Annotated in this window: 48 protein-coding genes and 1 pseudogene; 24 read left to right on the top strand and 25 right to left on the bottom strand. The window is 69.1% G+C overall.

Annotation, left to right across the window (positions count from 1 at the left end):
- Positions 1 to 172: 172 nt before the first annotated feature.
- Positions 173 to 655 carry an inorganic diphosphatase gene (locus tag ACWDEX_RS32470; RefSeq protein WP_450468053.1) on the top strand — a complete coding sequence of 161 codons (483 nt, stop codon included), beginning with the start codon at positions 173 to 175 and terminating at the stop codon, positions 653 to 655.
- Between the two features lie 47 nt (positions 656 to 702).
- Here ACWDEX_RS32470 and ACWDEX_RS32465 read toward each other — a convergent pair whose 3' ends face one another.
- From ACWDEX_RS32465 to kdpF, 5 genes are all read right to left on the bottom strand, one after another.
- Complete coding sequence (locus ACWDEX_RS32465; RefSeq protein WP_450468052.1) at positions 703 to 2,520, bottom strand: APC family permease; 1,818 nt, start codon at positions 2,518 to 2,520, stop codon at positions 703 to 705.
- Positions 2,521 to 2,615: 95 nt separating this feature from the next.
- Positions 2,616 to 3,284 carry a potassium-transporting ATPase subunit C gene (locus tag ACWDEX_RS32460; RefSeq protein WP_450468051.1) on the bottom strand — a complete coding sequence of 223 codons (669 nt, stop codon included), beginning with the start codon at positions 3,282 to 3,284 and terminating at the stop codon, positions 2,616 to 2,618.
- A gap of 23 nt (positions 3,285 to 3,307) precedes the next feature.
- Positions 3,308 to 5,407, bottom strand: coding sequence for a potassium-transporting ATPase subunit KdpB (gene kdpB, locus ACWDEX_RS32455; protein ID WP_450468050.1), 2,100 nt, complete (start codon positions 5,405 to 5,407; stop codon positions 3,308 to 3,310).
- Positions 5,408 to 5,439: 32 nt separating this feature from the next.
- Complete coding sequence (gene kdpA / locus ACWDEX_RS32450; RefSeq protein ID WP_450468049.1) at positions 5,440 to 7,116, bottom strand: potassium-transporting ATPase subunit KdpA; 1,677 nt, start codon at positions 7,114 to 7,116, stop codon at positions 5,440 to 5,442.
- A 7-nt stretch (positions 7,117 to 7,123) separates the two neighbouring features.
- On the bottom strand, positions 7,124 to 7,213 hold the full coding sequence (gene kdpF, locus ACWDEX_RS32445; RefSeq protein WP_450468048.1) for a K(+)-transporting ATPase subunit F: 90 nt from the start codon (positions 7,211 to 7,213) through the stop codon (positions 7,124 to 7,126).
- Between the two features lie 462 nt (positions 7,214 to 7,675).
- Between kdpF and ACWDEX_RS32440 the strand changes: the two genes are divergently transcribed.
- Positions 7,676 to 8,242, top strand: coding sequence for a hypothetical protein (locus ACWDEX_RS32440; RefSeq protein ID WP_450468047.1), 567 nt, complete (start codon positions 7,676 to 7,678; stop codon positions 8,240 to 8,242).
- 104 nt (positions 8,243 to 8,346) lie between these two features.
- Here ACWDEX_RS32440 and ACWDEX_RS32435 read toward each other — a convergent pair whose 3' ends face one another.
- From ACWDEX_RS32435 to ACWDEX_RS32420, 4 genes are all read right to left on the bottom strand, one after another.
- Positions 8,347 to 8,820 (bottom strand): nuclear transport factor 2 family protein, encoded by a 474-nt coding sequence (locus ACWDEX_RS32435; RefSeq protein ID WP_450468046.1) that lies wholly within the window; start codon positions 8,818 to 8,820, stop codon positions 8,347 to 8,349.
- 223 nt (positions 8,821 to 9,043) lie between these two features.
- On the bottom strand, positions 9,044 to 9,793 hold the full coding sequence (locus tag ACWDEX_RS32430; protein ID WP_450468045.1) for a succinate dehydrogenase/fumarate reductase iron-sulfur subunit: 750 nt from the start codon (positions 9,791 to 9,793) through the stop codon (positions 9,044 to 9,046).
- On the bottom strand, positions 9,790 to 11,748 hold the full coding sequence (locus ACWDEX_RS32425) for a fumarate reductase/succinate dehydrogenase flavoprotein subunit (protein WP_450468044.1): 1,959 nt from the start codon (positions 11,746 to 11,748) through the stop codon (positions 9,790 to 9,792). Before ACWDEX_RS32425 ends, ACWDEX_RS32430 begins: the two co-directional genes overlap by 4 nt.
- Positions 11,749 to 11,750: 2 nt before the next feature.
- A complete protein-coding gene (locus tag ACWDEX_RS32420; protein WP_450468055.1) occupies positions 11,751 to 12,422 on the bottom strand; it encodes a succinate dehydrogenase in 672 nt (223 codons plus the stop codon).
- A gap of 120 nt (positions 12,423 to 12,542) precedes the next feature.
- Here ACWDEX_RS32420 and ACWDEX_RS32415 point away from each other — a divergent pair, with 120 nt between their 5' ends.
- Complete coding sequence (locus ACWDEX_RS32415; RefSeq protein ID WP_450468043.1) at positions 12,543 to 13,427, top strand: LysR family transcriptional regulator; 885 nt, start codon at positions 12,543 to 12,545, stop codon at positions 13,425 to 13,427.
- A gap of 105 nt (positions 13,428 to 13,532) precedes the next feature.
- Here ACWDEX_RS32415 and ACWDEX_RS32410 read toward each other — a convergent pair whose 3' ends face one another.
- The 3 genes from ACWDEX_RS32410 to ACWDEX_RS32400 form a co-directional block, all read right to left on the bottom strand.
- Positions 13,533 to 15,680, bottom strand: a complete 2,148-nt coding sequence (locus tag ACWDEX_RS32410) for a putative bifunctional diguanylate cyclase/phosphodiesterase (RefSeq protein WP_450468042.1) — start codon at positions 15,678 to 15,680, stop codon at positions 13,533 to 13,535.
- Entirely contained in the window at positions 15,677 to 16,489 is an 813-nt protein-coding gene (locus tag ACWDEX_RS32405) for an SAM-dependent methyltransferase (protein WP_450468041.1), read from the bottom strand. Before ACWDEX_RS32405 ends, ACWDEX_RS32410 begins: the two co-directional genes overlap by 4 nt.
- Before the next feature lie 772 nt (positions 16,490 to 17,261).
- Positions 17,262 to 17,504, bottom strand: coding sequence for a hypothetical protein (locus ACWDEX_RS32400; protein WP_450468040.1), 243 nt, complete (start codon positions 17,502 to 17,504; stop codon positions 17,262 to 17,264).
- 212 nt (positions 17,505 to 17,716) lie between these two features.
- Here ACWDEX_RS32400 and ACWDEX_RS32395 point away from each other — a divergent pair, with 212 nt between their 5' ends.
- From ACWDEX_RS32395 to ACWDEX_RS32385, 3 genes are all read left to right on the top strand, one after another.
- Positions 17,717 to 18,481, top strand: coding sequence for a bestrophin-like domain (locus tag ACWDEX_RS32395; protein WP_450468039.1), 765 nt, complete (start codon positions 17,717 to 17,719; stop codon positions 18,479 to 18,481).
- Positions 18,482 to 18,742: 261 nt separating this feature from the next.
- Positions 18,743 to 19,453 (top strand): hypothetical protein, encoded by a 711-nt coding sequence (locus ACWDEX_RS32390; RefSeq protein WP_450468038.1) that lies wholly within the window; start codon positions 18,743 to 18,745, stop codon positions 19,451 to 19,453.
- Positions 19,454 to 19,681: 228 nt separating this feature from the next.
- Complete coding sequence (locus ACWDEX_RS32385) at positions 19,682 to 20,344, top strand: class F sortase (RefSeq protein ID WP_450468037.1); 663 nt, start codon at positions 19,682 to 19,684, stop codon at positions 20,342 to 20,344.
- Between the two features lie 75 nt (positions 20,345 to 20,419).
- Here ACWDEX_RS32385 and ACWDEX_RS32380 read toward each other — a convergent pair.
- Positions 20,420 to 20,554, bottom strand: a pseudogene (locus ACWDEX_RS32380) (polysaccharide deacetylase family protein); the annotation flags it as partial.
- A gap of 507 nt (positions 20,555 to 21,061) precedes the next feature.
- On the opposite strand from ACWDEX_RS32380, the gene ACWDEX_RS32375 reads away from it, so the two are divergent.
- Both ACWDEX_RS32375 and ACWDEX_RS32370 read left to right on the top strand, forming a co-directional pair.
- Entirely contained in the window at positions 21,062 to 21,520 is a 459-nt protein-coding gene (locus ACWDEX_RS32375; protein ID WP_450468036.1) for a universal stress protein, read from the top strand.
- A 173-nt stretch (positions 21,521 to 21,693) separates the two neighbouring features.
- Positions 21,694 to 23,121: an amino acid permease gene (locus ACWDEX_RS32370; protein WP_450468035.1), complete on the top strand. Its 1,428-nt coding sequence runs from the start codon at positions 21,694 to 21,696 to the stop codon at positions 23,119 to 23,121.
- A gap of 283 nt (positions 23,122 to 23,404) precedes the next feature.
- On the opposite strand, the gene ACWDEX_RS32365 is transcribed toward ACWDEX_RS32370, so the two are convergent.
- Positions 23,405 to 25,492, bottom strand: coding sequence for a HelD family protein (locus ACWDEX_RS32365; RefSeq protein ID WP_450468034.1), 2,088 nt, complete (start codon positions 25,490 to 25,492; stop codon positions 23,405 to 23,407).
- Between the two features lie 262 nt (positions 25,493 to 25,754).
- Here ACWDEX_RS32365 and ACWDEX_RS32360 point away from each other — a divergent pair, with 262 nt between their 5' ends.
- Positions 25,755 to 26,306, top strand: a complete 552-nt coding sequence (locus tag ACWDEX_RS32360; protein ID WP_450468033.1) for a hypothetical protein — start codon at positions 25,755 to 25,757, stop codon at positions 26,304 to 26,306.
- Positions 26,307 to 26,327: 21 nt separating this feature from the next.
- Here the strand turns inward: ACWDEX_RS32360 and ACWDEX_RS32355 are convergent, their stop codons facing one another.
- The 3 genes from ACWDEX_RS32355 to ACWDEX_RS32345 form a co-directional block, all read right to left on the bottom strand.
- The gene (locus ACWDEX_RS32355; RefSeq protein WP_450468032.1) at positions 26,328 to 27,017 is read right to left on the bottom strand and encodes an alpha/beta fold hydrolase; all 690 of its coding nucleotides are present in this window, start codon (positions 27,015 to 27,017) and stop codon (positions 26,328 to 26,330) included.
- Between the two features lie 175 nt (positions 27,018 to 27,192).
- Positions 27,193 to 27,666, bottom strand: a complete 474-nt coding sequence (locus ACWDEX_RS32350; RefSeq protein ID WP_450468031.1) for a nuclear transport factor 2 family protein — start codon at positions 27,664 to 27,666, stop codon at positions 27,193 to 27,195.
- A gap of 200 nt (positions 27,667 to 27,866) precedes the next feature.
- Positions 27,867 to 28,331 carry a hypothetical protein gene (locus ACWDEX_RS32345; RefSeq protein ID WP_450468030.1) on the bottom strand — a complete coding sequence of 155 codons (465 nt, stop codon included), beginning with the start codon at positions 28,329 to 28,331 and terminating at the stop codon, positions 27,867 to 27,869.
- 98 nt (positions 28,332 to 28,429) lie between these two features.
- Between ACWDEX_RS32345 and ACWDEX_RS32340 the strand changes: the two genes are divergently transcribed.
- Positions 28,430 to 29,071, top strand: a complete 642-nt coding sequence (locus tag ACWDEX_RS32340; RefSeq protein ID WP_450468029.1) for a response regulator — start codon at positions 28,430 to 28,432, stop codon at positions 29,069 to 29,071.
- Between the two features lie 231 nt (positions 29,072 to 29,302).
- On the opposite strand, the gene ACWDEX_RS32335 is transcribed toward ACWDEX_RS32340, so the two are convergent.
- Positions 29,303 to 29,713 carry a hypothetical protein gene (locus ACWDEX_RS32335; protein ID WP_450468028.1) on the bottom strand — a complete coding sequence of 137 codons (411 nt, stop codon included), beginning with the start codon at positions 29,711 to 29,713 and terminating at the stop codon, positions 29,303 to 29,305.
- Between the two features lie 361 nt (positions 29,714 to 30,074).
- Here ACWDEX_RS32335 and ACWDEX_RS32330 point away from each other — a divergent pair, with 361 nt between their 5' ends.
- From ACWDEX_RS32330 to ACWDEX_RS32320, 3 genes are all read left to right on the top strand, one after another.
- Entirely contained in the window at positions 30,075 to 30,623 is a 549-nt protein-coding gene (locus ACWDEX_RS32330) for a sigma-70 family RNA polymerase sigma factor (RefSeq protein ID WP_450468027.1), read from the top strand.
- Positions 30,624 to 30,752: 129 nt separating this feature from the next.
- The gene (locus ACWDEX_RS32325; RefSeq protein ID WP_450468026.1) at positions 30,753 to 31,262 is read left to right on the top strand and encodes a hypothetical protein; all 510 of its coding nucleotides are present in this window, start codon (positions 30,753 to 30,755) and stop codon (positions 31,260 to 31,262) included.
- Positions 31,263 to 31,411: 149 nt separating this feature from the next.
- On the top strand, positions 31,412 to 32,062 hold the full coding sequence (locus tag ACWDEX_RS32320) for a zf-HC2 domain-containing protein (RefSeq protein ID WP_450468025.1): 651 nt from the start codon (positions 31,412 to 31,414) through the stop codon (positions 32,060 to 32,062).
- A gap of 108 nt (positions 32,063 to 32,170) precedes the next feature.
- Here the strand turns inward: ACWDEX_RS32320 and ACWDEX_RS32315 are convergent, their stop codons facing one another.
- Positions 32,171 to 33,511, bottom strand: a complete 1,341-nt coding sequence (locus ACWDEX_RS32315) for a DUF6777 domain-containing protein (RefSeq protein ID WP_450468024.1) — start codon at positions 33,509 to 33,511, stop codon at positions 32,171 to 32,173.
- 152 nt (positions 33,512 to 33,663) lie between these two features.
- Between ACWDEX_RS32315 and ACWDEX_RS32310 the strand changes: the two genes are divergently transcribed.
- Positions 33,664 to 35,088 (top strand): lipase maturation factor family protein, encoded by a 1,425-nt coding sequence (locus tag ACWDEX_RS32310; protein WP_450468023.1) that lies wholly within the window; start codon positions 33,664 to 33,666, stop codon positions 35,086 to 35,088.
- Between the two features lie 71 nt (positions 35,089 to 35,159).
- Here the strand turns inward: ACWDEX_RS32310 and ACWDEX_RS32305 are convergent, their stop codons facing one another.
- The 4 genes from ACWDEX_RS32305 to ACWDEX_RS32290 form a co-directional block, all read right to left on the bottom strand.
- Positions 35,160 to 35,426 (bottom strand): metal-sensitive transcriptional regulator, encoded by a 267-nt coding sequence (locus tag ACWDEX_RS32305; protein ID WP_450468022.1) that lies wholly within the window; start codon positions 35,424 to 35,426, stop codon positions 35,160 to 35,162.
- A 66-nt stretch (positions 35,427 to 35,492) separates the two neighbouring features.
- The gene (locus tag ACWDEX_RS32300; protein ID WP_450468021.1) at positions 35,493 to 36,203 is read right to left on the bottom strand and encodes a class I SAM-dependent methyltransferase; all 711 of its coding nucleotides are present in this window, start codon (positions 36,201 to 36,203) and stop codon (positions 35,493 to 35,495) included.
- Positions 36,200 to 36,541 (bottom strand): thioredoxin family protein, encoded by a 342-nt coding sequence (locus ACWDEX_RS32295; RefSeq protein WP_450468020.1) that lies wholly within the window; start codon positions 36,539 to 36,541, stop codon positions 36,200 to 36,202. The genes ACWDEX_RS32300 and ACWDEX_RS32295 overlap by 4 nt, the downstream gene beginning before the upstream one ends.
- Positions 36,542 to 36,708: 167 nt before the next feature.
- Positions 36,709 to 38,094: a rhodanese-like domain-containing protein gene (locus ACWDEX_RS32290; protein ID WP_450468019.1), complete on the bottom strand. Its 1,386-nt coding sequence runs from the start codon at positions 38,092 to 38,094 to the stop codon at positions 36,709 to 36,711.
- A 215-nt stretch (positions 38,095 to 38,309) separates the two neighbouring features.
- On the opposite strand from ACWDEX_RS32290, the gene ACWDEX_RS32285 reads away from it, so the two are divergent.
- The 3 genes from ACWDEX_RS32285 (at position 38,310) to ACWDEX_RS32275 (ending at position 39,687) form a co-directional block, all read left to right on the top strand.
- Positions 38,310 to 38,510: a hypothetical protein gene (locus ACWDEX_RS32285; protein WP_450468018.1), complete on the top strand. Its 201-nt coding sequence runs from the start codon at positions 38,310 to 38,312 to the stop codon at positions 38,508 to 38,510.
- A 51-nt stretch (positions 38,511 to 38,561) separates the two neighbouring features.
- A complete protein-coding gene (locus tag ACWDEX_RS32280) occupies positions 38,562 to 38,927 on the top strand; it encodes a rhodanese-like domain-containing protein (protein ID WP_450468017.1) in 366 nt (121 codons plus the stop codon).
- A 193-nt stretch (positions 38,928 to 39,120) separates the two neighbouring features.
- On the top strand, positions 39,121 to 39,687 hold the full coding sequence (locus ACWDEX_RS32275; RefSeq protein ID WP_450468016.1) for a rhodanese-like domain-containing protein: 567 nt from the start codon (positions 39,121 to 39,123) through the stop codon (positions 39,685 to 39,687).
- A 169-nt stretch (positions 39,688 to 39,856) separates the two neighbouring features.
- On the opposite strand, the gene ACWDEX_RS32270 is transcribed toward ACWDEX_RS32275, so the two are convergent.
- The gene (locus tag ACWDEX_RS32270; protein WP_450468015.1) at positions 39,857 to 40,366 is read right to left on the bottom strand and encodes an SRPBCC family protein; all 510 of its coding nucleotides are present in this window, start codon (positions 40,364 to 40,366) and stop codon (positions 39,857 to 39,859) included.
- A 263-nt stretch (positions 40,367 to 40,629) separates the two neighbouring features.
- Between ACWDEX_RS32270 and ACWDEX_RS32265 the strand changes: the two genes are divergently transcribed.
- From ACWDEX_RS32265 to ACWDEX_RS32255, 3 genes are all read left to right on the top strand, one after another.
- A complete protein-coding gene (locus tag ACWDEX_RS32265) occupies positions 40,630 to 41,013 on the top strand; it encodes a hypothetical protein (protein WP_450468014.1) in 384 nt (127 codons plus the stop codon).
- 170 nt (positions 41,014 to 41,183) lie between these two features.
- Positions 41,184 to 41,930, top strand: coding sequence for a DsbA family protein (locus tag ACWDEX_RS32260; RefSeq protein WP_450468013.1), 747 nt, complete (start codon positions 41,184 to 41,186; stop codon positions 41,928 to 41,930).
- Positions 41,927 to 42,787: a cytochrome c biogenesis CcdA family protein gene (locus ACWDEX_RS32255; protein ID WP_450468012.1), complete on the top strand. Its 861-nt coding sequence runs from the start codon at positions 41,927 to 41,929 to the stop codon at positions 42,785 to 42,787. The genes ACWDEX_RS32260 and ACWDEX_RS32255 overlap by 4 nt, the downstream gene beginning before the upstream one ends.
- A gap of 92 nt (positions 42,788 to 42,879) precedes the next feature.
- Here the strand turns inward: ACWDEX_RS32255 and ACWDEX_RS32250 are convergent, their stop codons facing one another.
- Positions 42,880 to 44,091 (bottom strand): MFS transporter, encoded by a 1,212-nt coding sequence (locus ACWDEX_RS32250; protein WP_450468011.1) that lies wholly within the window; start codon positions 44,089 to 44,091, stop codon positions 42,880 to 42,882.
- A gap of 223 nt (positions 44,092 to 44,314) precedes the next feature.
- On the opposite strand from ACWDEX_RS32250, the gene ACWDEX_RS32245 reads away from it, so the two are divergent.
- From ACWDEX_RS32245 to ACWDEX_RS32230, 4 genes are all read left to right on the top strand, one after another.
- Entirely contained in the window at positions 44,315 to 44,773 is a 459-nt protein-coding gene (locus ACWDEX_RS32245) for a hypothetical protein (protein ID WP_450468010.1), read from the top strand.
- Positions 44,774 to 45,062: 289 nt separating this feature from the next.
- Complete coding sequence (locus ACWDEX_RS32240; protein ID WP_450468054.1) at positions 45,063 to 45,437, top strand: VOC family protein; 375 nt, start codon at positions 45,063 to 45,065, stop codon at positions 45,435 to 45,437.
- A 266-nt stretch (positions 45,438 to 45,703) separates the two neighbouring features.
- Positions 45,704 to 46,912 carry a saccharopine dehydrogenase family protein gene (locus tag ACWDEX_RS32235; RefSeq protein ID WP_450468009.1) on the top strand — a complete coding sequence of 403 codons (1,209 nt, stop codon included), beginning with the start codon at positions 45,704 to 45,706 and terminating at the stop codon, positions 46,910 to 46,912.
- A 134-nt stretch (positions 46,913 to 47,046) separates the two neighbouring features.
- Entirely contained in the window at positions 47,047 to 48,588 is a 1,542-nt protein-coding gene (locus tag ACWDEX_RS32230) for an APC family permease (protein WP_450468008.1), read from the top strand.
- Positions 48,589 to 48,746: the final 158 nt, after the last annotated feature.

Raw genomic sequence — 48,746 nt, 5'->3', positions numbered from 1 at the left:
CTGGACGATCAGCGCGGCCACCGCATAGACCGAGGGGCCGCCCGGCCTGCAGCCGGACAGCCCCTCAACAAGATCTTCATGAGTCTTCTAGGGCGGTACGCCGGTCCGTGGCCCGAACGGGCCGGGGACGAGCGGCCGTTGACCGACTCATCGGCGAGGCAAGGAGACCGTCGTGGAGTTCGACGTGATCGTGGAGATCCCCCAGGGGTCGCGCAACAAGTACGAGATGGACCACGAACTGCATCGCCTCCGTCTGGACCGGATGCTGTTCACCTCGACCCGGTACCCGGCCGACTACGGGTACATCGACCACACCCTCGGCGGCGACGGCGACCCGCTGGACGCACTCGTCCTGGTCGGTGAACCCACCTTCCCCGGCTGTGTGATCGAGTGCCGCGCCGTCGGCATGTTCGTCATGAAGGACGAGAAGGGACCGGACGAGAAGGTCCTCTGCGTCCCCGCCCATGACCCGCGCTACACGTCCGTGCAGGACGTCGGAGACGTCCCCGTCTTCGACCGGCTCGAGATCACCCACTTCTTCGAGGTCTACAAGGACCTGGAGCCGGGCAAGTCGGTCGAGGGCTCCCACTGGGAGGGACGCGACCAGGCGTACGCGGAGATCGACGCCTCCCGCAGGCGGGCCGCCGAGGCCTGAGCGCGCCGCCGTCGGCGTGGGTGACGGGGCTGCGGGATGAGCCGTCCTCACATGCTCAGGCGATAGGGCACCATGCACACCACCACGTCGGTGCGGGACCGCAGGATGGCGGCCAGGAGCAGACCCCGTTGGTTCTGCAGGATCTCGTAGCGCCGGTGGCGGGGTTCGACCTCCGGGATGAGAACGGCGACCTGCCGACCGTCCTGGGCCGCGCGCTGCACGTAGTCGACGATCGGCTGGACCAGGGAGCGGTGGGGGCTGTCGATGATGTCGAGGCGCACGCCCGGGTTCCAGCGCCCCCACGCGTCCTGCAGAGCCCGTGTCCGCTCCGGGTCGGACTGGACGGCGACCGCTACCACCTCGTCGCCCAGGGCGAGGGCGGCACTCACGGCATGCTGGGCGAGCCTGCTGACCTCGCCCAGCGGCACGATCACCAGGCTTCGGGCGCGCAACGCCGGCGGACCGGGGGTCCGGCCCAGCTCCAGTTCCTGTCCCACCTGCGTGTAGTAGCGCTGGATGCGGGCGAACAGCAGCATCATCAGCGGGACGGCGATCACGACCACCCAGGCACCCTGCAGGAACTTCGTGGTGAGGAGGATGACGGTGGCCACGGTGGTGAGCAGCGCCCCGGTGCCGTTGATCAGTGCCCGGTACTTCCACCCGGCGGGTCTTTCGGTGGCCCAGTGCCGTACGAGACCCAATTGACTGAGCGTGAAGCCGATGAACACACCGATCGCGAAGAGCGGGATCAGCCGGTGTGTGCTCGCGTTGACCGCGATGAGCAGCAGGGCTGCCAGCAGCGCCAGGGAGACCACGCCGTAGCGGTAGACGGGTCGTTCGGCGCGCAGCCCGAACAGGTGGGGCAGCCGGTTGTCACGGGCGAGCAGGCTCATGAGCACCGGAAGTCCGCCGAAGCTGGTGTTCGCGGCGAGAAGGAGGGCCAGCGTCACGATGAGATTGATGGCGTAGTAGGCCCAACCCGTGCCGAAGGCGCCGGCGGTGAGCTGGGCCAGCACCGTGACCTGTCCTCGTGGGGCCACGTGGTCACGGCGGATGAGGACGGCCAGGCCGACGAGCATGAGCCCGAGAACCACCCCCAGCATCAGCTCGGTGCGCTGGGCGCGTTTGACCCGGGGGGCGCGGAAGGTGGGTACGGCGTTGGCGATGGCCTCGACGCCGGTGAGGGCCGAGCAGCCGGACGAGAAGGCCTTGAGGACCAGCAGGAGCCCCAGTGTCTCGTGTGCGGGGAAGGGCTGCGCGGTGCCGACGACGGCCGCCGGGTGCGTGCGGAACAGGCCGACGACGATGATGCCGGCGATCGACACGATGAACAGTGCGGTGGGCAGCATCAGCATGCGGGCACTGTCGGTGACTCCCCGCAGGTTCACCGCCGTCAGCAGGGCAAGGCCGATGAGGCAGATGACGAGCTTGTCGCCGACGAGCGAGGGAAAGGCGGATGCGAGGGCGTCGGCACCAGCGGCGAGGCTGACGGCGACGGTCAGCACGTAGTCGACGACGAGACTGGCCGCGGCGAGAAGGCTGACGGTCGCGCCCAGGTCCTTCTTGGAGACGGCGTAGGCACCTCCACCGTCCGGATGCACGGCGATCACCTGGGTGTACGACACCACCAGCGTCGCGAGCAGGAAGGTGATCACAAGGGTGATGGGCAGCGTCGCCGTCAGGGCCCCGGTCCCGGCGGCGACGAGGGCCAGCACGATCGCCTCGGGGCCGTACGCCACCGAACTGAGCGCGTCCAGCGACAGCGCGGCCAGTCCTTCCAGGCTCGTGAGGTGGTCCCGCTCCCCCTCTCCCGGGCGGAGCGGGACCCTGGGGCGTAGCTCACGGCGTGCCAGGCCATAGGCCATCGGGACCTCATCACGGATGGGCGGACGGTCGGCAACAGTCTCGCCTGCCGCATCCGGGCCCGCTCTCCGGACGCGGCAGGCGAGCGAGCCCGCCGTCAGCGCTTCGCCACGAGTTCCTCGAGGGCGATGTTGAGTGCGAGGACGTTCACCCGGGGCTCACCCATGAAGCCGAGGGCGCGGCCCCGCGTGTGCTCGTCGACCAGCTTCTCCACCTGGGCGACGGGCAGCCCGTTCCTGGCGGCGACCCGGTGGGCCTGGATCCGCGCGTACTGCGGGGAGATGTCCGGGTCCAGGCCGGAGCCGGAGGACGTCACCGCGTCGGCGGGGATGTCCGACGGCTTGACGGTGTAGCCCGCCACCGAGTTGTCCTTGATGACCGCGGCCTTGGCGTCCTCCACCTGTTTGACGAGCACCTCGTTGTCGGCGGCCAGGTTGGTGGCACCGGACAGGATCAGCTTGTACCGGGTGTTGACCGTGTTGGTTCCGAGACCGTGCGCCGGGCGGCCCTGGAACCACGTCAGGTCGGGGTGCGGGGTCTGCCCGCCCTTCTTCGACGGCAGGTCGTACGACTGCCCGATCAGCGAGGAGCCGACGACCTTGCCGTCCGCCCTCACCTCCGAGCCGTTGGCCTTGCCGTGGAAGAGCGCCTGGGCGACGCCGGTGACGACCAACGGGTAGACGACGCCTGTCACCAGCGTCAGCACCAGCAGGGCGCGCAGGCCTGCCCCCAGCAACCGGACGGTGTTCCTGACGGAGTTGTTCATGATGATTCAGCACGCCTTCCGAATCAGTGCAGCCCGGGAATGACGGAGATGATCAGGTCGATGATCTTGATGCCGACGAAGGGGGCGACCAGCCCGCCCAGGCCGTAGATCCCGAGGTTGCGGCGGAGCATCCGGTCCGCGCTCACCGGCTTGTACTGCACGCCCCTGAGGGCGAGCGGAACCAGCGCGATGATGATCAGAGCGTTGAACACGACCGCGGACAGGATCGCGGAGTCGGGCGAGGACAGCTTCATGACGTTGAGGTCGTCCAGGCCCGGGTAGACCGCGGCGAACATCGCCGGGATGATCGCGAAGTACTTCGCGACGTCGTTGGCGATGGAGAACGTCGTCAGGGCACCGCGGGTGATCAGCAACTGTTTGCCGATCTCCACGATCTCGATGAGCTTGGTCGGGTTGGAGTCGAGGTCGACCATGTTGCCGGCCTCCTTGGCGGCCGACGTGCCCGTGTTCATCGCGACCCCGACGTCCGCCTGGGCGAGCGCGGGCGCGTCGTTCGTACCGTCACCGGTCATCGCGACCAGCTTGCCGCCCGCTTGCTCCCGCCTGATCAGCGCCATCTTGTCCTCGGGGGTGGCCTCCGCGAGGAAGTCGTCGACGCCCGCCTCCTCGGCGATCGCCTTGGCGGTCAGCGGATTGTCGCCGGTGATCATGACGGTCCTGATGCCCATGCGGCGCAGTTCGTCGAACCGCTCGCGCATGCCGTCCTTGACGACGTCCTTGAGGTGGATGACACCCAGGACCCGCGCCCCGTCCGCGTCCTCGACGGCCACGAGCAGGGGGGTGCCGCCCTCCTCCGAGATCCGGTCGGCGACCGGGTCCGCGTCCTCCGCGACCTCGCCGCCACGCTCCCGCACCCAGGCGATGACCGAACCGGCCGCGCCCTTGCGGATCCTGCGCCCGTCCACGTCGACCCCGGACATACGGGTCTGGGCGGTGAAGGCGATCCACTCGGCCCCGGTCAGCTCGCCCTGGTGGCGTTCGCGCAGCCCGTACTTCTCCTTGGCGAGGACGACCACGGAGCGGCCCTCGGGTGTCTCGTCGGCAAGCGAGGACAGCTGGGAGGCGTCCGCGACCTCGGCGGCGGTGGCGCCACCCACCGGCACGAACCGTGCCGCCTGCCGGTTGCCGAGCGTGATGGTGCCGGTCTTGTCGAGCAGCAGGGTCGAGACATCACCCGCGGCCTCCACGGCCCGGCCGGACATGGCGAGGACGTTGCGCTGCACCAGCCGGTCCATGCCGGCGATGCCGATCGCGGACAACAGCGCGCCGATCGTCGTCGGGATGAGGCAGACGAGCAGGGCCACCAGGACGACCATCGTCAGGTGCGTGCCCGCGTAGTGGGCGAACGGTGGCAGCGTGGCGCAGGCGAGGAGGAAGACGATCGTCAGCGATGCCAGCAGGATGTTGAGCGCGATCTCGTTGGGCGTCTTCTGCCGGGCCGCGCCCTCGACGAGGCCGATCATCCGGTCGATGAAGGTCTCCCCGGGCTTCGTCGTGATCTTGATGACGATCCGGTCGGACAGCACCTTCGTGCCGCCGGTGACCGCGGACCGGTCGCCACCGGACTCGCGGATGACGGGCGCCGACTCACCGGTGATCGCCGACTCGTCTACGCTGGCGACACCCTCGACGACGTCGCCGTCGCCCGGAATGATGTCACCGGCCTCACAGACAACCAGGTCGCCGATGCGCAGCTCGGTGCCGGCGACGTGCTCCTCGCGGTCGCCCGTGAGGCGCCTGGCCACGGTGTCGGTCTTGGCCTTGCGCAGGGTGTCGGCCTGTGCCTTGCCACGTCCCTCGGCGACGGCCTCCGCCAGATTGGCGAAGACGACGGTCAGCCAGAGCCAGGCGCTGATCGCCCAGCCGAACCAGTCACTCGGGGTCTTGACGGAGAAGACCGTGGTCAACACGGCACCGATCCACACCACGAACATCACGGGCGACTTGATCATCACCCGCGGACCGAGCTTGCGAAGTGCGTCCGGCAGCGACCTGACCAGCTGTTGGGGATCGAAGAGGCCCGCGCCGACACGGCCCTTGGCGGACCTGCGTCCAGTGGGGACGTCGCTGTGCGGGGCCCGGTTCGAAGTGGCCGTGGACATGGGAACCTCTTGGTTCTTGGTACGAGTGGACATCACGCCAGCCCCTCCGCCAGCGGGCCCAGCGCCAGCGCCGGGAAGTAGGTCAGACCGACGATGATCAGGATCACGCCCACCAGCAGCCCGGTGAACAGCGGCTTGTCTGTACGCAGGGTGCCTGCGGTGACCGGTACCGGCTTCTGCTCGGCCAGTGAGCCGGCCAGGGCGAGGACGAACACCATCGGCAGGAAGCGGCCCAGCAGCATGGCGAGCCCGGTCATGGTGTTGAACCAGTCCGTGTTCGCGTTCAGGCCGGCGAAAGCCGAGCCGTTGTTGTTCGCGGCGGACGTGAACGCGTACAGGATTTCGGAGAACCCGTGCGCGCCGGGGTTGAGCATCGAGTGCCGCGCCGTGGGCAGCGCCATGGAGGCCGCGGTGCACACGAGCACCAGCGCCGGGGTGATCAGGATGTAGACGGCCGCCAGCTTGATCTCCCGGGCGCGGATCTTCCTGCCCAGGTACTCGGGGGTGCGGCCGACCATCAGACCGGCGATGAACACCGCGATGATCGCCATGATCAGGATGCCGTAGAGACCGGAGCCGACACCGCCGGGGGCGATCTCGCCCAGCATCATGCCGAGCAGGGTGATGCCGCCGCCGAACCCCGTGAACGACGAGTGGAAGGAGTCGACCGCTCCGGTCGAGGTGAGCGTGGTGGACACCGCGAAGATCGACGAGGCGCCGACGCCGAAGCGGACCTCCTTGCCCTCCATCGCCCCGCCCGCGATCTGCAGGGCCCCCTCTTGGTGGGCGAACTCGGTCCACATCATCAGGGCGATGAAACCAACCCAGATGATGGCCATGGTGGCGAGAAGCGCGTGGCCCTGCCTGACCGAGCCGACCATGACACCGAACGTCCGGGTCAGCGAGAACGGGATCACCAGGATCAGGAAGATCTCGAAGAGGTTTGTGAACGGGGTCGGGTTCTCGAAGGGGTGAGCGCTGTTGGCGTTGAAGTAACCGCCGCCGTTGGTGCCCAGCTCCTTGATGGCCTCCTGCGAGGCGACCGCGCCCCCGTTCCACTGCTGCGAGCCGCCCGTGCCGTGCCCATTGAAGAACTGGCCCACCTCGTGGATGCCGGAGAAGTTCTGGATGACACCACAGGCCACCAGGACGATCGCCGCGATCGTCGCGACCGGCACCAGGATGCGGACGACACCGCGCACCAGGTCGGCCCAGAAGTTGCCGAGCTCGCCGGCGCGCACGCCTGCGAAGCCGCGCACCAGCGCCACGGCGACGGCGATACCGACGGCTGCGGAGACGAAGTTCTGTACGGCCAGACCGGCGGTCTGCACGACGTGGCCCATGGCCTGCTCGCCGGAGTACGACTGCCAGTTGGTGTTCGTCACGAAGGAGGCGGCGGTGTTGAACGCCTGCGCCGGATCGATGGACCTGAAGCCGAGTGAGAACGGCAGGACGCCCTGGAGCCGCTGCAGAAGGTAGAGGAAGAGGACGCCGACCGCCGAGAAGGCGAGGACGCCGCGCAGGTAGGCGGGCCAGCTCATCCGGGTGTTCGGATTGACGCCGACTCCCTTGTAGATCCACTTCTCGACGCGCCAGTGCCGGTCGGAGGAATAGACCTTGGCCATGTAGGTGCCGAGGGGAACGTAGGCGAGGCCCAGTGCCGCTATCAGAGCGAGCAGCTGGAGCACGCCGGCCAGAACGGGGCTCATAGGGCTCTCAGAACCTCTCCGGGAAGATCAGGGCGAGGATGAGATAGCCCAGCAGAGCGACGGCCACGACCAGGCCGACGATGTACTCGGCGGTCACAGCTTCGTCACCCCCTTGGCAGTGAGGGCCACAAGCGCGAAGACCGCGATCGTGGTGATGACGAAGGCCAGATCGGCCATCGTGAGCTCCTGGAATGAGGTTCGGACGGGGCAACAATGGTTCGAGGAAAGCGCGCCTCTGACCGGATTCGGCTTCCGTTGACGGGTCTCTTACGTAGGTGCGCACGCCTTTGACGGGACTCTTACGGCTTCTGCTGCGAACCGCACCTCGGCGCTGCCGTCCGGCGCAGTCAGTACGTCAGAACAGGCGGAGGCGCAGCCAGGCGCCCCGGCCCCGGCGCGTTCTTCGCCTCGGATCCCACGACTTCGATGCCGCCTTGACACAGGTATGACGCGGGCGACCGCCCCGACAGCCGTGACGGCGTCAAGATGGGGCCGGGAACCGTCAGAGTCGCATCAAGGGCGAGTTGCATCCGCCCCGTGGCGCTCTACCGTCTGCCGTATGGAAGGTCGCGAAGGCGCGCGCCGTGAGGTGAGCGGCGCCCATGTGAGGGAACGCGGGCGTCATGGACAAGCGGTGTACGACCGCGGTTGGGCGAAAGAGACGCATGGCTCGATCCGGTACGCACTCGCGCTCTTCGCCATGCTGCAGCTGATCGACTGGGGCTCCGGCGCCGAATCGCCGTGGCGGGCCACCCTGTGGTTCGCGGTGTCGATGCTGCTCTTCGCGGTGCTGTGTCCGCGCCGGGTCTGCGCCGGTGAGGGCTGGCTGGCCTCGCGCGGCCTCCTGCGCACTCGACGGGTGCGCACCGATCTGCTGGTGTCGGTGCGCTGTGTGGACGGAGTCTCCCAGCGCCTCGTGCTGCGGGACGTGTTCAGCGGGCGCGTCGAGATCGACCCGCGGGTGCTGGTGGACAATCCCGACCTGTGGCACCGCCTGGACGAGGACGCCCGGAAGTCCATGGCCGTCGGCTCCCTGCTGTGTGGGCAGACAGAACTGGACCGGGTCAGGGAGCGGATCGACCGCGAGACCGCCCTGACGGTGTTCAGGGTGTCCGGCCTGGAATAGCGGGGCGGCCCGCGTCAGCCCTCCCCGAAACCCGCGTCCCGGTCAGCCGGTCGGCCGGTCGGCCGGCCGGCCGGCCGGTCTTGCCCGCGCCCGGGAACGAATGGTCACAGGTCCAGTTCACTCAGACCCGGGTGGTCGTCGGGCCGGCGTCCCAGCGGCCAGTGGTACCGGCGGTCCGACTCCTTGATCGGAAGGTCGTTGATGCTGGCGTAGCGCTTGCGCATCAGGCCGTTGTCGTCGAACTCCCAGTTCTCGTTGCCGTAGGAACGAAACCAGTTGCCCGAGTCGTCGTGGCATTCGTAGGCGAAGCGCACGGCGATACGGGCGCCGTCGAAGGCCCAGAGTTCCTTGATCAGCCGGTACTCCAGCTCCCGCCGCCATTTGCGAGTGAGGAAGGCGACGATCTCGTCGCGGCCGTCGATGAACTCCGCGCGGTTGCGCCAACGGGAGTCGACCGTATAGGCGAGGGCGACCTTCTCCGGATCGCGTCTGTTCCAGGCGTCCTCCGCCAGCCGTACCTTCTCCACCGCGGTTTCCCGGGTGAACGGCGGGAAGGGAGGGCGTTGTTCGTGCGACATGCCTGCCTCCATCGGCGAGAACGCTCGTTCTCCTCTTGGCCGTCACCCTAGGAGAACGCTGGTTCTCCCGCAAGGTGGACACACCGTGGAGCGCCGGTGCCACTGAAGTACCTGGCGGGACCGGGGTTGAGCACCACGCCCGGTCCCGCCCGTCCGCCCCCTGTCGGCGAACGTGATCGGCCGGCGCCGCCCCGTCCAAAGCGGCGCCGACCCGTCTAGGGTGTCAGCGGCGCCGCGCCTTGCCGGTCGCGCGCAGCCATTCCTTGTTCATGCTGGTAATGGAGACCAGCGGAATGCCCTTCGGGCAGGCGGTGGCGCACTCCCCGGTGAGCGTGCAGCCACCGAAGCCTTCCTCGTCCATCTGCGCGACCATGTCCAGTACGCGAGTCTCGCGTTCGGGCGCGCCCTGCGGCAGGACGTTGAGGTGGTTGATCTTCGCCGAGGTGAAGAGCATCGCCGCGCCGTTCGGGCAGGCCGCCACGCAGGCGCCGCAGCCGATGCACTCGGCGTGCTCGAAGGCGAAGTCCGCGTCGGCCTTCGGTACGGGCGTGGCGTGGGCCTCGGGCGCGGAGCCGGTCGGGGCGGTGATGTAGCCGCCGGCCTGGATGATGCGGTCGAAGGCCGAGCGGTCGACCACGAGGTCCTTGACGACCGGGAAGGCCGCGGCCCGCCAGGGCTCGATGTCGATCGTGTCGCCGTCCTTGAAGGACCGCATGTGCAACTGGCAGGTGGTGGTGCGCTCGGGGCCGTGTGCGTCACCGTTGATGACCAGGCTGCACGCGCCGCAGATGCCCTCGCGGCAGTCGTGGTCGAAGGCGACCGGGTCCTCGCCCTTGAGGATGAGTTCCTCGTTGAGGGTGTCCAGCATCTCCAGGAAGGACATGTCGGGCGAGATGCCGTCCACCTCGTAGGTGGACATGGCGCCGTCGGCGTCGGCGTTCTTCTGCCGCCAGACGCGCAGGGTGAGCTTCATGCGTAGCTCCGCTGGGTGGGGTGGACGTACTCGAAGACCAGGTCTTCTTTGTGCAGGGTGGGCGCCTCGCCGGTGCCGGTGAACTCCCAGGCGGCCGCGTAGGAGAAGTCCTCGTCCTTGCGGGCGGCCTCGCCGTCGGGCGTCTGGGACTCCTCACGGAAGTGGCCGCCGCAGGACTCGGCGCGATGCAGCGCGTCGAGGCACATCAGCTCGGCCAGTTCGAGGTAGTCGACGATGCGGTTGGCCTTCTCCAGTGACTGGTTGAACTCCTCACCGATGCCGGGGACCTTGATGCGCCGCCAGAACTCTTCACGGATCTGCGGGATGCGCTCCAGAGCCTTGCGCAGGCCCGCGTCGGTGCGCGCCATGCCGCAGAACTCCCACATGAGTTCGCCGAGTTCACGGTGGAAGGAGTCGGGGGTGCGGTCTCCGTCGACGGCGAGCAGCGTGTTGAGCCGGTCCTCCGTGTCGGCCAGCACCTCCTGTACGACGGGGTGTTCGTCCGTGACCTCGTCCTGGTGCGGATTCCGGGCGAGGTAGTCGTTGATCGTCGAGGGGAGGACGAAGTAGCCGTCGGCCAGGCCCTGCATCAGCGCGGAGGCGCCGAGGCGGTTCGCGCCGTGGTCGGAGAAGTTGGCCTCGCCGATCGCGAACAGGCCGGGGACCGTGGTCTGCAGGTCGTAGTCGACCCACAAGCCGCCCATCGTGTAGTGCACGGCGGGGTAGATCCGCATCGGCACCTCGTACGGGTTCTCCGCGGTGATCCGCTCGTACATGTCGAAGAGGTTGCCGTACTTCTCCTCGACCTTCGCCCGGCCCATACGCCTGATGGCGTCCGCGAAGTCCAGGTAGACGCCCTGACCGCCGGGACCGACACCGCGGCCCTCGTCACAGACGTTCTTCGCGGCGCGGGAGGCGATGTCGCGGGGCACGAGGTTGCCGAAGGAGGGGTAGATGCGCTCCAGGTAGTAGTCGCGCTCGTCCTCGGGGATCTCGCTCGGCGCCCGGTTGTCGTCCTTCGCCTTCGGCACCCAGATCCGGCCGTCGTTGCGCAGCGACTCGCTCATCAGCGTCAGCTTGGACTGGTGGTCGCCGGTGCGCGGGATGCAGGTGGGGTGGATCTGGGTGAAGCAGGGGTTGGCGAAGTACGCGCCGCGCCGGTGCGCCCGCCAGACGGCGGTCGCGTTGGAGTTCATGGCGTTGGTCGACAGGTAGAAGACGTTGCCGTAGCCGCCGGAGGCGAGGACGACGGCGTCCGCGAAGTAGGTGTCGATCTTTCCGGTGATCAGGTCACGCGCGATGATGCCGCGGGCACGCCCGTCGATCACGATCAGATCGAGCATCTCGGTGCGCGAGTGCATCTCGATATTGCCCGCCGCGATCTGCCTGGACAGCGCCTGGTAGGCACCTAGCAGCAACTGCTGGCCCGTCTGGCCGCGGGCGTAGAAGGTGCGGGAGACCTGGACGCCACCGAAGGAGCGGGTGTCGAGGAGGCCACCGTACTCGCGGGCGAACGGCACGCCCTGCGCCACGCACTGGTCGATGATCTCCACCGAGATCTGGGCGAGGCGGTGGACGTTGGACTCGCGAGCCCGGAAGTCGCCGCCCTTGACGGTGTCGTAGAAGAGGCGGTGGATGGAGTCGCCGTCGTTGCGGTAGTTCTTCGCGGCGTTGATACCGCCCTGCGCGGCGATCGAGTGGGCGCGGCGTGGAGAGTCCTGGTAGCAGAACTGGACGACGTGGTAGCCCTGTTCGGCGAGCGTGGCGCCGGCAGAGCCGCCGGCGAGGCCGGTGCCGACGACGATCACCGTGTGCTTGCGTCGGTTGGCCGGGTTGACCAGCTTGGCCTCGAAACGGCGCGTGTCCCAGCGCTCGTTGATCGGCCCCCTCGGTGCCTTGGTGTCGACGACCGGCTCTCCGGTCGCGTAGTCCGTGAAATCGGCGGACACAGTCATGTTCAGCTCACCACTCCGGTCATGACACCCACGGGCACGGCGATGAACCCGGCCGTGAGCAGCGCTGCGAGGACGTTGGCGACGGTCTTCAGGGCGCGGTCGCGGGTGCGGCTGCCGACGCCGAGGGTCTGGGCGGCGCTCCAGAAGCCGTGCCTGATGTGCAGGCCGAGCGCCAGCATGGCGACGATGTAGATGACGTTTCCGTACCAGGTGGAGAAGGTGTCCACGACGTTCTGGTACGGGTGGCCCTCCTGGAAGCCGCCGGAGTGCACGGTGCCGGTGGTCAGGTCGAGCAGGTGCCAGACGACGAACAGGCCGAGGATGATCCCGCCCCAGCGCATGGTGCGCGTGGCGTAGCTGGCCCGCGGTCTGGCGTGCACGTACTTGTCGGGGCGCGCCTTGATGTCGCGGCGGCTGAGCTGGTACGCGGAGACGGCGTGGGCGACGACGGCGACGATCAGCACGACGCGGATGAGCCACAGCGTCCACTCGTAGTGCATGAACGGTTCACCGACGGTACGCAGCCAGTGACCGTAGTGGTTGAACTCGCCGGCCCCGAAGTAGATCTTCAGGTTCCCGATCATGTGGGCAACCAGGTACAGCAGCATGATCAGGCCACTGACCGCCATCACTGTCTTCTTGCCGACGGTGCTGTCCCACACAGTGCGGGCCATGGACGGCCGTCGGTCCGTCCGCGTTGCCAGAGCCATGGTTGAGAACGCTAGAGCCGAAGGTCCCCATCGGTCCAAGACATGGTCCAGCTTGTTTCGATAGCCAGCGCCTATGCTGGAGGCGTGCAGTTCCAACAGCTTCAGTACTTCGTGGCGGTCGCCGAGACCCGGCACTTCACCCATGCCGCCGAACTGGTCCATGTCGCCCAGCCCTCGCTGTCGCAGCAGATCAAGGCGCTGGAGCGGGAGCTGGGGGCCGATCTGTTCCTGCGGGCGCGCGGCAACATCACGCTGACGGACGCGGGCGAGGCGTTGCTGCCGCTGGCCCGCCGCATTCTCGCCGACGCGGACACGGCCCGGCACGAGGTGCAGGAGCTGGTGCAACTGCGCAGCGGCCGGGTGCGGCTCGGCGCCACCCCCAGCCTCTGCACCGGTCTGCTGCCGGACGTGTTGCGCGGCTTCCACGACCGCTATCCCGGTATTCGGCTGCTGGTCGAGGAGGGCGGCTCGCACGACCTCGTACGGGAACTGGCGCGCGGCGCCCTCGACCTCGCCCTGGTCGTGTTGCCCCTGCCCACCCCCTCCCCCGCGCTGACCACGGTGGAGCTGCTGCGCGAAGACCTGGTGGTGGTGTCCGCGCCGGAGGTCCCAGGGCCCGGGAGCGGGCGTCGTACGGTCCACATCGCGGATCTGCAGGGCGAGCGTCTTGTGATGTTCCGCCACGGCTACGACCTGCGGGAACTGACCGTGGCCGCATGCCGCGCCGAGGGCTTCGAGCCGGACTTCGCCGTGGAGGGCGGCGAGATGGACGCGGTCCTCGGCTTCGTACGCGCGGGCCTGGGCGTCGCCGTCGTTCCGCGCATGGTCGCGACACGGTCCGGGCACGGCCTGCGCGTGACCCCGTTGGCCCCGCCCGGACTGCACCGTACGATCGCGCTGGCCCACCGCAGCGATGTGGCGCCGCCCCGGGCGGCCCGGGAACTCCAGCGGATGCTGCTGAAGCGGTGAGCGGGCCCCGCGCCCGCGAGCCCGGTGGCCCGGCAGGCGCCTGCGGGGACCGCGAGAGCGTCCGCGTACGGGCCGTGGACCCACGGCCCGTACGCGTGTGACGGCTCAGCCCGTAGTGTCCGCCAGTGCCAGTTCGTGCAGGCGGTCCGGCGGGCCCGGACGAGCGTAGTACCAGCCCTGGGCGGTGTCGCACCCCAGAATCCGCAGCTGTTCGGCCTGAGCGCCGGTCTCCACGCCCTCGACCGTGACCGCGAGGTCCAGGCTGTGGGCGAGGGAGACGATGCCCTCGACGATCTTGAGGTCGACGGGGTCCGCCGGGTACTGCTGCATGCCCTGGGTGAAGGAACGGTCCAGCTTGAGGATTCGCACGGGCAGTCGGCGCAGGTTGGCGAGGTTCGAGTAGCCCGTGCCGAAGTCGTCGAGGGCGATGTCCACCCCCATCTCCGCCAGTCGGCGCAGCGGTTTGAGCAGGTCGTCATCCGCCCCGATGAGCGCCGACTCCGTGACCTCCAGGCAGAGCGCGTCCGGTTCGAGACCGGCCTGCTCCAGGATGTCGACGGTGTCGGAGACCAGACCGGGATGGGTGAGCTGGCACGGCGACAGGTTGACGTTGATGCGCAGCGGACCCGTCTGCGCGTGCCTCTCCTGCCAGGCCCGAGCCTGCCCTACCGCCTCCTGAAGCACCCAACGCCCCAGCGGCACGATCAGCCCGGTGTGTTCGGCGAGCGGGATGAATCGGTCGGGGCCGAGCACACCGTGCTGCGGATGCAGCCAGCGCACCAGCGCCTCGGCGCCGTGCACGGTGCCGTCGCCGAGGTGCACCAGCGGCTGGTACTCGATGAAGAACTCGCCCCGGTCCAGCGCCGCGGGCAGCGCCGTGGTCAGCCCGTGGCGAGTGATGGCACGGGCGTCGGCCTCGGGATCGGCGAGCTCGAAGCGGTTCCCGCCCGCGGCCTTGGCCCGGTACATGGTGATGTCGGCGCTGCGCAGCACCTCCGCCGGTCCGCGTTCCCCGACCGGTCCCTCGACGACGCCGATGCTGCCGCGTACGGTCAGCTCGCGCCCGTCGACGCTGATCGGGGTGACCAGCGCGTTCATGATGCGGCCGACGAGTTCGTCGACCTCGCGCTCGGTGTCGGGCCCGGTGATCAGCGCCACGAATTCGTCACCGCCCAGGCGCGCGACCATCTCGCCGGGCGCGGTCGCGCACGCCTGCAGCCGGTCCGCGACCTCGACGAGCAGCCGGTCGCCGGCCGCGTGCCCGAGGCTGTCGTTGACGGTCTTGAAGCCGTCGAGGTCGAGGTAGCACAGGCCGAACCGCCGGCCCTCGCCCGCCGCCAGAGCCTTCTCCAGCCGTTCGAAGAAGAGGGTGCGGTTGGGCAGTCCGGTGAGCGCGTCGTGAGTGGCCTCGTAGCGCAGCCTGAGGTTCAGCAGGCGCCGCTCGGTGGTGTCCTCCATGAGCGCGAGCTGGTACTGCGGGCACCCGTCCGCGTCCCGCAGCAGAGACACGGTGAGGTTCGTCCACAGGACCGTGCCGTCGGGCCGGTAGAAGGCCTTTTCGGCGTGGTAGTGGTCGCGTTCGCCGCGGACGAGTTCGTCGTACAGGCGCCAGATGTGCGGCGCGTCGTCGGGGTGGGTCCACTCGGCGACGTTGCGGCCGCGCAACACTTGTTCGGAGCCGCCGAACATACGCAGCAGCGCGCCGTTGACCTGGAGGATGTTGCCGTCGAGGTCCGCGATGCCGATTCCTATGGCCGCGCCCTCGAAGACGGCGCGGAAGCGGGCCTCGCTGGAGTGCAGCGCCTGGGCCACCACGCCCTGCGCGTGCAGGGCGGCCTGGGAGATGGACTCCTGCTCGGCCAGCGTGCGCTCCTTCAGCGCCTTGGCGAATCCCGCGGCCATCGCGTGCTGCAACCGCGAGGAGCGGGTCCTGAGGGCCTCCTGCGTCTGCGCGGAGGCGTCCGGGTCGCCGCAGTAGAGCACCAGATAGGCGTCGACGCAGTCGAGGGTGTGGCTGAGAGTCTCCGGTTCGGTGCAGTGGGCCGCGATCAGCGCAGCCCCGATCTCCTTGGCCGCGGCGGCGTCGAACGCCCTGGCCCGCAACGCCTCACTCAGCCGCCGCGCCAGCGGCAGTAGCTGCGCCTCGAACTCCGGCCGGGTCAGCGACGTCGAGGTCGCCGGGAAGACCGCCCGGCTCCAGATCGTCGCGAACCTGCGGAGTCTGTCCTCCGGTCCGCCCGGCTCCGCGGTCACGCCGAGCGCCCTACGCCGGCGAATCCGGAGAAGGCATACGGATCCTCGTCCTCGGGTGCCGTGTCGGGCCGCCACTTCGGCATCGGCACCAGCCCGGGTTCCACCATGTCGTACCCCTCGAAGAACCGCGCGATCTCGTCGCGCGAGCGCATGATCAGCGGATTGCGGATTTTCTCGTACACGCCGACGGCACCCTCGGCCCGCTCCTGCTCGAGCGGGATTCCCTCGTACGAGGCATGCGTGACGATGAGCAGGCTGCCCGGCGCGAGCGCGCCGCGCAGCTCGGCCACCGCACCGTACGGGTCGTCCGCGTCCTCCACGAAGTGCAGTATGGCAACGAGGAGAAGCGCCACAGGCTGCTTCAGGTCGATCAGCCGATCCACCTGAGGGCTCGCCAGGATCTCCTGGGGCCGCAGGAGATCGGCCGCGACGACGTCCGCGTCGTCGTTGCCCCGAAGCACGGCCTGGCTGTGGGCGACCGCCACCGGGTCGTGGTCGACGTACACCACGTGAGTGCCGGGGTGCGCCTGCTGCGCCACCTCGTGGACGTTGCCGAAGGTAGGAATGCCGGAGCCTATGTCGAGGAACTGCGTGATGCCCTCATCGACGGCGAAGCGCACGGCACGACGCATGAACGCCCGGTTCGCCTGCATGGTCTTGGGGAGCCCCGGCATGAACTCCATCGCCGCGCGCGCCGCCTCCCGGTCGGCCTCGAAGTTGTGTGATCCGCCCAGGTAGAAGTCGTACATGCGGGACACGCTCGGTACGGAGACGTCGATGCTCCGTGGGGCCCAGGCGGGGCGCTCCATGTAGCTCTCCAAGGCAAGAGGGGACGGTGCGGGCGATCCGGTGTTCGAGGTGAGGCTACTGATCGTCCGCCAACAGGGCGAGTAGAAACGGAAATTGACCGTCCGTTCCCGGTCACTACGAGGTTCCTGCGACGGAACATCGAGGATATTGGGGCGGTTCGACCGGATCGGGCATGTGCGTCCCGGCGTGGCCGAGGAGCCCGCATGATGCCAGTACCGCGTGCCTTTCGGGCCCGGCCGGCGCACACCAACTGGGTCAGCTCCCTTCGTGTGACGGGTGGGGAAGCGGGCCGACCGCGCGCCTGTGTCCCGTTCGCTCGGCACTCCCGCTTCTGCGGCTTGGGGGTGCGGCGTTTTCGGTGTGCCGCCTACGTCATGGCACGGGATGGCCCGATGGACTCAACAGGACCGCACTTTTCTTTCCTGATTCTGCGGCACTTCTCGGCCACCTGCCCGACCGCACCTGTCCTCCTGCGGACAGATGCCTCCGCCTCAGCCGGTCCCGGCCGCACCGGTCAAACCACTCACGTAGGAATCTCCCCCGTTCGGGGCAATTCGCAAAGGCTTCGGCGTGCGCAGGCGGACGCAGGCGGATGATCTCCGTCGTGCACCGAACCGAACGGACCCGATCCACCTTCGCCATACGGCTGTTGGCCCCGGTGACGCTGGCATGGATCTTCGTGGGCGCCCCCACCGGCACGGCGTCGGCAGACGCGTGCGCCTACGCGTCGACCGGCCCGGACGGCATGGAGGCGGTGGCGGTCGCGGGCGGTCACCACTGGCCCGTCCCGCCGTGCTGGACACCGAGTCCGACCCCCACGCCCACACCCACACCGAGCCCGACCCCCACGCCCACACCCACCCCGACACCGAGCCCGACTCCCACACCCACCCCGACACCGAGCCCGCCACCGAAACCCGCGCCCCCACCGAAACCGAGACCCGCGCCGAAGCCCGTGCAGCCTCCACCGCCCACCGTGGCACCGAGCCCCCGACCGGTACCGAAATCAGCCATCCCCGCCACCCCCACGCCGACACCGACGCCCTCGCTCGAGCCGAGCCCGCACCCCACGGCGACTGCGGTGCACTATCCGCAATACCACCCGCTTTCCCGCCCACGCCGACCGCACAACAGTTTGTCGCCGCTTACGTTCACCCTGCTCATCGTCGTGCCCGCGGTGTTCGCCATCGCCGCGCTGCGTCCACGCTGACCTCTGGAGGCACCTCTTGTCGGAATGGCTTGTTCTCGCCCTCGCGATGGCGGCCGCTTGTGCCGTCGTGGTCGTGGTGACCCTGGTGAGGGTCCGCACGGCCGCCGCGAACGACGATCCGTCCGAGACCCCGGATGTGATCGAGTACATGACGATGTGGATCGGCGTGGTGTACGCCATCGTGCTGGGTCTGGCCATCGCGGGCGTCTGGGAGGCCCGCAGCGCGGCCCAGGACCATGTCCAGGCCGAGGCACAGGCGCTGCACGAGGTCTCGGAGCGGGTCCGGGTCTATCCGGCCGACGTCCGCGACCGGATCCGCGCCGACATCGACGCGTATGTCGGCCAGGTCGTCGGCACCGAGTGGAAGACCATGGCCGACCGTGGCGAGGTGACCGCTCGCGGCACCGACCTGTTCCAGCGGATCCGTCAGGACGTCACCGATTACCAGCCGAAGACGGACTTCCAGGCCCAGTCGTACCAACCGCTCCTCGATCAGGTGACCGCGGCCGGCACGGCGCGGGCCGCCCGCGTCGACTCGATGGGCTCGACCATGCCGGGGGTGGTGTGGTTCGGGCTGATCTCGGGGGCGGTGGTCACCATCGGGATGGTGTTCGCACTGCAGATCAGACGCACCGCCCGGGAACTGATCCTCGCCGGGCTGTTCTCCGCGCTCATCGCGTTCCTGCTCTTCCTGATCTGGGACTTCGACGCGCCCTACAGCCGGGGCGTCCCCGCCTCCTCGGAGCCCTTCCTGGCGATGTTCCCGCACCTTCACGGGTAGACGGGCCTCACGTACCGTTCCGAACCGGTCGGTGGCGGGCCTCGTCCGCCCGCCCCGCCGTCTCTCGGCGCCTTCGCCACGCCAGGCCGTTCCCCCGTTCGCGCACACGGCACCCCCTGTGCGGCGCACAGGCATACCCCATTCGCGCGGCTGCGATCGCGCCCACCCGCCCACGTTCCTAGCGTTTCGGTCATCGAGGTGCATTTCTGGCGCAAGCGGAAAAGGTCCGCAGCAAGGCTCCTCGGGGACCTGGAGGCTCACATGCGCGCGATACGCGCTGCTTCGGTCGCACTGCTGGGCTTGACCGCCCTGGCCTGCACCGCACCTGCGTCCGCCGCCCAAGGCGGGGGCGTTGGCGGCATCACCCCGTCCGGCACCGGTCTGCGGCCGACGGCGATCGACACCGGCGGCCGGGCCGCACCGTCCGCGCGAGGCTGCCACGACAACGCCGGGACCTCCTCGGGCACCTTCGAGACGGTCGCCGTCTCCAAGGGCCAGGACTCGGCCAGGGCCGTGGTCTCCTCAGTCGCCAGGCCCGGGAACCGGTACGAGGTGTCGTTCCGCTGCGGCGGCGAGAGAAATCACACGGATCTCATGATCGCCGACAGCAACGGAAACGACCGCGGCGACAACGGGTTCGGCGGTCAGGGCAACGGCAACGGCCGCGGAAACACCCTGTTCGGCGGTCAGGGGAACGGAAACGGCCGCGGCGACAGCCTGTTCGGTGGCCGGGGGAACGGAAACGGTCGCGGGGACAACCAGTACGGCGGCGGAGGGGGCGGAAACGGCCGCGGCGGCAACGACTCCCGCGACCGGCCCGATTACGAGCAGCATGGCGTACGAGCCGGGGCCGGCGGCAGCATCGGCGGCTTCGATCTGAAGAAGATCGGCCTCGGGGCGGCGCTCATCGCGGCCCCGCTCGGGGCGGCCTGGCGCATGTCGCGCCGACGCACCGCCGACGACAAGTCCTGACCCGTACCGCACGGCCCCTCACCCCCGCGCGGACCGGGGCTTGCGACCGCGGCCACGACAGAAACGGCCGCCGAGCGCGAGAAGGAGTCCGCAGGTGAGCCGCCGCGGCACGAGGCGCTCGTCTCCGCCACCCGTTCGCCCGTGTCCCGTCGCCGGCGAGGTCCGCTGCGCTTAGCGTGCTGTTGTCCTTGACGGACGCGGCGATGGCCATGTCGAGAGGGGATTGGAATGTCTGCGTCCGGGTCGGTCGATGAGGGGGCGCGGCAGACGAAGCGCGCCCCCTGGGGCGTGTTGGCGCTTGTACTGCTGACGGGGCTGTCTCTCGTTCGCAATGGCTCGGGAGGGTTCGACGTGGGTCCGCCGCAGCCCGCGTCGGCGGCGGCCCCGAACGCCCGTGGCGCCCCGAACGCGCTCCCCGGGACACCCGACGCCCTGCCCTACGCCGGGGTCGTCCGCGTCCGCATCCCTGCGCTGCAGGTCGACGCCCCCGTCATTCCGGTCGGCCTGGACATGTCCGGCTGGGTGAGCGCGCCGCCGCTCGGGGACCCCAACCTCGCGGGCTGGTTCACGGGCGCGGTCTCGCCCGGCGAGAAGGGCACGGCCGTGATCGATGGACACGTCGACAACAGTCAGGGACCCGCCGTCTTCTACGGGCTCGGTGGGCTGAAGAAGGGTCAACGCGTCGAGGTCCGGCGCACGGACGGCAAGACCGCCGTGTTCGAGACCTACGGCGTCGATGTCGTCGACAAGACGAACTTCCCGGGCGACCGCGTCTACAGCGACAAGGGGGCCCCGGAACTGCGCATCATCACCTGCGGAGGGGAATTCTCCGAGGGGAAGGGTTACGCCGGGAACGTGGTGGTGTTCGCCCGCCTGGTGGAGGTGCGCTGATCGGAGCGATGGCAGACGGCGAGAGCCCGGTGGCGGATGCGCGGGAATTCCGCCGGCCCCGCCCGCCGGCACGTGTCAGGCGAACTGCCCTCTGGGCACCGTGATGTGATAGCCGGAATCCAGTAGATACGGCAGATACCTACGCAGTGCTCGTACGCTCTGCGCCCGATTTCCGCCGGCGTCGTGGGAGAGCACGATGGCACCCGGGGCTGGATCGGCTCGTGCCGGACGGCGGTCCGGGCGGGCGTGCGCGGCGGCGGACCGTAGCCGGTCATGGGTTGCAGGCGGAAGGCGGACCCCTTGAACGGGATCCGCGCCTGCGCGTCCCCGGCGGCGACAGCGCTCCGTACCTTCCGCGCCGGGTCGTCGATGGCGAGCAGTCTCGTCGGGTCTTCGGTGGTGAGCAGCCGCGCCGTACCCGCCGCCCCGGCGGCGCCCAGGACGGCGGCGCCGACGCGCAACGCTCGGCGTCGTGTGAGCAGATGATCATTCTTCATGACTCATCAGTCACCCGGACGAGAGCTGTGCCGTGTCCGCGCAACACTGCTGGGGCGCCGGGAATACACCTGATAAGACTCTTGATGCTGAATGTACAGCGTCAGGTGCTGGCACACGTCGCCGACTCGGCGCTGACGCTGAGTGAACGCCGATCGACCGTGCGCTCGCCCCCGCACCCGAGCAGGCCCCGGAGCTGTGGATTCCGCTAGCGTTGCAGCCGTGACGGGACATGCGCATCAGTTCGAGCGGGGCACGGACGGGCCCAAGGTCATCGTCGTCGGTGTCGACGGCTCCGATCCCTCGCTCCGGGCGGCGGCCTACGCAGCCGGGCTGGCCCGACGGCAGCACGCGCTGCTCGCGGTCGTGTACGTGCAGTCGGTGATGGCGGCGGGCGCGGCGTTCGGCGTGCCCGTCACCGATACGACCGAGGAGATCGCGGAGGACCTGGTCAAGTACATCCGTGAGTCCGCCGAGCGAGTCAAGGACATATACGAGGTCCGCTGGGAGTTCCACACCTTCCGCGGCGATCCCTACAACGGCCTGGCCAAGGCCGCCGACGAGCTGAAGGCGGACGCCGTCGTGGTGGGCGCCTCCGAGCAGGCCGGACACCGGATCATCGGTTCGGTCGCGATCCGGCTGGTGAAGGCGGGACGCTGGCCGGTCACGGTCGTGCCTTGAAGGACCGGAATCCGGACCAGTAGGTCATCCTGCGGACCGGCGCCGCGCGGCACGTCGGAGCCGTCAGGGGCTCGGCGCCGGACCACGCTTGCCATCTTCCGTCATCCTCGACTGTGCGACATCATGACCGGCCGTCAACCCGTTGCCGTCTGCGGAGGGGTGAGTGAGGCTTCATGGCTCGGCTCAGAATGGGCGAGGGGATTCTCCGCCGCAAACCCATCGAGCACATCGAGGGCACAGAGCTCGACGATGGAACCCGGCTCGAACGTTCCCTCGGCCTGTGGCAGTTGACCGCGATCGGCGTCGGCGGGATCATCGGGGCCGGCATCTTCACCCTCGCGGGCACCGTCGCCAACGGCACGGCCGGGCCCGCGGTCCTTCTGTCGTTCCTGATCGCCGGGCTTGCGAGTGCGGCCGCCGCCCTGTCGTACGCGGAGTTCGCCGGCCTCATCCCGAAGGCGGGCTCGGCATACACGTACGGCTACGCGGTGCTCGGCGAGTACGCCGGCTGGTTCATCGGCTGGGACCTCCTCCTGGAGTACACGGCGATCGTGGCGGTGGTCGCGATCGGGATCTCCGGCTACTTCGGCTTCCTCGTCGGCGAGATGGGCGCCCATCTGCCCACCTGGATGCTGGGCGCGCCAGGCACGGGCGCCGGTCACCGGGTCGACCTCTTCGCGGCCCTCCTGTGCCTGTTGATCGCGTATCTGCTGAACCTCGGCATCCGCAACGCGGCCCGCTTCGAGACATTCGTGGTGTCCCTGAAGGTCCTGGTCGTCCTGCTCGTGGTCGGCGTCGGCGTCTTCCACATCAACACCGGCAACTACCACCCGTTCTTTCCGTACGGGGTCGGCGGGGCGTTCACGGGTGCGGCGACCGTCTTCTTCGCGGTCTTCGGGTACGACGCCATGTCGACCGCGGCCGAGGAGTCGAAGGACGCACAGCGCCACATGCCGAAGGCGATCCTGTACTCGCTCGCGATCTCCATGGTGCTGTACGTGGCCGCGTGCCTGGTTCTGACGGGCATGCAGAACTACAAGGACATCGACAAGGAGAGCGGCTTCTCCAGCGCCTTCAAGTCGGTCGGCCTGAACGGGCTGGCGGACGTGATCGCCGTCGGGGCCATCATCGGCATCCTCACCGTGATGTTCACGTTCATGCTGGGTGTCACCCGGGTGTGGTTCTCGATGTCCCGGGACGGGCTGCTGCCGAAGTGGTTCGCCAAGACGCATCCCACCCGTCACGTCCCCACCCGCGTGACCTGGATCGTCGGAGTCGGCTCGGCCGTCATCGCCGGGTTTCTGCCGATCGGCGAGGCGGCCGAACTCACCAACATCGGGATCCTGTTGGCGTTCGTCGTGGTGTGCGTCGCAGTGATCGTGCTGCGCTACCGGCAGCCGGACCTGCCGCGCACCTTCCGCACACCGTGGATGCCGTTCGTGCCGACGCTGGGCGTGGTCTTCTCGATCTGGCTGATCACGTTCCTTCAGTGGCAGACATGGGTGCGGTTCGCCGTGTGGTTCGCCGTCGGCCAGATCGTCTACTTCGGCTACTCCTACAAACGCTCCGAACTGGCCAGGGACACCGGCTCCGGCGGCTGACCGGGACCTGAGAAGGAAAGAGGACCTCGAACGACGGCGGGCCCTCGGCGTGCGCCATGTGCACCGAGCTCAAGACCGGGAGCCGTCGTGACGACGTTCGCGCGCACGGTTGCCGCCCACTCCTCGACCAGCCGCTCGTACAACGGCCGGTCTCCGCCTTCAGGCGGTGGAGTCACGCGTGCCCGCTCCCCGAGATCAGGTAGTGGCTCAACTCCTGTGGTCCGTGAACGATGAGCGACTGCCACCCGGGCCCTGTCCGCCCGGATGGCTCTCAGCTCGTGATCTACACGGTAGGCGGGACGGTGATTGTGCACAGTCGCTTGGTGGCCCGCGTGAGCGCGACATACAGGTCGCGCTCGCCCCCGGGGCGAGCGGCGGTGATCCCGTCCGGGTCGACCACGACGGCGGCGTCGAACTCCAAGCCGCGCGCCTGTGAGACCGGCACCAGTCGGGCATGCTGCTCGATGCCCGCAGCCGTGAGCTGCTCCGTCCGGCCATCGGCGCAGATCACCCCGACCAACTCGCCCGGGTACGCGGCGCCCTGCTCGCGCAGCTCCCGCAAGAGGGTGGTGACGAGCGACTCCGGGGCCGCGGCGAGCGTTCGAGGTACCTCACCGCGCCGGATCGATCGGATCGCCGGCCGGTCCGGGGCGATCCGGACGAGCAAGTCCTCTGTGGTGGCGAGGATCTCCTGCGTGGTCCGGTAGCTGACGGTCAGGGTGCGCAGGTCGAAGCGCTGTCCGAGGTCCGGGCCGAGCGCCTCCTTCCAGTCCCGGGCCACCGTCGCCGGGCCCGCCTGGGCGAAGTCTCCGACCAGTGTCATCGACCTGCCCGGGCAACGGCGCACGATCATCCGCCACTGCATGACGGTGAGCTCTTGTGCCTCGTCGACGACGACGTGCCCGAAAACGTGCTCAGGCGGGCCGTCGACCAGGCTCGCCGCCTCGTCGAGAAGCGGCACATCAGCATCCGTCCAGGGCGCACCGGGCGTCCGCCACAGCAGGGCCCGCTGGTCGTCGGTGAACTGCCACAGATACGCGGCCAGCGCGTCAGCGTCCGTCAGCAGGGCGCGGACCACGTCGCCGGGCGCGAGATGCGGCCACAGGTCCTCGACAGCCTGATCGAGCAAGGCATCGTCCAGGAGGTCGGCGCGCACAGCGTCGGCGTCGAACTCGTCGGCACCCGTGGCGGGCGTGTCGTCAACGCCGAGGCGGCGCAGGTCCGCTGCCGCAACCCGGTCCAGGTCGAGGCCGGTCAGTTGCGCGACCTGAGCGTCGATGCGTTCGAGCGCCTCGGCGCCACTGCGGGCGAGCTCACGGACGAGGGCGTCGATCAGCAGTTCCTTGAACAGCCGACGCGCCCGGTTGTGCGCGAGACCACTGGTCTGTGCCGACTCCCGCGCTTGTGCGACATCCCTGTCCGGCAGACGAATCCACTCCTGCCCGACCCGGACGTCGAAGTCGCCGCCCGGGGCCTGCCGTGAGCGGACCACAGCGGCCAGCCCGTCGGCCATTGCGGCGCTCCCCTTGAGGCGCGCCACCTCGAAGGGGTCCGCGGCGCCCGGCACGACGCCGGCCAGTTCCTCACACGTCGCCAAGACGACGTCGTTCTCCCCGAGCGAGGGCAGGACCTGGCAGATGTAGTCGAGGAACCGCGCGTTCGGCCCCAGTACGAGCACGCCCCGCTCCGACGCCTTCGGGAACGCGTACAGCACATACGCGGCGCGGTGCAGCGCCACGACCGTCTTTCCGGTGCCCGGACCACCCTGCACCACCGTTACCCCGCGGTGCGGCGACCGGACGATCGCGTCCTGCTCGGCCTGGAGCGTGGCAACCGCCGCACCCATCCGCCCCGTGCGCCTTTCCTGGAGCGCCGCCGTCAACGGCCCGTCGCCGACCACGTCCTGTCCGGTGGGTGTGGAGCCGTCAAGCAGCTCATCGCTCAGACCCACCACCGTGCGGCCGGCCAAGCGCAGATGGCGGCGCCGCCGCAGTCCCATGGGATGAACCGGCGTCGCCTCGTAGAAAGGCCGCGCGGCCTCGGCCCGCCAATCCACCAGCAGTGGCAGCTCGTCCGATTCCCTGTGCAGTCCCAGCCGCCCGATCCGCAGGACGGTCCCGTCCACCAGGTCGATCCGGCCGAAGACCAACCCGTCCTCGGCCCCCTCCAGCCGGCGAATCTCCCCCGCCAGCCGCCCGGCTGCCACCTCCCGTTCGTACGCCTCGCCCGCACCGTCGGACGGTGACGCGAGCACGCGAGCCAACTGCGCCCGCGTCTCGGCCAGCCGCTCGTCGAACAGCTCGCCTATGACGGACACCTGAACTCGCTCAAGCTCCACCTCGGGCGCGGCTCCATCGTTGATCTGCGACAAGAAAAGACCCTCCCTGCCCAACCTGCCACCATTGCGAGGCGCCACTATGCAGAGGGATTCCGGAAAAGTAAATCTTGCCCAAGCCAGGTGGATTGTGTCCTGTGGTGCGGCACAACGCCCGCCGGCGGCCTTGGCATCGCGAGATTCGGTAGCCGCAAGGCCCGTGACAGCGCCCAGCCCTGGAAAGCGTCCGGCAACAACCATCTCGGCGCAGCCTCCCCTCGGGGACGTGAAGTGAACTGCCTGTGGGAACCTCTTCCGCGTGATCGACCAGGATGACGAACCCCGCCGCGAACTCGTACTCGTGGACGGCTTGAGCCCCGCGAACATCGTGCTTGTTCATCGCGAGGCGCTTCGCGTGCTGCGTTCGAGCATCGACGCAGCCCACCTCGACGCCTACAGCGACGAAGCCTGGCCGGCTGCGGTGCTGCACTCGTACGAAGGTGCGTTGTCCCTGGCCCGGGATGCGGCGGACGACACTTGCCTTCGGCGCTCGGATCCCGGGATGGCAGTCGACATAGACGTCCGCGACGACGCGCAGTTCGAAGTGCTTTCGGACTTGGCCCCCTACACGATCCACGCGGAAGGCTGGCGCGGGGATCAGGAGGTCTTCAGCACCAGTGACACGGGGACGTCCCTGTGGGTGGCCGTCACACAGGCCCAAGAGGCAGAACTCGTGTCCAGGTTGGACACGCTCGGAATCCCACCGACCGCGCTTGCCCTCCTCCAGCCACGTAGACGCCGACGCTCATTCACCTTCCCGGCAGCGGCGCGGCGGCTTCGCCAGCTCATGCGTTCTCAGGCCGCGAGCTGAGCGATACGCCGAGCAGGCCGATTACAACTCGGCGCGGTACGCCTCCAGGCGGTCGGCGAGTTCTTTCGGATGGCCGAGCATGGGACAGTGATCGCCGGGCATTTCGTCCGGTTGAAAACCAAGGCGCTCGACGACCGTCACCCGCATGAACTCGGCCGGAAAGAGGCGGTCGTCGGACGACAGCAGGAACCTGGTCGGCACGTTGGGCCATGCACCGAGCGGCCACGGTTTCCCGAAGGGAGTCGGCGCCTGGTTCCGCTGGTGCTCGGCCACGAACTCGGCGGCCAGGTCGGCCGGCGTGTCATGCAGCACCAGGGAGAACGCGTCCTCCTCCGTGCCCTCCGTGACACCTCTCCGGCGATCGGCCTCCTCGCGCGCCTGCCCGTAACCGGTGTTGCCCCACCATTGTCCCGGCGATTCGCCCGGCTTCGGGACCTGCGCCTGGAGCATCACGAGCAGGTCCGCCGACACCCGATCGCACACCAGCGGCCCGGTGAAACCACCGAACGAGTGGGCGACAACAACCAGATCGGTGCGTTCGCCGATCGCCTTGACCACCGTGTCCACGTAATCCGCGAGCCCAGCCGACTCGTCATCGCACGGTAGGTCCGGCGCGACCACGTCGTGGCCCCGGTCGTTCAACTCCGCAGCCAGCGGACCCCAGTACCACGAATCAACCGCCGCGGCATGGATCAGTACGTACGTCGCCATGGAGAGATCCTCTCGCATCGCGCGAGACGCACAAGTGGAAATGGCGAACGCTGCCCCTGACGATCAGGCTTCTCGAAGCCATAGATCACGAACGGGGGCCGCACCCGCCTACCGAACAGCCTGATCCGCCCGATCTCCCATCAGCCGCGCGAACAACGCTACCGGTCAATACCCCCTACGACGCGGGGGCGAGGTCGTCCGGCAGCCGCGGAGGAGAGCCTTGGGTCCACACCACCCGCAGCGTCGACGCGGAGATCCGCCAGCCGTCAGCCGTCCTGACCAGTTCCGCGTCGGTGTGACCAGCAGACATGAACACACTGTCCGAGCCATCTGCCAGGACGTGAGTGCTCAACTGGGCGCCACGGGCAGTGGCCCGGGCACCGTCGATCTCGATAACGGCGTTGGTACCCATATGCACGGTTCGGTCGAACAGCGCCATTCCTCGCCGGATATGAGCCAGGAGGGCATCACGGCCACGAACGGTGCCAATGGGCATCTCCGCGGTGACGTCCTCGGTGTGGAACGCGCGAGCCCACTCCTCGTCGAAAACCCCCTCGTCCAGGGAGCGCAGGTAGCGGTCCATCAGAGCGGTGATCTCAGCGCGGTCGGTCAGGGCCTGCAACTGTCGCTGCATCTCGTTGGTGTCCATGGAGGCAGGCTCCTTCCTCAAGCACACTTCAGGTCAAGTCGGTTGTCCCGAGTACAACCGACCGAGCGGGTGACGGCGCCGCCCCGTATGGGAGGACGGATGTGTCCAGACGGTATGGGTCCTGGCCACGCCACCCGCGGTTCGGCGCTCTTGGCTCCGACGCCCTCACAGCGGACAACCCCGCGGGGCGCAGGCCTTCCTCAGGCCGGGCGGTTGGGCGCCAGGTCGAAGTCGTCGTTGCTCATGCGCAGTAGCGCCACGCTGGCCCCGGCGAAGCCGACCGCGGCGACGAGCAGGCCGATGCCGGACGCGACGTGCCCCGGCATGAACGGGTGGGTGACCCCGCCCAGTGCCAAAGCGATCCCCATCCAGGTCGGCGCGGCGCCGCTGCGCCACAGGGCGAGGCCGAGCAGCAGCAGGCCGACGACGATACCGATGATGAACAACAGGCTGCCCATCAAGGCCGGCGGGTCCTTCTCCAAAGCCTTCTGAAGCGCTGCCACGGTCGGCACGTCGAGGCCGTGCTTCGCCGTCGTGTACGCCAGCAGGTCGCCGCCCTGGTTCAGCGGAAGGCCGGCCAGTTGCCCCAGCAGCGCCAGGAGCGCGCCGGCGGTGGTCAGCCGGGGTTCGTGTACGCCGTGCGCCGGTCGGCGAAGGCGCCGCAAGCCAGTTGACCGACCCTGACTTTTCCACCGGAACGGAGGGCTGGCCCGAGCCCTGACGGTGGCACCGTCACCGCCCGGTTCCCGCTCCCGGAGATGCCATGATCCGTGTGCTGCTCGCCGACGACCATCCCCTCGTACGCCAGGGGATGCGAGCGGTCCTCGACACCGTCGGCGACATCGAGGTGGCCGGCGAGGCCGGCGACGGCCGGGAAGCCGTCCGCCAGGCCGTCGAGCTGCGGCCCGACGTCATCGTGATGGACCTGCAACTGCCCGGACTGCACGGCATCGAAGCCACCCGGCAGATCCAGACCCAGGTACCGGACGCGGCCGTGTTGGTCCTGACGATGTTCGAGGACGACGCGACGGTCTTCGCCGCCGTCCGGGCCGGGGCGCTCGGCTACCTCGTCAAGGGCGCCGACGGAGCGGACATCGTCGCCGCCATCCGCGCTGCCGCCGCCGGGCAGCCGGTCTTCGGCGCGGCACTGGCCGGCCGACTGCGTACCTGGTTCGCGTCGCCACCGCCGCAGAACGGCCCGTTCCCGGAACTCACCGCCCGTGAAAGGGACATCCTCGACCATCTCGCGGCCGGACTGTCCAACGCCGAGATCGGGCAGCGCCTGCACCTGTCCGGCAAGACCGTGGCGAACAACGTCTCGACGATCCTCGCCAAGCTCCACCTCACCCAGCGCAGCCAGGCCATCATCCGGGCCCGCGATGCCGGCCTGGGCCGCCCACGCTGAAGACTGACGGGCCGCCCATTTCTGGCTACGAGTCGAGCGCCGCCACCCACTCATAGCCCGATGCAGAGCCCAGAACTCAACCACTCGGAGATGTCCACCAGTTCGCCGTCGCGGATGGATATGCAGCGGATCGACGCACCCCTTGGCAGAGGCTCCATGGCCAAGCAGCAGCCGCGATCAGGCCCGTCGGCTGGGCACCGCAGACGGTGCCCAGCCGATGCGGTGTGTGTCCTACCAGGAGCCGCCCCAGACGGCTCGGGTTCCAGCAGGGCAGGTAAGCCGGAAGTTCCACTGCCCTGAGAACGTCTCGGGGAACAGGTGGCGGCCGTTCGTGCAGTCCACATACACGTGGTACGACCTGGCCCTGCACGTCATGTAGAAGTGGCGGCCACCGTCCGTGCGTCCGTTCCAGCAGTTCGTGGAGGCCAGCTCGGACTTGGTGGAGCTCGATGCCTTCTGGACCGCGGTCTTTGCCGAGAGCGACGACAGTCCCGCGGTGCTGGTCCTGCTCTGCCCATCGGGGTTGGTCGCTTGAGCTTCGGCGGCGTTCGACCCCGTGTCCGCGCCGGCTGGTGCCGCGAAACCGGCGAGAGTCGTGATGGCGATCGCTGCGGCAGCCGCAGCGTTCCTCAGGAACGTCATGTTCTCCTCCGAGTGGGCTGTTGAAGGGGCACGGGAGTCCAGCGCTGCCCGTGCTACCCCGACCGGCGGGGACACCGCTGGAACCGCGCATGCGCCGCTTCCGGCGCCTGTGGTCCAACACGGCCACTTCACCAATCAGGACATTTCTATTGACGTCCCCTCAACGAGCCAGAAGAGCCCACGTCACCCAACAACCTGACAGACACGACAATTCGCACATCTCTTACGACCGCGTTCCGTGATGCAGCGAGCCTCGCCGGTCGACCGCTCACCGCACCGTTCACCGACGAACAGCGACCGCCCACCGCACAGTCCGGTTCGCGCCCTGTCCCGGCGGAGCGAGCCGGGTTGCCATACGCCCATGACGGCCGGAACCACCACCCCCATCACCGGGACGACCGCCGAGCACGAGCTGGCCGAGCTGCAGCGCGAGCACGGTCGGCCCCTCTTCGCCCTGCTGCTCAGGCTCTCCGACGGCGACCGCCAGCACGCCGAGGATCTACTGCAGGAGACGTTCGTGCGCGCCTGGCAACACCCCGAGGCGCTGCGCGCGCATGAATTCGACTCCGTGCGCCCCTGGCTGCTCACCGTCGGCCGACGGCTCGCCATCGACGCCCGCCGGGCCCGTCAGGCACGTCCCGCCGAGGTCGGCGACGCCGTACTGGAGAACGCACGGGTGATCGCCGACCACTCGGAGCGGTCCGCCGCGATGCTCGACGTACGTGAGGCTGTGAAGACACTCACTCCGGAACACAGGGACGTTCTGGTGCAGGTGTATTTCCGTGGGGCGAGTGTGGCGGAGGCCGCCGCGAGGCTGGGAATCCCGCCCGGTACCGTGAAGTCCCGTGCGTACTACGCGCTGCGCGCCCTGCGCCGGGTTCTTCCGGGATACGCGGCCGACCTGCGGTGAAACCGAAGGCCGGGTCAAGCCTCCGCAAAGCGCCTTGCTGCGGACCATGGTTGAGCAATCAGCTTGCCTCATCCGCGTTCCGACCGGGGCCCGGGTTCGACGCGCACGCACCGGAGGAGGCAGGAAGGGATGCTGCACAGAGGCCAAGAGAGCACGGACGGCACCGGCGGCGGTGAACTGGCCGTCCCCATGGCGTGGTTGTACGCCGAGTACATCGCGGACGAACTGCTGCGCACCGGCGACCTCATGCCGCCGACGTCCTTCGAGTTCCGTGCGGGACGCGACGCCCTGGCGCTGACCGTCTTCCTGGCGGACACCGGTGGCGAGCTCTCCGGCATCCAGGTCGTCTCACAGCTGGAGACCTGGCTTTCGCTGACGGCGTACGACCGGCCGTGGGAGGACTGGGTGCGCGAACGGCTGGCCCAACTGGCCACCGAGGCGGTGGCATCGGGCGGTCCGGCACCGGATCTGGAGCTGGCCTCGACGGCCTGGCGCTGGCTCGAGGAGACCGAACTGCTGGCCCCTGACCTGGACGCGGTACCCGGCGGCGCGGTCGGCGAGGACGACGGCCCCAAGGTCTGGACGCCCGCCTGGCAGCTGGGGCTGCCCCTGGGGCATCTCGCCATCCATCTCTTCTGAAGCCGGACCGATCCTGCGGCCCGACGGCTCCGCATGTCTTGGCCGCGATACGACAAGGGCCTTGAGTGAATCGGCCATCCGGCCCGTACCGGTGGGCAACAGCAGCATCACCCCCCTCCCTACCCCGCTCACCGACATGAGGATTTGGCATGAGGTCCCTGGAACGCCATCGCGACGTCGGCGCCTACGCGCTCGGCGTGCTGGACGAGGCGGAAGCCTTCCGATTCGAGGACCACCTCACGGGGTGCCCGAGCTGCGCGACGCACGTGACTCAGTTTCGGCCGGTCGCACGCCAGTTGCTGCTGTATCAGAGGGCTACCCCGCGATTCGTGGAGCCGTTGACGACACCCGGGCCAGGGCTGTCGGAGCGGCTGCTCGAAGCAGTGTCGGCCAGGCACCGTGGCGTGCGGCGGCGTCGGCTGTACGCGGTCGCGGCGGCCGCGTTGTTCGCGGTCGGCGGGCCGACGCTGGCGGCGGTCTCCGGACATGGCTCGTCCGCGGCCACGACGATGACCGCGACCGACCCGAAATCCGGAGTATGGGCACGGATCACCGCACAGGACCGCGTCTGGGGCAGCCGGATCGAGGTGACGGTCAAGGGCAGGTCCGGACCACATTCCTGCCGTCTCGTCGTCGTCGGCAGAGACGGCACCGTCCAGACAGTGACCAACTGGACGGCGCCCGCCGACGACGGGGCGACCAGCACCGAGGCGGGCGCGGCGCTTGGATCCGCGGAGATCGACCACTACGAGGTACGCACCAGGGACGGCCGGCACCTGGTCACAGTGAAGTCCCGCTGACGCCCCGCTGGGCCGCGTACCCCGGGCCGCCGAGCCGAACGGTGCCGAAGACCGGAGCGTCACGACGATCGCCGACGTCGCGCAGGCGCGCCGGGCAGCGCGAACGGCTCAGTTGTCGAAGTCGTCGTCCGGGCTGTCGAAGACGGCGTTCCCGCCGCTTGTGTCGTCGTGGCTGCGACCGCCGCCATCGGATACGCCGGGCCTCTCGGGCATGGTCGACGGGCTGACACCGTCGCCGTGCGGGTCGACCGGGTGCGCGGGCTCCGTGACGGGGGGAGCATCGTTCCGAGTCTTCGACGGAACCGGGGACGTGGTGGCCGTCCCCACCGGCGCGGTTGTCCTGGACGTTGCCGTCGGCGGAGCAGCGATGGTGGCCGCGGGGCAGTCGGGGCGTCGGTCCGCATCTTCGTCCGGGCCCTCGTCCTCGTCCTCGTCCTGGTGCTCTTCCCACGGGGCCGACGGTTCCACCGCCTTCCCCGGCTTGCCGCTGGCGGCGGGCGTCACGCAGTCATCTCCGGTTCTGAGCCGCGACCTGCCGTTCTCACGCGGCGACGGCCATGTGCCGTAGGGAAACCTGCCGGGCGCCTCCGGCCGGGGGCTCTCCCTGCCGGCGTGTCGCGGCCACAGGACGACGTCCCGGTGCCCGTCGTCACCGATCCGGCGTTCGATCCAGGTGTTCTTGCTCTGGATGCTGATGATCGTGATGTTGGAGATGATCCGTGGCGCCGGAGTCACCGTGATCACCTCAGTGGGCCGGTAGTCGCGCCAGGGGCGGCCATTGGCCGTCGGGGTGCCCTTCCAGGCGGCGGGCGCCCCGATCGGGTTGCCGCACGCGCAGCGGACGCGAGGCACGCCGCGGTTGTCGACGAGGACGGCGGTGCCGGCCTGGAGGACGGACTGGTAGCTGGTGGCCCGTCCGTCGTGGAAGCCATGGTTCGTGACCCGGGTGTCGGCGCGCAGGACGACCGCGGCCAGGCCGCGCAGATAGGCGGGGATGGACGCCTGACTGATGCCGGATGCCTGGGCGAAGGCGCGACTCTTCTCCCGGTCGGCCGTCAGGAAGGAGATCTGCCGTCCGACGTCGCAGCTGCCGGTGGACTGGGTGCCGCCGTAGAGGCCTGGTGTGGCACCGGAGACCGCACGCGAAGCCCAGGGATCTTCGCCGTCCGTCGACTCCGGCCGGGTGACGGAGCCCTGCTCTGCGGCGACGGTGACCGTCGAGTCGGTGAAGGGGTCGGGACCGCGGGCGGTGACGGGTTGGAGGAAGACCGCGCCCCCGGTCACGGCGCCGGATGTCAGGACCTTCTCGCCGACACAGCCGGCGCACAGCAGGGCTGTCGCCATGAAGGCGCCGGCAGCGACGAGGGTCCTGAGGGAAACGTTGAGCGTTCCGATGGGGGTGTTCAGCGTCCTGGTGGGCGTGTTTCGCGTCCTTATGGGCGTCTTCACCACGTTCTCCCGCTTCGTCCCGGGGTATTCGCCACCATTGTTCGCACCGTTCACCCGGGTTACGCAATCGGAGAGCTCGCACACGCAGAGTGACGGCCGGAGCGGCCGGACACGCAGTGCGGCGTCACACTGGAGGAAGAGGAGCGATCGCCGTGGACTGGTTCGTCGCACCGGACTACTGGCTGAGCCGGCTGGTCTTCCAACGGGCTCTGGCCGTCGTGTACCTGGTCGCCTTCCTGGCCGCCGCGCTGCAGTTCCGCGCGCTGATCGGGAAACGCGGGATGCTGCCGGTGCCCCGCTACGTCGCCCGGGTGCCCTTCAGGCTGGCGCCGAGCGTTTTCCACCTCCACTACTCGGACCGCTTCTTCGCCGGCTGGTCATGGGCAGGGTGTGCGGTGTCGGCGGCACTGATCGCCGGGGTCGACTCCCGCGTGCCGCTCTGGGCGGGGATGGTGCTCTGGCTGATCCCCTGGGCGCTGTATCTGTCGATCGTCAACGTAGGCCAGACGTGGTATTCGTTCGGGTGGGAGTCACTGCTGCTGGAGGTCGGTTTCCTGGCCGTGTTCTTGGGCAACGACAAGGTCGCGCCGCCGATCGTCGTGCTGTTCCTGCTGCGCTGGATCCTGTTCCGCGTCGAGTTCGGCGCCGGGCTGATCAAGATGCGCGGGGACGCCTGTTGGCGGAACCTGACGTGCCTGTACTACCACCATGAGACGCAGCCGATGCCGGGACCGCTGAGCTGGTTCTTCCACCGTCTGCCGAAGCCGGTGCACCGGGTGGAGGTGGCCGCCAACCATGTCACTCAACTGATCGTCCCCGTACTGCTCTTCACCCCCCAGCCGATCGCGACGGCCGCCGCCGCACTGATGATCGCGACCCAGCTGTGGCTCGTCCTGTCCGGCAACTTCTCCTGGCTCAACTGGATCACGATCGTGCTGGCCCTGTCGGCCGTCGAGTTCCCCACCACTCCCCTGAAGGTGTCCGGGCCGCCTCTGTGGTACGAGGTCGTGGTCCTGGCTGTCAGCGCGGGACTCGTCGCGCTCAGCTACCACCCGGTACGCAACATGCTCTCCCGCCGCCAGGCCATGAACCGCTCCTTCGACCCACTGCACCTCGTCAACACCTACGGTGCCTTCGGCAGTATCAGTACGACGCGCTACGAGGTCGTGATCGAGGGCACGGCGGACGACGTACCGCGTGAGGACTCCGACTGGAGGGAGTACGAGTTCAAGGGCAAACCGGGTGATCCGCGCCGCTGGCCGCGCCAGTTCGCGCCGTACCACCTGCGGCTCGACTGGCTCATGTGGTTCGCGGCGCTCTCCCCCGCGTACGCGGCCCCCTGGTTCGGCGGCCTGGTCGAACGCCTCCTGGAGAACGACCGTGACACCCTGCGGCTCCTGCGACGCTCCCCGTTCCTGCCGGACACGCCGCCCCGCTACGTACGGGCCCGTCTGTTCCGCTACCGCTATACGACGTGGCGCGAGCTACGGGAGACGGGGGCGTGCTGGGACCGCACGTACGTGACGGAGTTCATGCCGCCTACACGGCTGGCCGCCCCGGTGGCTCAGCGGCGGTAGACACGGGTGGCGGGGCCCAGCCTCCGCGCGGGGAAGCTGAGCCGGGACCTCGGGCCGTCGTGGCGCCAGGATCAGGCCAGGGCAAGGAAAAGCTTCTCCAACTCCTGTTCGGTCATGGGAGGAGCGTGCTCGCCCTCGGTGACCAGGCACTGGCGCATACCACTTGCGACGATCTTGAAGCCGGCTCGGTCCAGCGCACGGGAGACCGCTGCGAGCTGGGTGACCACGTCCTTGCAGTCGCGTCCGGCCTCGATCATGGCGATGACACCGGCCAGCTGGCCCTGAGCGCGGCGCAGACGGTTGAGCACCGCGCCTGTTGTTTCTTCTTCCACTTGCATGGGTTCCTCCTTGTCGGCCGGCGTACGGCGGTACCGGGCCACGGTCATGTCGTCGAGATCCGTGTCTCAGTCCGCAAATGGCGCGGTGCCATCCGCCGCCGGGTTGTGAGTGGTGCGCCGCAGCCGCACCAGGGCGTCTATCGCGCGGGCGGTGCCGCCGTCGGGGCCGTGCGCGACCGGGCGGCGGACGCGTTCGGCGCGCACGGGCTCGAGGCCCGCTCCCTGTCGGCGCACCAGATCGGCCAGAACGTCGTCGGGAGTGAACAGCAGGCGCGGGTCCTGAGGGCCGCCGACGCCGGCGGTCAGGTTGGTGGTGTCGTGGCCGACGACCAGAAGGGTGCCACTGGGCGCCAGGGCCTGGGCGGCGTGCCTGAGGGCGGTGCGGCGCTGGGCGGCGGGCAGATGCAGGTAGGCGACGACGACGAGGTCGAAGGCCTCGGGGTCCGGCTCGTAGGTGCGGACGTCGGCGCGCACCCAGGTGAGTCGGTCGGCCACCTCTGCGGGCTGTGCGGCGGCAAGGTGCCGGCCGCGGTCCAGGGCGGCGCCGGAGAAGTCGACCGCCGTCACCCGCCAGCCCCTCGACGCCAGCCACAGGGCGTTGCGGCCCTCTCCGGCTGCCAGGTCCAGGGCGCGTCCGGGCTGAAGGTCCGCGGTCTCCTGGACCACCCAGCGGTTGGGTTCGGCGCCCCACACCAGGTCCCGGGCGGCGTAGCGCTCGTCCCAGGCGCGGCTGTCCGCAACGGCCGGCTGATGCTGCTCGGGAAGGTTGCCGGTCATGCCTGTGCCTGGTTGGTGTCGAGGTCGCGGGCGCGGGTGAGGAGGTCTTCCAGTGCCTGCTCGGACAGGGGGCCGGGCTTGGCGTAGAGGACGACCTTGTCGCGGATGGCCACCACGGCGGGGATGGAGGTGATCTGGAAGGCCTGGGCCAGTGCGGGATGGGCCTCGGTGTCGACCTTGCCGAAGAGGACGCCCGGGTGACGGTCGGAGAACTTCTCGAAGAGGGGGCCGAACTTGCGGCAGGGCCCGCACCAGGCGGCCCAGAAGTCCACCAACGTGATGTCGCTACCGGAAACCGCATCCTTGAAGTTCTCTGCGGTCAGGTCCACGGTTGCCATGTCAGATCTCCCATTGGGTGAATACCCCCGGCGGTATCAGACGGGGTGTGCTGTCGTTGTCGGCGGTCGGCCGCCGGTGCCGCCCGGTGAACGGCCGGTGCCGCCCGGTGGACGGCCGGTGCCGGGGCGGCGGGCCTTTGATGGCACGCCGCCCCGGTGCCGGTTTCTCAGGCGCTCACCTGCTCGCCCGCGGCACTCCAGGCGCCGTAGCCACCGAGCAGGTCGGAGACGTCGGTGCGGCCGTGGTGGCGCAGCAGGCTGGCGGCGATGGAGGAGCGATGACCGCCGGCGCAGTGGACGACCACGGGCCGGTCGGCGGGAATCTCCTCCATACGGCTGGGCAGCTCTGCCAGCGGGATGTGCAGCGAGCCGGCGACAGCGCCCTCCTCGCGCTCGCTCGCCCCGCGCACGTCGACCACGACCGGCGCAGCAGAGCCGGCCAAGGCACCGCGCAACTGGTCGACGGTGAGCCGGGAGGCGGGCCCGACCTGGTCAGCGACACCGAGGAAGGCCTCCTCGGGGTCACCGAGGTAGCCGGCGACACGGTCGAAGCCGATCCGGGCCAGGCGGGTGGCGGTCTCCTCCTCGCGCCCACCGGGCGCCACGAGCAGGATGTCGCGGTCGGCGGCAAGGACCGTGCCGGCCTGCTCGGCGAACCGGCCGTCGATCGGGACGTTGACCGAGCCGTCCAGGTGACCGGCGGCGAAGTCCTGCGGATCGCGGGCGTCGACGACAACCGCACCGGCGGCACGGCGGGCCAGGAAGTCGGCGGCGTCCAGGGACTGAGGGGCGGCGGCTGCATCGAACAGGGGGTGGTTCTTGCGGTTGAGGACGGCGTCGTGCACGAAGTAGGCGGGGGCGGACGGCTGCCCGCCGCTCACCAGGGCGACGAAGTCGTCCTCGCTCATCGGGACGCAGGCGTAGTTGGTGGCGCGTTGGGCACCGATGGTGGACTGGCGCTCGGTGGACAGGTTCTTGCCACAGGCGGAGCCGGCGCCGTGACCGGGGAAGACCCGGACTTCGTCGGGCAGGGCCATCAGCTTGCGCTGCACGCTGTCGTACAGCATGCGGGCCAGCTGGTCGCTGGTCACCCCGAGGGAGGCAAGCAGGTCGGGACGGCCGACGTCGCCGATGAACAGTGCGTCACCGGTGAGTACGCCGTAGGGGACGACGTCGTCGGCATGCTCGTGGACCAGGACGCTGATCGACTCGGGGGTGTGGCCGGGGGTCTCGAGGATCTCCAGGGTGACGTCGCCCAGCTCGATGCGCTCGCCGTCGGTGAGCCTGCGGATGGGGTATTCGGTCTGGGCACGCTGCCCGTAGCCGATCCAGGCCCCGGTACGGGCGGCCAGCTCCAGATGCCCGGCCAGGAAGTCGGCGTGGAAGTGCGTGTTGATGACACCGACGATGGTGAAGCCGTGCGCGTCGGCGTCGGCGAGGTACTCGTCCACATCGCGCCGGGGGTCGACGACCACGGCCTGGCCGGTGGTCTCGTCAGCGATCAGGTAGGAGGCCTGGGACAGGCAGTCGAGGTAGTACTGGGCGAAGAACACAGGGGGTCTCCTTTGCGGCCGTAGGGTGCGACACCAGATCGAACCATACCCCCGGGGGTATTATTCCCGGGAGTCCCCGACCCCTCCGAGCAGCGGTCCGCGACCTCCGAGGTGACGACGCCCTGTGATCCAGGCGGGGCCCACAAAATACGGGTGGGGGTATATGGTGTTGAACGAAGCATACCCCCCTAGGTATCCTCCGGAAGGAGGGGCACGTGTACTCCGCAGAGACCGCGGTCGTCACAGGACCGGGCAGCAACAGCTACCCGGCCGGCGGCCGTACCGCCGCGACGGCGATGACCCCACCGCAGGACGGCCGCCAGGTATTCACCACGGCCGCCCGTTATCGGGTCCACTCCACCCATGCCGTGGAGAGCCACGACGCCGCCGCCGACCGGCCCGTGCTCGCGGTCTGACCCGGCAGACCACGCACCCGGACCCACCACCGAGACCCCTGGAGAACCGCCATGCCTCTCTTCGCCCGCACCCCCGGCCCCGCACAGATCACTGTCACCGACGCCCAGGACCGCGCCCAGGCGGGCGAAGCTGTACTCCTCGACGTCCGCGAGGCCGACGAGTACGCCGCGGGCCATGCCCCCGGCTCCCACTGGCAGCCGCTCATCGCCATCGCCGCCGGAGCCGACCTCCCCACCGAGGCCCAGGGCCGCCCGGTACTGGCCATCTGCCGGTCGGGCAACCGCTCCCAGAAGGCCGCCGAGGTACTCGCCGCCCGCGGCGTGGATGTGGCCAACGTCTCCGGCGGAATGCGCGCCTGGGCCGCGGCCGGACTCCCCGTCCACGACAACACCGGCCGTGACGGGCAGGTCATATGACCACGTCGCTCCTTGCCTTCGCCGACCGGCTCACCGGCCGCATCCCGCAGCGTGCCTTCGCCATCGCGCCCCCGACCGTCGCCACCCTGACGCCGGTCCGCTCCCCACGCTGACCCAACCCCGAGCCCCGCACCCGCGGCGGCTGTCCCGCTCCGCAACGCAGAACCGTTCGACCGAAAGGAACACCGCCACCATGGCAGCCTCACTCACCGCCGAGCAGCTCGAACCCCGCCTGGGGCAGTTCACCGTCATCGACGTGCGCTCGCCCGGCGAGTACGCCGGCGGTCACATCCCCGGCGCCCTCAACATCCCCCTCGACAAGCTGCAGCGCGCCCTCCCGGAGCTGCGCTCCGCCGCCGAGCGTGGGGAACTGGCCGTGGTGTGCGCCTCCGGCGCCCGCTCCCAGACCGCCTGCTCCCAGCTGGCGGCAGCCGGCATCCCCGCCTTCACCGTGGTCGGCGGCACGTCGGCGTGGGCTCAGGGCGGACGGCCGTTGAACCGGCCCGCCGGTGCCCGCGCCGTGTGGGCGATGGACCGCCAGGTCCGGCTCGCCGCAGGCTCCCTGGTGATCCTGGGCATGCTCGTCGACCTGGCACTGCCCGGTGCCCGCTGGTTCTCCGCCGCCATCGGCGCCGGCCTGGTCTTCTCCGCCCTGAGCAACACCTGCGCCATGGGCAACATGCTGGGCAAGCTCCCCTACAACCGCCCCCGCAGCGGGACCGCCAACCTCGACGACATCCTGGGCACCCTGCGACGGTGACACGCCCCGCGCTGGATCCGGCACAACAAGTTCCGGACCCAGGGGGCGAAGCCCCGGCGTGCGAAATACGCCGCCGCCTGCCGGTGCCTGAACCGCCCAGGCACCGGCAGGCCGTCTCCGGGCGGTTCTACGCCTCCGAGCAGGGCTCTGCGCTCCGACCCTGGCCCGACTACGCCTCCGCCTCGGCCTTCACCCCGGCCAGCGTCGCCTCGATACCGGTGCGCAGCAGCGCCAGCCGACCATCGATGATCTGTTCCTCCCTCTCGGGATACTTCTCGACGAAGTCGTGAAGCGGCCCACGGGCCGGACCGATCCGCATGCCGTGCCGCAGGCGGGTGCTGGTCCCCTCCGCGATCGGTTCCAGCATGTACGCCCAGACGGCCAGCGCCTCACCGCTGCCCTGGTCGCCGTAGACCACCTCCCACCGGAAGGTGTGCGGCTCCGCCATCTCCACGATGCGGCTGACGGTGCGCCACTCCCCCAGATGTTCATTTTGGTTGCGGCCGGAGAAGCGCGCGCCGACAGCCGGTCCTTGGGCCCCGTCAAGCCACTCCACCTCCTGCAGCTCCGGGCTGTGCCGAGTCGAGGTGGATATGTCCGACACCAGCTCCCACACCCGCTTCGGGTCAGCAGCGATCTCTATCTCGCACTCCACGTGGGGACCATCGGCAAGACGCATCGCTTCAACCTCCAAGGCGGGACCTGTCGCGCCGCGCGAACATGCCGGGCCTGAGCCCGGATCGTGGGCGGGTCATGCGGCTTCGACCACTGTAGTTGATGTTGTATTGAAGTCGCATGGAAAGGCGGCCGGCCACGCAAAAGCTTGATCGGCCTCACAGACGGGCTGAACGCCCGCTTCGCCCTCCCGTTTCGCGACTACCTACGCCCGGACGAAACCGCCTGGTCTATGGTGATCAGGAACGAGTGAGTGGAGGGACGGCGATGCAAGGCAAGCGGCACGGTGCCGTGGGCGCCGCTCTCGCGCTGCTGACCCTGCTGGTCGCACTGTTCTGCGCCACGACTGCCTCCCCAGCACTGTCCGGGGCAGCACGCTCCTCAGCCATGACCGACCTTCGCGCACCGAGCCACGAAACGCTGGACAGCGTCGGTCAGGAAGCACCCGTCGCCGCAACAAACACCCCATGCCTGAAGAAGACTCAGCCGGAGCGGCAGCACCTACGGCTCGGTGCGCCACCTGCCCGTGCCCTGTCGGCGGAGACCGACGAGATGGCGTCGACGCGGCCACCCGCACACACGCAGGTCCGGCACTGCGGTCCGGCCCCGTCTCCTCCCGACCTCGCCGAACTCTCCGTACGACGGGTGTAGAGGCCCGGTCGTCGTCTCCGCACGTTCTTGCCACCCTGTTCAACCGTTTGCCTCGGACGTGTTGAGCTGCTGAGCCCCCTGTAACCGGCGGTCGCCCTGCTCTGGTCCGCCCGGCGCGACCTGCCGCCCGACTTCTCCTTCTCTCTCCCACACTTGACTTCGGAGGTGCCATGCCTTCCTCTCTTCGTGCCCGCCGTCGCCGCCTCACATGGATCGTCGTGAGCGGCGCTACAGTGGCCGGCCTTACCGCGATCGCCGCCCTTGGCGGCGGCTCGGGCGACTCCGCGGCCCCTGAACGACCCGTGGCCAGCGCCTCGGCACCCGTCAGCGAAGCTACCCCCGACGAACAGCAGAAGGCGCTGCTCGCTGTCGCCCGCAGGGACGCCAAGGACCCGCTTGCCCTGGGTCGGGCCGACGCACCCGTCGTACTGGTCGCCTACGAGGACTTCCAGTGCCCCTTCTGCGGCAAGTGGGCGCGGGACACCAAGCCGGAACTCGTCCGCAAGTACGTGGACAAGGGGGTGCTGCGCATCGAATGGCGCAACTTCCCCGTGTTCGGCGCCGAATCGGAGCGGGCCGCTCGGGCCGCATGGGCTGCCGGGAAACAGGACCGGTTCTGGCAGTTCCACGACATCGCCTACGCCAAGGAACGCCCTCGCAACAAGGGCGAGTTCTCCTCCTCGCGACTGCACGAGATGGCCCGTGAAGCAGGTGTCGCGGATCTCGACCGCTTCGAGGCCGACATGAAGTCACAAGCGGCCGACATGGCGGTGAAAACGGACCAGGGGGAGGGATACGGGCTGGGGGTGTCCAGCACACCCGCCTTCCTTGTCAATGCGACACCCATCCTGGGCGCCCAGCCGCTGAGCACCTTCAGCGCCGCCATCGAGAAGGCCGCGAAGGAAGCACGGCGTTGACCGGCATCCCCGTCGCGACGGCCTTTCTCGGCGGACTGCTGACGCTGTTCAGCCCATGCAGCGCGCTGCTCCTGCCGGCGTTCTTCGCCTACTCCTTCACCAACCGCACCCGGCTGTCGATGCGCACCGCCGTCTTCTATGCCGGGCTGTGCACAACACTGGTGCCGCTCGGTGTGGCCGGCTCCTTCGCCAGCCGGCTGTTCTACGGGCACCGCGATCTGCTGGTCACGGTCGCGGGCTGGACGATGATCGGGCTGGGATTGGCTCAGATCCTGGGCCTCGGGTTCGGCTCCCGCCGTCTGCAGCAAGCAGCGGGCACCCGCACGACAGGGTCCGCACTGTCGGTGCTCGCCCTGGGAGCCACCTACGGGCTGGCGGGCTTCTGTGCCGGCCCCATCCTCGGCGGCATCCTCACCGTCGCGGCGCTCGACGGCAGCCCAGTACACGGCGGCCTGCTGCTGGCCGTCTACGCGCTGGGCATGGTCGTGCCGATGTTCGTTCTGGCGCTGTTGTGGGACCGCTACGACCTCGGCCGACGGCGCTGGCTGAGGGGGCGAGCCCTGCGGCTGGGCCCGCTGACCGTGCACAGCACCTCGCTCGTGGGAGGGATCGTCTTCGTCCTGCTGGGGGCCGTGTTCCTGCTTTTCGACGGCACGTCCGCCCTGCCTTCCCTCATCGGCGTCGACACCGAGGCGGCCTGGGAGAGCGGCGCCACGCGAGTCGGCGAGGCCGTCTCAGACCGGTTTCTCCTGCTGGTGGTGGCCCTGGCCGCCGCGGGCGCAGCGGTGGCGGCCGCACTCCGGCTGCGTCGGCTCCGGGACGAAGAGGGCCAGGAAGACACCGACGCCCCTGTGTGACCGGGTGGAGATCCCCGTGCGCCTGCGGCACGCGGGGATCTCGCAGTGGCGTTGTCGAATGGGGCCGGCTTCGGGCGGCGGAGTCGCCCCTCTTACTTCTCGATGCGTCGCAGGCCGCGGATGGCGGGGATGGCGAGTAGGGCCGCGGCGCAACCGAAAGCAGCCATGGTGGCGATCAGCAGGAGGTCGTGGAGGTCGACGAGGCCGCTGGCAGGACCCGCGATCACCTGGCCGATCGGAACGGCGAGGATGGAGCCGGCGACCTGGTAGGCGGCAACTCGGTTGAGCCGGTCCTCGGGGATCTGGGTCTGCACCGTGGTGGACCACTGGACGCCCCAGAAGGCCCAGCCGATCCCGCTCACCGCGTACCCGAGCATGATCAGCGGCTGAGAAGGGACCAGGGCGGCGGCCAGCGGCATCATCGGGAACAGGAGCATCGCGAGACCGCCTCCGAAGAGCGGGCGGGCGGGACGGACCCGTATCGCGATCAGCCCGCCCACGGCGCAGCCCGCGCCGAACGCCCCCTCCGCATAGCCGAAGGCGGCTTTGCCGTGCGCCTCGATGATCGAGGCCGCGCCGAGCGGCGTGATCGGCCCCCAGACGAACACGCCCAGGAACCACCAGATCAGGATGACTCCCCAGAGCCAGGGGCGGGAACGGAACTCGTCCCAGCCGGTGCGCAGGTTGGTGAGTGTCGAGGCGGTTCGGTCCACCTCGAGGCGGGGAAGCCGCAGCGCCAACAGGCAGACTCCACTGATCGCGAAGGTGACCGCGTCGACGCCGAACAACAGGGCCGGCGAGGTCGCGGCGACGAGCGTCCCGGCTATCGCCGGTCCTGCCATCGTGGCGAATCCCTCGCTCACTCGCAGCACCCCGTTGGCCTTCTGAGCGTCGGCGGCGACCTGCGGAACCAGACTGGACGTGCCCGGCTGGAACATCGCCGTCGCGACACCACCGATCAGCGACCCGGTGATCATGATCCACAACGGTGGGTGGCCGAGCCACAGGTAGCAGGCGAGCAGCAGTTGGACGATGAGGCGGGCGGCATCCGCCCCGATCATCAGCGGCAAGGGATGGAACCTGTCGGCGAACACCCCGCCGAAGACGACGAAGAGCGCGAACGCCCCCATCCAGGCACCGAGCGCGAACCCGACACCACTCACGCCGTATCCGAGCGAGAACATGGCGACCGCCGTCGCGACCGGCAGCATGGCGTCGCCCACCTGCGACACGACGCGGGCGGTGAAGTAGAAGTTGAAGTTCGACGTCCACAGGCGGGACGGAACGGCGAGGGACAGGCTCATTCAGGGTCCTACTCAGGGGTCTGTGACATGGCGTCAGCGCGGACGTGAACATCGCGACAGATACGAACGGGTCGGAGGATCTCACCAGGCGAGGTGGCGCACATCTGGTTTTCAATCTGAGGACATGTCAAGCTGAGGATTCGCACGATCAGCCGGTTGCGTCCGAGGAGGACGGGGCCAAGACTGGCCTTGTCCGGTTCCCGCGACGGACGGATGACCACCGATGACCGACCCTCATGCCGCCGCAGCCGGCCCCAACAGCCAGTCGATCCATGACACTTCCGGCGCCCCCGTCCCACAGTTGCTCTGCGACACCCGAGCCCTCACCGAAGTCGCCGCGGCACCGGCCGGAGCCCTGTGGAAGCTGGCCGAGTCCGGACGCCAACTCGACGCCAACGTCATCCGTCTGCCGGCCGGGCATCGCGTGGACACCCACACCGAGCCGGACCTCGACGTCCTCCTCCTCGTCCTGACCGGTGACGGCACGCTGACTACGCCCCAGAACCCCCAGCACCTGAGCGAAGGCGCCCTGCTCTGGCTGCCGCACGGCTCCACGCGCAGCCTGACTGCCGGAGAGCACGGCCTGTCCTATCTCACCGTCCACCGACGCCGCCCCGGCATGCAGATCCGCCCCCGCCCGAACGCGACCGCGTCCCAACCGCCGCCCCGTGACGCACCGTAGTCCGGCCACCTCGACGAGGCGGCCCCACCGCCCGGCGAGCACGAACGGCGGCTGGAGCAGGCGCTGTTGACCGTCTGTCTGGCCCTTGTCGGCAGTCATTCGCTTCCAGTAGGGTCACGCGATGTGAACACCGGACCGGCGCTGAGCCACACACGGATCGGCTATCCGGTGGAGAGCTGATCACCCGGCGGGTGCAGAGCAGGCACCCCCTCAGTTCGGCACGCGGACCTCCCAACGCTCGTGCACCGTGAGTCAGTTCTTCATGTCGAGCAACAGCGAGGTCAGCGCAATGGCAGTCACGTTCAACCACACGATCATCGCTTCCAAGGATCGCAACGAGTCGGCTCGGTTCTTCCGAGAGTTGCTGGAGATTCCGGAAGCACCGTCCTGGGGTCCGTTCACCAACATCCAGCTCACCGACGGCGTACTGCTTCAGTTCGCCGAGCCGCCGGTGGAGATCCAGATGCAGCACTACGCCTTTCTGATCGACGACGAACTGTTCGACCGGGCGTATCGGCGGCTGTGTGACAGCGGCGTCGAGCACTGGGCGGATCCCCAGATGCGACGCCCCGGCGAAATCAACAATGAGCACGGCGGCCGAGGGGTGTACTTCAAGGACCCCGCCGGTCATGCGATCGAGCTGATCACACGCCCGTACTTGTAACCGGGAGAGTCCCTGGCCGGGCGCTCAGCACGCGGCTCCCGGCCAGGCGGCCGACTTGCGCCGTGAAAGAGACCCGCAAGCGGAGACACCCCCGTTTGGCAGGATTTCCATGCCTTTGCGTGCCCTACAGCATCACATTCTTGGGCATAACCGACCCACAGCCTCTCTTTCCCAGCTTATGCCAACGCCATTGACGTTCTTGATGCGGGGGACCTTTCATTGGCGCGTCAAGGCTCCGGCCTCTGCAGATGAAAGGCATCTTTGCCATGCGAGTACTGCTTGTGGGCGCGGGCGGCGTAGGTACGGCGATCACCCGGATCGCGGCCCGTCGCTCCTTCTTCGACCACATCGTCGTCGCCGACTACGACCTGTCCCGGGCCGAAGCGGCGGTGGCGGCACTGGGTGACGGCAGCACCCGATTCAGCGCGGCGCGCATCGACGCCTCCGACCAGGCGGCGGTCACCGACCTGCTCACGCGGGAGCGGTGCGACGTCCTGCTCAACGCCACCGACCCGCGGTTCGTGATGCCGCTCTTCGAGGCTGCGCTGGCGGCCGGGGCGCACTACCTCGACATGGCGATGTCGCTGTCGTACCCGCACCCCGACCTGCCGTACGAGCAGTGCGGCGTCAAGCTCGGCGACGCGCAGTTCGAGCGCGCCGCCGAATGGGAGAAGGCCGGACGGCTGGCACTCGTCGGCGTCGGCGTGGAGCCGGGACTCTCCGATGTCTTCGCCCGCTACGCCGCCGAGGAGCTCTTCGACGAGATCGAGGAGATCGGTGTCCGCGACGGTGCCAACCTCACCGTCGACGGTTACGAGTTCGCGCCGTCCTTCTCCATCTGGACGACCATCGAGGAGTGCCTGAACCCGCCGGTGATCTGGGAGAAGGACCGCGGCTGGTTCACCACGGCGCCCTTCAGCGAGCCGGAGGTCTTCGACTTCCCCGAAGGCATCGGCCCCGTCGAGTGCGTCAACGTCGAGCACGAAGAGGTACTGCTGATCCCGCGCTGGGTGGACGCCAAGCGGGTCACCTTCAAGTACGGACTCGGCGACGAGTTCATCGAGACGCTCAAGACCCTGCACAAGCTCGGTCTGGACCGTACGGAGAAGGTGAGCGTCGGTGGCACGCAGGTCTCCCCGCGTGACGTCGTCGCCGCCTGCCTGCCCGACCCGGCCACGCTCGGTGACCGCATGCACGGCAAGACGTGCGCCGGTACGTGGGTGAAGGGCACCAAGGACGGAAAGTCGCGCGAGGTGTACCTGTACCACGTCGTCGACAACCAGTGGTCGATGCGCGAGTATGGCTCGCAGGCCGTGGTCTGGCAGACCGCCATCAACCCGGTCATCGCCCTGGAGCTGATGGCGGGCGGCACCTGGACCGGCTCCGGTGTCCTCGGTGCCGAAGCCTTCGACCCCCGCCCCTTCCTGGACCTGCTGACCGAATACGGCTCCCCCTGGGGCATGCGGGATCAGTAACTCCACACCTCATCGTCGGCCCGGCCCCTCCCCGGGGCCGGGTCTGCACTCCGGCCCCGGTCGACGCCCCCGCGCCCCGCCCGGACCACAGCAATACCTCACGCCACGCCGCCACCCCGAAGCAAGGGAGCACATTGAACGACGACGTTACGGACGCCCGTCCGTCCGGGGAGCTGAAGGCCAACGCGATCGGCTTCGTCGACGCACTCGTCATCGGGTTGAACTCGACCTCCCCGGCGTACTCCCTCGCCGCGGTCATCGGTCCGGTCGTGGCACTCGTGGGCGTCTACGCCCCCGGCATCATGCTCGCTTCCTTCATACCGATGCTGCTCATCGCGTCGGCGTTCCACTACCTCAACAAGGCCGACCAGGACTGCGGCACCACGTTCTCCTGGGTCACCCGGGCGATGGGGCCGTGGGCCGGCTGGCTCGGCGGCTGGGCCATCGCGATGACCGGTGTCCTGGTGGTCGGATCACTGGCCGACGTCGCCGTGAACTTCGGGCTGCTGGCCCTGGGCCTGGACAGCTGGGCCGCGAACGAACTGGTGCGCCAGACACTGACCGTGGTGCTCATCCTGGCGATGACCGCGGTGTGTGTCATGGGCACCGAGACGTCGGCCAAGGTACAGAACGCCCTCATCCTCGCCCAGGTGGCCTTCCTCCTCACCTTCGCGGTGGTGGCCCTGTACCGCGTCTACGCCGGAACCGCGATGTCCGGCTCGGCCCTCCCGTCGGTCACCTGGCTGAATCCCTTCGGAGCCGGAGGCGCGGCACTGACCGGAGGCCTCCTGCTCAGTGTCTTCATCTACTGGGGCTGGGAATCGGCGGCCAACCTCACCGAGGAGGTCGAGGACTCGGCCCACGCCCCCGGCAAGGCCGGCATCTGGTCGACGGTCGTACTCCTGGTGACCTATGTGTCGGTGGCGTTCGCCATCGTGGCCTTCGCCGGGACCTCCTTCCTGACCACCAACGCCGACGAGGAAGAGGCGATCTTCGCGGTACTCGCCGAAAAGGTGATGGGTGGCTGGGACTGGATCGTGCTGCTGGCGGTCTGCACGTCCGCGCTGGCATCGACCCAGACCACCATCCTTCCCGCCTCCCGCACCCTGCTTTCCATGGCCCGCCGCCACGCGCTGCCCGGCCACTTCGGCCGCGTCCACCATCGCTTCCAGACCCCGCACGTGAGCACCTGGTGGGTCGCCGGCGTGGCCATCGTCTGGTACCTCGGTGTCAACCAGATCAGCGAAAACGCCCTGCTCGACTCCCTGACCGCCCTGTCGTTGCTCATCGCTTTCTACTACGCGCTCACCGGCGTGGCCTGCGCGGTCTACTACCGCCACCGCCTGCTCGAGAGCCTTCGCAACTTCGTCCTGATCGGCGTCGGCCCGCTGGTCGGAGCCGCCCTGTTGACCTGGCTGCTCGTGGAGTCGGTCATCGACATGTCCGACCCCAAGAACTCCTACAGCGGGGTCACGTGGTTCTCGCTGGGGCCGCCGCTCGTCATCGGTATCGGCATCACGGCCGCCGGAGTGGTCACCATGCTCGTATGGCGACTGTGCTCCGCTGCCTTCTGGTCGGAACGCCCCAGTGTGGCCGGGCCGGAAGCCCTCGACGTCACCACTGTGGCAAGCGAAGCCGCCCCCGCAACCGCTGCTCACGGCACAGCGGAGGCGTGACCCGGACGGTGGGAACCACCGCTCGACGGGGCCGTCACCGGGCCGCTCGGCCCGGTGACGGCCGGGGCGGCCGATGGCGTAGCCCCCTGCTCTCGAGCCGGAGGCACCTCGAGGAGGCGGGCGAGGACGGTGATGGGGAAGTCGGAGGACACCACCTA

The organism is Streptomyces sp. NPDC001020, from assembly GCF_053599115.1.
This window is presented reverse-complemented; position numbering and strand designations above follow the sequence as displayed.

What these genes read in the sequence shown, in the direction of transcription:
- ACWDEX_RS32465 (WP_450468052.1), bottom strand. Translation starts at nt 2,520, where the DNA reads ATGGCCTATGGCCTGGCACGCCGTGAGCTACGCCCCAGGGTCCCGCTC.
- ACWDEX_RS32460 (WP_450468051.1), bottom strand. Translation starts at nt 3,284, where the DNA reads ATGAACAACTCCGTCAGGAACACCGTCCGGTTGCTGGGGGCAGGCCTG.
- kdpB (WP_450468050.1), bottom strand. Translation starts at nt 5,407, where the DNA reads ATGTCCACGGCCACTTCGAACCGGGCCCCGCACAGCGACGTCCCCACT.
- kdpA (WP_450468049.1), bottom strand. Translation starts at nt 7,116, where the DNA reads ATGAGCCCCGTTCTGGCCGGCGTGCTCCAGCTGCTCGCTCTGATAGCG.
- ACWDEX_RS32440 (WP_450468047.1), top strand. Translation starts at nt 7,676, where the DNA reads ATGGAAGGTCGCGAAGGCGCGCGCCGTGAGGTGAGCGGCGCCCATGTG.
- ACWDEX_RS32435 (WP_450468046.1), bottom strand. Translation starts at nt 8,820, where the DNA reads ATGTCGCACGAACAACGCCCTCCCTTCCCGCCGTTCACCCGGGAAACC.
- ACWDEX_RS32430 (WP_450468045.1), bottom strand. Translation starts at nt 9,793, where the DNA reads ATGAAGCTCACCCTGCGCGTCTGGCGGCAGAAGAACGCCGACGCCGAC.
- ACWDEX_RS32425 (WP_450468044.1), bottom strand. Translation starts at nt 11,748, where the DNA reads ATGACTGTGTCCGCCGATTTCACGGACTACGCGACCGGAGAGCCGGTC.
- ACWDEX_RS32420 (WP_450468055.1), bottom strand. Translation starts at nt 12,422, where the DNA reads ATGGCCCGCACTGTGTGGGACAGCACCGTCGGCAAGAAGACAGTGATG.
- ACWDEX_RS32405 (WP_450468041.1), bottom strand. Translation starts at nt 16,489, where the DNA reads ATGGAGCGCCCCGCCTGGGCCCCACGGAGCATCGACGTCTCCGTACCG.
- ACWDEX_RS32400 (WP_450468040.1), bottom strand. Translation starts at nt 17,504, where the DNA reads ATGGCTGATTTCGGTACCGGTCGGGGGCTCGGTGCCACGGTGGGCGGT.
- ACWDEX_RS32390 (WP_450468038.1), top strand. Translation starts at nt 18,743, where the DNA reads ATGCGCGCGATACGCGCTGCTTCGGTCGCACTGCTGGGCTTGACCGCC.
- ACWDEX_RS32385 (WP_450468037.1), top strand. Translation starts at nt 19,682, where the DNA reads ATGTCTGCGTCCGGGTCGGTCGATGAGGGGGCGCGGCAGACGAAGCGC.
- ACWDEX_RS32370 (WP_450468035.1), top strand. Translation starts at nt 21,694, where the DNA reads ATGGCTCGGCTCAGAATGGGCGAGGGGATTCTCCGCCGCAAACCCATC.
- ACWDEX_RS32355 (WP_450468032.1), bottom strand. Translation starts at nt 27,017, where the DNA reads ATGGCGACGTACGTACTGATCCATGCCGCGGCGGTTGATTCGTGGTAC.
- ACWDEX_RS32350 (WP_450468031.1), bottom strand. Translation starts at nt 27,666, where the DNA reads ATGGACACCAACGAGATGCAGCGACAGTTGCAGGCCCTGACCGACCGC.
- ACWDEX_RS32340 (WP_450468029.1), top strand. Translation starts at nt 28,430, where the DNA reads ATGATCCGTGTGCTGCTCGCCGACGACCATCCCCTCGTACGCCAGGGG.
- ACWDEX_RS32335 (WP_450468028.1), bottom strand. Translation starts at nt 29,713, where the DNA reads ATGACGTTCCTGAGGAACGCTGCGGCTGCCGCAGCGATCGCCATCACG.
- ACWDEX_RS32330 (WP_450468027.1), top strand. Translation starts at nt 30,075, where the DNA reads ATGACGGCCGGAACCACCACCCCCATCACCGGGACGACCGCCGAGCAC.
- ACWDEX_RS32325 (WP_450468026.1), top strand. Translation starts at nt 30,753, where the DNA reads ATGCTGCACAGAGGCCAAGAGAGCACGGACGGCACCGGCGGCGGTGAA.
- ACWDEX_RS32320 (WP_450468025.1), top strand. Translation starts at nt 31,412, where the DNA reads ATGAGGTCCCTGGAACGCCATCGCGACGTCGGCGCCTACGCGCTCGGC.
- ACWDEX_RS32305 (WP_450468022.1), bottom strand. Translation starts at nt 35,426, where the DNA reads ATGCAAGTGGAAGAAGAAACAACAGGCGCGGTGCTCAACCGTCTGCGC.
- ACWDEX_RS32300 (WP_450468021.1), bottom strand. Translation starts at nt 36,203, where the DNA reads ATGACCGGCAACCTTCCCGAGCAGCATCAGCCGGCCGTTGCGGACAGC.
- ACWDEX_RS32295 (WP_450468020.1), bottom strand. Translation starts at nt 36,541, where the DNA reads ATGGCAACCGTGGACCTGACCGCAGAGAACTTCAAGGATGCGGTTTCC.
- ACWDEX_RS32280 (WP_450468017.1), top strand. Translation starts at nt 38,562, where the DNA reads ATGCCTCTCTTCGCCCGCACCCCCGGCCCCGCACAGATCACTGTCACC.
- ACWDEX_RS32275 (WP_450468016.1), top strand. Translation starts at nt 39,121, where the DNA reads ATGGCAGCCTCACTCACCGCCGAGCAGCTCGAACCCCGCCTGGGGCAG.
- ACWDEX_RS32270 (WP_450468015.1), bottom strand. Translation starts at nt 40,366, where the DNA reads ATGCGTCTTGCCGATGGTCCCCACGTGGAGTGCGAGATAGAGATCGCT.
- ACWDEX_RS32265 (WP_450468014.1), top strand. Translation starts at nt 40,630, where the DNA reads ATGCAAGGCAAGCGGCACGGTGCCGTGGGCGCCGCTCTCGCGCTGCTG.
- ACWDEX_RS32260 (WP_450468013.1), top strand. Translation starts at nt 41,184, where the DNA reads ATGCCTTCCTCTCTTCGTGCCCGCCGTCGCCGCCTCACATGGATCGTC.
- ACWDEX_RS32250 (WP_450468011.1), bottom strand. Translation starts at nt 44,091, where the DNA reads ATGAGCCTGTCCCTCGCCGTTCCGTCCCGCCTGTGGACGTCGAACTTC.
- ACWDEX_RS32245 (WP_450468010.1), top strand. Translation starts at nt 44,315, where the DNA reads ATGACCGACCCTCATGCCGCCGCAGCCGGCCCCAACAGCCAGTCGATC.
- ACWDEX_RS32240 (WP_450468054.1), top strand. Translation starts at nt 45,063, where the DNA reads ATGGCAGTCACGTTCAACCACACGATCATCGCTTCCAAGGATCGCAAC.
- ACWDEX_RS32235 (WP_450468009.1), top strand. Translation starts at nt 45,704, where the DNA reads ATGCGAGTACTGCTTGTGGGCGCGGGCGGCGTAGGTACGGCGATCACC.